The sequence below is a fragment of the Brevibacillus sp. YAE8 genome (genome assembly GCF_057543335.1).
Genome location: NZ_BAAIYG010000001.1, coordinates 1 through 57,671, shown reverse-complemented (window position 1 = coordinate 57,671; position 57,671 = coordinate 1). Strand labels below are relative to the sequence as shown.

The following is a 57,671-nucleotide window of genomic DNA, read 5'->3' as shown; positions in this document are numbered from 1 at the left end:
GCTCCTCCACCGTAGCGTTCTGGAACTGGGGGTAGTTTTCCAGAGCCTTGTTCAGATTGGCGACATAGGTAGCATGGTGTTTCCCGTGATGAATTTCCATCGTTTTGGCATCCAGATACGGCTCCAGTTCATCGTAGGCATACGGCAATTGTGGCAATGTAAAAGCTCCCATTGGAAAATTCCTCCTGTTCAGTGGATTACAAGGACAGTGTACAAGAAGAAAAATATTTTGTACATACCCAAAAATGTTTCCTTTGGTAAACTTAATTGCCAAATCGTTTATTGTGTTGTAGAATAAACTCAATCTTTCCTGAACGAAACAATTTTTCTGCAGGGAAAATTCTGTTCTCTTGCCCCTTTTGACGAGGGGTCGTTTGCATACTCCTAATCAGGAGGGAATTTCTGTTCATGACCGACTCTATCCAGCCACAAGCGCATTATTCCGTTTTTCAGCCACTCGTCGAGCTGGCTAACGGAAAATGCTTCGGATACGAAGCTCTGCTACGCTGCTCATCCGGCGCTTCGCCTGAGCGGCTTTTCCAGACGGCCCGCCAAAGCGGCCGCCTGTACGAGTTGGACACGACTGCCATGCGCGGAGCTGTATTTGCCTACTTTGCCGAAGTGTCTCAAGCGCAGCACGCGCCTTATTTGTTTCTCAATGTGTTTCCTTCGACCTTGCTGCATCCGGGTTTTTGCGCCTTGCTTGAGGAGATGCTGGCCGCGCATCCCGCCTGCTGCCAGCGCATCGTGCTGGAGATCAACGAGGCGACAGAGGAAGACAAGATGTGGGACATTCGGCTTCTCGGGCAAAAAATTCGCGACTTGCGCGCATACGGCTATTTGATCGCGCTTGATGATGTAGGCTCCGGTGCTGCATCTTTGCGAAAAATCGTGGAGTACGAGCCAGACATCGTGAAGCTGGACCGCTACTTTGGCAACCAGTTGGCTCTCAGCCCCAACAAGCAAAAGCTCGTCTCCCTGTTCGTCGACTTTTGCCGGGGCCAATCCCATCTCGTGCTGGAAGGCTTGGAGGAACCCGACGATCTGGCGACGGCAAAAACATTGGGCGTCCCCCTCGGCCAAGGATTTTTGCTCGGGCGGCCAAGGGCGCTTTGTGAAGCGGTTTATTTGGGGGGAGTGTGAGGGTTTGGACGTGGAAGAAGCCCGTTACCGGGGAGGTACGGGCTTTTAGTCTTCTTTCTGCGAGGCAAAATTTTATTCTCCCGTTTCGGCGAATCTCTTGATCCGGGAACCGATTTCATCGCGAATCCGCTGAAATTCCGCCCATTCTTTTCCGGCAGGATCGTCAAATCCCCAATGAACCCGTTTCACATGCGGCGGTGTGATCGGGCAAGCGGAATCCGCGTGATGGCAAAGCGTCACGACAAGGTCCGCTTTGTTTAAAATGGCCGGATCTATCACATCTGAGGTGTGATCGGACATGTCGATTCCGACTTCTTGCATCGCTCGCACAGCATTTGGATTGATACCGTGCGCTTCGATCCCGGCTGAAAACACATTCCAGGCGTGGCCCAAGTATTTCTTTCCCCATGCTTCGGCCATTTGGCTCCGGCAAGAGTTCCCTGTGCACAAGAAGTAAATCGTTTTTTTGTTTTCCATCCTGTCCTCCCCTTTTCAACTTTTATGTGTTAGCAAAATATTTTCGGCGCAACCATAATGAGACGTTAACCAAGGCGATCATCACAGGCACTTCCACAAGCGGGCCGATAACTGCTGCAAACGCTGCGCCTGAATGAATCCCAAACACACCGATGGCTACGGCGATTGCCAACTCAAAGTTATTGCTGCCTGCTGTAAACGCTAAGGTCGCCGTAACCGGATAAGCGGCACCGATCTTCCTCCCCATGTAAAAAGCAAGAAAGAACATCACGAAAAAGTAAATCAGCAAAGGAATCGCAATGCGAACGACGTCTACAGGTACGCTGACGATGCTTTCCCCTTTCATCGAAAACATGACGATGACGGTAAAAAGCAAGGCAACCAACGTGAGCGGACTTAGTTTGGGCAGAAATACTTTTTCATACCATTCCCTGCCCTTTGCTTTGACCAGACCAAAACGCGTCAGCATCCCGGCAAGAAACGGAATCCCCAAGTACAGGAGCACCGATTTTGCCACGTCCGCCATGGTAAACGTCACCATCGCTCCCTGGATGCCCAGCCATTCCGGAATGAGCGTGAGAAACACATACGCGTATATGGAGAAGAAGAGCACCTGGAACACCGAATTGAATGCCACCAGCGCAGCCGCGTATTCTGTATCCCCTTTGGCGAGGTCATTCCACACAATGACCATCGCAATACAACGGGCCAAGCCAATCACAATCAGCCCTGCCATGTATTCTGGCTGATCGGCCAAGAAAATGACGGCCAGCAAAAACATCAGGATCGGACCAATCACCCAGTTTTGAAGCAGCGACAGGAAAAGAACTTTTTTGTCCTTCCCAATACGAGCCATTTCCTCGTATCGAACTTTTGCCAACGGGGGATACATCATCAAAATCAGGCCGATGGCAAGCGGGATCGAGGTGGTGCCCATCTGGAAACGGTGCAAACTATTCGTAAAACCCGGTATGAACGTCCCTGCCAAAATGCCGACTGCCATCGCAAGAAAAATCCAGAGGGTCAAGAAACGGTCTAACAACGATAATGGCTTCATGAAATACTCCTTTTTGGCTTAGCAACACGAAACTGTATCCCGCGCTGTATTTTCCTCTACACAGCAAGCTACTTGTTTCGTATAGCGGAGGTCGCTGTCAGCCTTTGTGTAAAAAAACTCCCATTCGTTTCCGTCCGGATCGGTGATCCAAAATTTGTCCTGGACAGCATAGCAGCAGGTCGTATCCAGTTCGTCACGCACCAGGATGCCTTCCTTTTCCAACCGTTCCTTGTGAAGAGCGATCTCTTCTGCGCGTTCCACCTGGAAGCCGAAGTGATTCACCTGGTTACCGCGAATCGCGTCCCGAACATTCAAGGTAAAGTTTAGCCCTGGGCTTTCCAGCAAAAACTTCGCATAATCGCCCTTGACCTTTACAGGCTTCACCCCAAACATTTTCTGGTAAAATTCAACTGATTTCGCCAAATGCGAAACATTGATTCCAACGTGCGCATACTTCATTTCTGATTCCTCCCCTGATTCAAAAGTCATTCATCAAAAAAAATTGATGTAAGGATCAAAAAAAATTAGCAGCAGCTTCCTTTTCCGGCTTTCCTGAAGATGCAACAAAGCTCTTCCGATAGCAGGTGATTCACTTCCTCATCATTCAAATCGTAGTAACTCCATGTTCCTTTTGTCTCTTTTGTAATCAGATTGGCGTCCAGCAAAACTTTGAGATGGTACGAGAGCTTGGATTGCGGCATGTCAAAAACTTCCGTAAGGTCGCAGACGCACGTTTTCCCTCGCTGGCACAGCTCATACATAATTTCTAATCGTCTCTGATCGGCGAGCGCTTTGAATTTCTTCTCATACTGCTCCAACTTTTGTTTCAGATTGTTCATGGAAGATGACCTCATTCATCAATTTTTTTTGATATATAGATTATAGGCATGATGTGCAAGGAAATGCAATCGTTGATTCCTTTGGCGGTTTTGCGCGAGATCAGAGGGAGGACAGGCTGAATCCCAGACCGAAAATGCCGTTCCCCTCTCCTGAGCTGTACGCGAGCTGCAGTTCGGGAAAACACCCTCGACCGGGCGTGAGGTGGATGGGAAGGGAAAAGGAAAACGTTCCGGTAAACTCATGCTGCGCAAAGGTTTCGCCCATTCCCTGGATGGCGCCTCCCCCTTTTGGCAGCGAGATGTGGCTGGTCGTTATTTTACTGGACATGGCTTGTTTCGCGGCTGCAACTCAACGGATCTCATTTCTGTACCGCGCTTCCTTCCTGTTCAGAGTGGATTTTTCGTCGAAACGAGACAAAACCAACAGCGAATCGTGAGGAAAGTTTGTACGCAAAGTGTATTTCAGTAAAATTTGCCATAAATTTCAACATTCTTTTTTTCTGTAGCGGAAACTTTTGTCATGGTTAGCGGCTAGACGGCGTCGTCGCCATCTCGTGCCGTTTTACCCGTCTCCGCAAAAAACGTTTGACTGAAGGCCCGGACGCCAGAAGCAGCGGTCGTTTTTCGTTTGGGCACGCCAAAAAAGCCCGATTCTGAAGCGATCGGACCCTCTTTTCCTGCACGGGCGTCTTTTGCCAGGCGAGCAAGCGGACTTCCCCTGCTTACGCTTGCTGCCGCAGCTCATCGGGCACGCGAATCTTTTCGCCCGTCCTTGCGCAAATGGCGACAAACGTAACCTCTGCTTGCAAGACAAGCTCATCGCGCTGGTTGCGGATGAGCTGCCTGAGCACAAAGCTCGTGTTGCCCACCCGCTCTATGGACGAATGAATCAGCAGGACGTCGCCGAGAAAGGCTTCCTTTTTGTATTCGGCTTGCAGCCTGGCCACGAACGAGCGGAAGCCAAGGCGGGAAAAATAGTGATACCACGGCTGGCGAGCCTGCTCCAAAAACGCCATGTATTGGACGTTGTTCACATGGCCATCGTGAATCTCCTCTGGTTGTACGCGAATTTCAAACGGTGAAAACGGCATGGACTCTCCCCTTTTGTCTGTGCTGGCAGGTTTGTTTTCGTCATAGTTCGATAGTTCGCGCTTCTGCTGAAAATTCCTGCCAGCCTGGGCGAGCCGCATGCTGTGCCACTTAAGTCGCACGCCTCACTCTTTGACTGCGCCGGACGTCAAGCCGGAAATAATCCGTCTCTGGAAAATCAGCACCATAATTACGAGCGGCACGGTCACGATGATGGACGCAGCCGAGATTTCCCCCCACGGAATCGTGAACATCCCTTGAAACATGACGATGCCCACCGGAACTGTCTTCATCGCTTCCTGCGTATTCAGCGTGAGCGCAAACAAAAATTCGTTCCAGGCGGCGATAAAGACGAGAATCGCCGTCGTAAACACGCCTGGCATCGCCAGCGGAAAAAACACGCGCGTCATCGTCTGCCAAATGCTCGCCCCGTCCACTTTGGCGGCTTCTCCGAGATCGCTCGGAATTTTGCGGAAGAAGATCGTCAAATTCCAGATGGCGAGCGGCAGCGCGAAGGTCGTATAGGGGATAATCAGGCCAAGGTAGCTGTTTGTCAGACCCACGGACTGCATGAACATGAAAATCGGCGAGATCGTGGCGATTTGCGGGAACATGGAGACGGCCAAAACGACGCCGAGAATGATCGTCTTCCCGCGAAAAGACAGCCAGGCGATCGCATACGCGGCAAAGGACGCAATCGTGATCGAATACAGCGTCGTCAGCGTCGCTACTACCGTCGAGTTCCACAAATATGTGGCAAATGGCCGTTCGGTGAATACGCGGATGAAGTTGTCGAGCGTCGGATTCTCGATGATGAACTGAAAGGCGCGCTCACCGAACAGCTCCCCTGGGGGTTTTAGGGCGGCGAGCAAAATCCATAAAAACGGGAACATGACGACGAAGACAAAAAGCAGCAATCCGACGTAGAACAAGGGCCCTGCACTTTTTTGCATGCACGTTTCCTCCTTATTTTCCGTTGCCCTCACCCAAGAGGTCTGCTCCCAAAATTTTGACGTAGCCAATCGAAATCAAGGCGACGCACAAGAAAACAATGACAGCGAGCGCCGAGCCTTCACCAAAGCTCATCTGCGCAAACATCGTTTTGTAGGCGTAGATGGAAATCGTTTCGGTCGAGTTGGCTGGCCCCCCGCCCGTTAGCGCGTAAATGAGGTCGAACACCCGGAACGCGTCGAGCGTGCGGAACAACAGCGCCACGAGAATCGTCGACTTGAGCATGGGCAAGGTGATGCGGAAAAATTGCTGGAAGCGGTTGGCCCCATCTACAGAGGCGGCTTCGTACAAGCTTTGCGGAATGGTCTGCAAGCCAGCAAAGAGCAGCAAGGCCATGAACGGCGTCGTTTTCCAGACGTCGGCCAAAATGACGGAAAACATCGCGCCTGCCTTCGTCGAGAGCAGCACGCCCATGTCCGAGACAAGCCCTGTCACCTCGAACAGATGCGCCACAATCCCGTTTTGCCCGTCGTAAAGAAATTTCCACATCATGGCGGAAATGACCGTCGGGATGGCCCACGGAATCAGCACGGTCGCGCGGACAAGCCCCCGCCCGCGAAACGGCCGATTGAGGAGCAGCGCAATGCCCATGCCGAGCACAAGCTCAATCGCAACAGAGACGACAGTGAAAAAGAACGTGTTGTACAAAGCGGCCCACATGCGGCTGTCGGTCAAAAACATCTGGTAATAGGCGAAGCCAATGTAGTTCGGTTCGATCAGCGAGGATTGGATCCCCGCCATGACGCCGACCGCCCCCTCGGGCTTAGACAGTTGCTTTTGCGCGCCAAGCGCAAGGAGTGCCGCCTCCGCCTGCTCCAAGGTTGTCCGCACAGCATCTGTCTGCTCGCCTGTCAGCGTCACATATTTCAGTTCGGCGGGAATCGGCTTGAATTCGAGCAGCAACTGATCGACGGCGTGGTAACGGCTCGCGATCTCGCCTGTCTGGTTGAGGGAAGCGTTCATTTGCTCGATCTGCTGCCGGATGGCGTCCAATTGTTCCTTCGTTGCCCCTTCGGCAGACTCTGCCTCTCTTTTCACATAGCGGAGCAAATTGGGCAGCGTGCTGACGTAGCGCTCCATGTCCAGCCCATAGGAAGAGTGGACCTCTGTCTTCGTCGGGTCATTCAACCGGATGTCGTGCAGACTGATCCAAAACGATCGCATGACAGGCCAAATCGCGATGACGAGTATAATCAGCAGTGCGGGAAAAATCAGCAAATAGCCCATCTGTTTTTCCGAAAGGGACCCTTTGTTTTGTCGATTCATCCGTTCACCACCTTCTATCCTGATAGGAACATTCGAGGTACTGGGCAAAATCCGACATCCATTCACTCCCGGGAGAGACGCGCCCTCCCGGAAGCCATTGGACCCGTATTCTTTCCGGCTTGCCTTGCGTTATTTTTTTATCAACTCATTCATTTTCGTTTCCATGTTTTGCACAGCTTGCTCGGCGGTTTGCTGTCCGGCGAGCGCCTTGGACACCTCGATCTGGATTACTTCGGAGATTTTCGGATAAATCGGCGTAGTCGGACGGGAGACGGCAGCGCTGACGCCATCTACGAAGTCTTTGTTGGCGAACAGCGGGCTTGCCTTTTGCACTTCGGCATCTTCATACACAGGCAGGAAAGTCGGAGCGAGTCCGCCGTGCACCGCCGAAATTTTTTGCCCTTCGGCCCCCGTCATAAACTTCAGAAATTCCCACGCTTCTTTCGGATGCTTGCTGAACTTGTTGATGCCGCCCATCCATCCGCCGAGCGCCGCAGCGGACCCGGCATCGCCTGCCGGCAGCGGAGCGATTGCTACTTTGTCGACGATTTTGGACTGCGCCTGATCTTGTGCGAGCGCGAACTGGTACGGCCAGTTGCGGACGAAAGCCGATTGTCCTTCGAGGAAAGCGGTATGCGATTCGGTCTCCATAAAGGTGGTGATGTTGCTCGGCACGAAGTCCGATTGGACGACCTCGATCATTTTGTTCAAGCCTTTGATGGTGGCCGGATTGTTAATCGCCACGTTGCCTTGTTCATCCAAAATTTTTCCGCCGTAGGAGGCAATGAACTCGACGAAGTTGCACACCAGTCCTTCGTATTGCTTCGCTTGCATCAGGTAGCCGAATTTCGTGCCGCCCTGCCCCTTCGTGGCTTTCGCCTGCGCGATCAGCTCATCCCATGTTTTGGGCGGCTCTTTGACCAGGTCCTTGCGGTAAAACAGCAGCCCGGCATCGATGAATTTCGGCATGGTCCACTGCTGGCCGCCGAAGTTTCCGGCATCCATCGCCCCTTTGATGTATTTGCCGGTGTCAATGCCGTCCTGCTCGATCAAGCGGTCCAGCGGGAGCAAATAGCCGGCCTGGGCAAATTCCGCGGGCCAGATGACGTCTAAGTCAAACACGTCGATCTCCTGGGACTGCGCGCTGAACATAGTGACGTACTGGTCGTGGCTTTGTCCGGTGTCAGACGGCATTTCGCGAATTTCTACCTCGATGTTCGGGTGGGCGTTTTGAAAAGCTTCGACGAGCTTTTTCGTGGAGTCGGTCGCATCTTTGCCGCGCGCGTAGACGAGCTTGACTTTTTCTGCGGCTGGCTGCGGAGCCGGTTCTGTCTTCGGTGCCTCGGTCGCGGGCTGTCCCTGTGCGGGCGCGGATTGTTGCGGAGCTGATGAGCATGCTGCCAAGGAGAGTGCAACTGTCAAGGTAAGTCCCATTGATGTAAGCCGTTTCATAACTTTCATGCAATTTAACCCCCTATGCTCTTTATGGATCTATGTCGCCTGCCAAAGCAGGCCGTAAAACCGCCGTTACAGTCGGACAGCCTCGCCTGTCTGCGCCGACTGGTAAATCGCCTCGATCAACCGGGTGATGTACAAGGCTTGCTCCGGTGTGCAGAGCGGCTGCGCCTTCCCTTCGACCGCATCGAGGAAATTGGCGAGCAGCATCACCCGCTCGTTGCAAGGCGTTGGCGACAGCTCCGTCGTCGCCGTCACGCCGCCCCACTCGTGGTACAGCGTCAGCTTTTCCTCAAGCAAGCCGAGCGAGACGCCTCCCTCCTGCCCGTACAGTTGCAGGAAAACGCTTTCTTTTTCGATGTGAGAAGCCCAGCTTGCGTCCAGTGTGAGCGAAAATCCGTTTTCAAATGTAATCATCGCGACCGCCATGTCTTCGACGTCAAACTTGCCGTTTTCCTCGCGCCTGCCCCACTCGGACAGTCCGCGCTTGTGCGGGCCGAATTGCGCATACGTCTGGCCGAGTACAGACACCGGCTTTGGATGGTCGAGCAGCCACAAAGTCAAGTCGAGCATATGTACCCCGATGTCAATCAAAGGGCCTCCGCCTGCCAGCTCTTTTTGCGTAAACCAGCTCCCCCAGCCGGGAATGCCGTTGCGCCGCACCCAGCCTGTCTTGGCGTGATAGATGCTGCCTAACCTGCCTTCGTCCAGCCATGCCTTGACTTGCTGGGCTTGGCTGCGAAAGCGGTTGTTTTGCGCGACCATCAAAATTTTCCCGGCTTGCTTCGCCGCCTCGATCATGTCTTCCGCCTGCTGGGCGTTCATGGCCATCGGCTTTTCGCAGAGCAGATGCTTGCCTGCTGCCAGCGCTTGTTTCGCCGCTTGCGCGTGCAAATAGTTCGGGACGCAGACGATCACCGCGTCGATCGGCGCTTGCGAAAGCATCTCTTCATAGTCGGTAAAGACGTGCGCAATCCCGTACTGCTCGGCTTTTTCCGCTGCCGTTTCCCGCGACACATCTGCAATGGCGACGATCTCTGCACGCGGCTCCCTCTTGGCTGCCTCCAGATGAGCCAGAGCGATCCCGCCTGCCCCGATGATCCCGATTTTGTGTGTGCGCATATTCGCTACATCTCCCTCCTACACCCACCAAAGATTTTTGATCGGCTCGCGCAAAATGACTTGCTGCAAATTTTGCACGGCGCGCTCGAAGCCTTCCTCAATCGACATGATCGCGTCTTCGTGCTCGATGCTGATGACGTAATCGTAGCCGTTCATGCGCAGGGCGCTCATCATGTCCGCCCACGTCTGCTGCGAGTGTCCGTAGCCGACCGTGCGGAAATACCACGCCCGTTCATTGAGATTCGCGTACGAGTTCATGTCGGTCAGCCCGTACATGTTCACCTTGTCCTGATCGATATACGTATCTTTGGCATGGAAGTGGTAGATCGCTTGTTCTTTTCCCAATATTTTGATCGCCGCTACCGGATCAATGCCTTGCCACCACATATGGCTCGGGTCGAAGTTGGCCCCGATCGCGTCTCCGACTTGCTCGCGCAGCTTGAGCAGCGTACCCGGTGTATGGACGAGAAAGCCTCCGTGCAACTCCAGGGCGACTTTGACCTGATGCGACTTGGCGTAGCCGCCCCACTCTCTCCAGTACGGAATCAGCTTCTCGTTCCACTGCCAGTTCAGCACGTCGCGGTATTCATTCGGCCAGGGAGCGACAGGCCAGTTCGGGTACTTCGCGCCTTCGTGATCTCCCGCCGTGCCGGAAAAGCAATTGACGACAGGAACTTCCAGCAACTCAGCCAACTGAACCGTTTTGACGAACGTCTCGTGCGACTGCTGGGCAAAGCTTTTGTCCGGCGAAAGCGGATTGCCGTGGCAACTGAGCGCGCTGATGACCAGTCCCCGCTCCTCGACGGCTTTGCGGTACGCCTGACGCTTTTGCTCGCTTTCCAGCAGCTCATCGAGCGGGCAGTGCGCGTTGCCGGGATAACCACCCGTCCCGATTTCCACTGCCTCCAGTCCCGCCTCCTTCACATGGTCGAGCATTTCCTCAAACGACTTGTCGCTAAACAAAACGGTAAACACACCGAGCTTCAAATGCTTCCCCTCCTTTTTTCTCGCGGAGCTTGCAGGTTCATCTATGGGCAGTTCGTGATGCTCCCTCAAATACAGCGCTTACACTTTGCCGGATGACGAGATGGTGCGGCACGGTGCTCATCCGCTCCACCGGCTCGTTGCGGATTTGCTTGAGCAGTTGCTCTGCCGCTGCCTTGCCGTACATGAACGGGTCGTTGTGTACGGTCGTCAGCATGGGGCGGGTCAAGGAGGCCAGCTCCAGGTTGTCAAACCCCATGACCGAGATGTCTTCCGGAACGCGAATCCCGTGGTCGTGCAAATAGTTGAGCACGCCTACGGCCATCAGGTCTGTGGCGACAAACACGGCGGTCGGACGCACAGCTTCCTCGCAGATGCGGCGCATGGCCTCATAACCGCTTTTGGCAGTGAAATCGCCCTCTACGACAAAGCCCTCGTGAATCGGCAGGTCGTGCGCGCGCATCGCTTTGCGGTATCCGCCCATGCGGTCCAGCCCGCACGGCGGGTCCCACAGCGGCCCGGAGACACAGGCGATTTTCCGGTGGCCCTGCGAGATGAGATAGGCCGTGGCATCGTAGGACGCCTGGACGTTGTTGACGTTGACGGTCGGAATCTGGTAGCCGGGCAAGTCATGCCCCGTCACGACCATCGGCACCTGCATGTCGTGGAGCGTCTGGAAGCTGCTCTCCAGAAAATGAATGCTGGCGATGATGACGCCATCGAGCTGCTTTTCTTTGAACAGGCGCAAATACTTCAGCTCTTTGTCCACGACCTCGTCCGAGATCGCTAAAAACATGCTGTAGTCGTCTTCGCTGAGGACACTGTCGATCCCGTAGGTGAGGTTAGAGTAAAAATTGTTGTTGATGTCCGGAATCATGACGCCGATAATCCGGGTTTCCTTGCTGACGAGACTGCGGGCGATCGCATTCGGTTGAAAGCCCGTCTTCTGGACGATGCGCAAAACCCGCTCGCGCAGCTCCGGCCTGACTGGCTTCGAGTTGTTCAATACCCGCGAGACGGTGGCAATCGAGACGTTGGCGAGTTGGGCAATGTCTTTTATGGTGACAGAAATGGTCTCTCACTCACTTTCTCTCATTCAGGTAAACGTTTTCCTATCCAGAAAATAACATTTGGACTCTGTTTTGTCAATATTCTGTCATTTTTTCTTTTCGACTTTTCCTGTCAATTGTCGCGCTGCTTCCCGAACCTTTTGCCACCGAAAAAGCCCAGAGGCTTTCCCCCTGGGCTATCGCCAAAAGCTCATGCAAAGGACGCACATACCGGCAGCGTAATCTCCACCGTTGTTCCCTTGTTCCGCTGGCTGCTGATTTTCATGTTCCCTTGATGAGCTTGGATGATTTTGTAGCTAATCATCAGGCCGAGACCTGTTCCCTTTTCTTTCGTCGTATAAAACGGTTCGCCCAGCTTCTGGATGCGCTCTTCGCCTATCCCCTCTCCCTGGTCCTGAATGCGCACAGAAAGGCTGTCGCCGAGCTGCTGGAGCTGAATCGTGATGCGCCCGCCGTTTGGCATGGCTTCGATCGCATTTTTTAAAATATTGATAAAGACCTGCTTTAATTGATTTTCTTCGCAATTGACCATCGTGGCAGTCTCGTCCAGCTCCACCGTGATCTGGACGTTGTTTAAAATCGCCTCGGTTTGCAGCAGCTCTACTACCTGATGCAAGAGCGGCGAAAGGTTGCGCGGCGTGAAGTTGATGACCTGCGGCTTGGCGAGCACCAAAAATTCGTTCACGACCGATTGGATGCGATCCAGCTCGGAGAGGATCGTCTGAAAATACTCCCGCTTGTAGTTGCCCTCCTGAATGAACTGGATGAAGCCGCGAATCGAGGTCAGCGGGTTGCGGATTTCGTGCGCGACGCCTGCGGCCAACTGGCCGACGACAGACAGCTTTTCTGATTTTCGCAGCAGTTCCTCGGTCTTTTTCAGCTCGGTAATGTCGTGGCTGATGACCAACAGGCCGATGCGCCTGCCGTCCGGGTCGAAGAGTGGAACTTTGCGCACGTCAAAAATGCGCGATTCTTCCCGACTGACGAAAATGATCTCTTCCAGGCGGACAGGCTTGCCCTCTTCCCACGCCCGCTTGTCCGACTCGGCGCATTGCAGCAACGCGCTCCGGTAATGGGGGGACAGTCGCGCCAGCTCCTCGTCGTGCTTGCCCTGGTACGGGACATGCTCCAGCTCAAAAATGCGCAGGCAGCAGTCGTTTGCCTCGATCCAGTGGCCCTCGCCGTCCTTGAAGCAGACGGAATCGGGCATGGCGTTGATTAACGTCCGCAACTGCTTGGCATTTTCGATCAGCGCGGCCTCCATCCGTTTATGCTCTGTAATGTCACGCTGAATCGCGACAAAAGCGATCAGATTGCCTTTTGCATCAGAGAGCGGGGAAATGAATGTACTGACGTTAAGCAACGTGCCGTCCTTGCGCTGCCGCACCGTCTCATACGAGGTCACATGGCGGTTTCGCACGATTTCCGCGTGCAGCTTCTCATAATCTTCCTGCAAAAAATCGGGAATCGTCGGCAGCTTGTCGCCGATCACTTCCTGCTCGCTCCACCCGAACATTTGCTCGAAGGCACGGTTTACTTTCAAAATTTTGAAGCCCACGTCGAGCACGACAATCGAATCAACCGTATTGCGCAAGTACAGGTCAAGCTGTTCCTTCGTCGCCCGCAAATCCGCCTCGATCTGCTTGTGGCGGGTAATGTCTTTGGCGATCGCGTAAAAGCCGCTGATTTCATTGTCCACGTACATCGGGAAGTTGTGGATGCTGACGTCGATGCTGTGGCCGTTTTTATGCCTGACCGCGATTTCAAACTCTTGCGGCCGGCTCATCGCGGCCAGGCTGAACGGATGGCGCTGTGCGTCGGCGCAGTCCGACAAGATCAGACTGCGGATGTTGGTCGCCTGCAAATCTTCCACCGGAAAGCCTACCAATCTCTCAGCCGCCGGATTGGCGTCCAATATGTTGCCCTGCAAGTCGCAGCAGATGATCGCCGAAGGATTGTCTTCGAAAAGCGAGCGGTAAAACAATTCGCTGCGGATAAACGGCTTGGCCGTCTCTCCCGGCTCGGGCAACTGTCGCCGGTCGCTGTCCGGCGCAGCAACGCCCGCTTCCACGGACACGTCTGGCGCCATTTTTTCGCGAAAAGCAGGCTCGCGACCGCTCGGCGGGATGGCGTAAACGACAGAGCCGATTGGCTTGCCGCCGTATATATAAGGGATCAGCTCAAAGCGCCACATTCCTCTCACATGCTCTGCCTCCCACTGCATTTTCGAGGCAACCGTCAATGCTGTAGGCGGTGCGCCGATCAAATTTTGTTGGTTGTCTATCCAGCCCTGTTCGTACAGCATGTTCGAAGCGTTGATGACCTTGCCCCCGCGGTCCAGCACCAGAAAAGGACTGCCGACAACCGAGGACACGAGCTGGGAAAAGCGCTCCGTCAGGCGAAACCGCTCCTGCTCCAGTTGATTGCGCAAACAGCTTTCCACCGTTTGCCTCGCGGAGATCACCGCTGACAGCGAGTGCGGATGGTAAACCCGCCACAAGCCTGTCAGGTTGAACACCCCCAAAATATCGCGGGTGGCCGGGTCGCGGATAGGAGCGGCCGAGCACGTCCATTTTTGCACCTCCTGGCAAAAATGCTCGGCGGCAAACACCTGCACCGGACTTCCTGTCACAAGGGAAGTCCCGATGGCGTTCGTCCCTGCCCGATTCTCTGCCCAGGACGAGCCGAGGACGAAATTCATGTCTTCTGCTTTCAGCATCAGCGACAAGTCGCCATCGAGATGGACGATATCGCCTGCCGCGTTGCAAAACGTAACCAGGTGGCCGGAGTCCATCGAAGCATCCTTCAGCTTCAACAGAAGCGGCTTGAGTATGCGCTGAAGCGAGTCACCCTGCCAAAAGGCCTCAATCTCTTCCCGGGACAGGGTGATCGCTGTTCGGTTGCTCAGAGGATGGATGCTTTGCTCCTGACAGCGTTGCCAAGATTCGTACATCAGCGGTCGAATGGCCGGTCTTTCACTGATTCCTGAAACAAATCGTTCCCACTCCAGTTCAAGCTTTACTCTTTCTTGTGAAAGATTAGCAAACCTATCCAGAGCTATCCGCTGATTCATGGTCTCCATCCTCCAGATTAGAAAACTTGGCTGCGCCAAGCCGTTGGCGCAGCCTTAGTTGCCCTTGTACTGGATAAGAATCTTATCCATTCTTAATCTGTATAAAAAAGTGGGTGACACATTTTTTGAATTAACATTTCGACAATTGACCCAATTTTCCTTTTTATGAAACGTTTTTTAAGTACACTTGAGCGCAGAAAAAATCAACCAGTGTGTCTTTTGGCGCTGCTGCGGCCAAAAAGACACACTGGCTGTTTGCTCCTACCGGAATTTTGTAATGACGTTGAATCCGAACGTGTTGTAGTTCGTCATATCCTCCAGGATGCCAGACACATCGTCGAGCGCTACCTCGCGGGAAACGAGCGAGGACGGATTCAGCCTGCCCTGGGCAATCATGGTCAGCAAGCCGTCATAGGCGGCGTGCGGATTGCCGATGCTGCCGACAATCTCCAGTTCCATCGCGGTAATCGCGTCAATCGGCAGCCCGACCATACCGCCTTCGTCTTTTGTCGTCAGGCCGATCTGCACATGCCTGCCGCCTTTGCGCAGGCTCAGAACCGAGTTGAGGATCGTATCGCGTATCCCCAGGGCATCAATCGAGGCGTGCGCCCCGCCCTTCGTGATTTCCTTGATCGCTTCGACGACGTTTTCCTTCCTGGCGTTGACGACCGCGACGGCGCCCTCTTCTTTTGCTTTTGCCAGTTTTGCGTCGTCTACATCCACGGCGATGACCATGGCGCCGACAGCGCTTGCGACCTGCACCGAGGACAAGCCTACGCCGCCTGCCCCGTGTACGGCAAGCCAGTTGCCCGGCTGGACGTTTCCGCGCACGACGCCGTGATACCCTGTCATGTAGCGGCAGCCGATGGCCGCAGCCGTCAACGTGTCCACCTCGTCGGGCAGACGGATCAGGTTAAAGTCTCCGTTCGGCACCTTGACGTATTCCGCGTATGCGCCATCGTAGCTGAATCCGAAGATCGCCATGTTGTCGCAGCGGTTGGAATGCCCGGAGAGGCAATTGGCGCAATGCGAGCATCCTTCGTGGAAAGGCGTGGTCACGCGATCGCCGGGACGGAAGTTTTTCACTTCCTTGCCGACCGCCTCGACGACACCTCCCAGCTCATGGCCCGGAATAATCGGCAACTGCGGACTCAACCCGATCCAGTCCCAGTCGCCCATCCACGCATGCCAGTCACTGCGGCATACCCCGCACGCCTCTACCCGGACGATGACGTCTTTTGGACCCGGCGTCGGGTCCGGCACCTCCCCGATGTAAAGTGGTTTTTGTTGCTCCAATATTTGCGCCGCTCTCATGTACCGTTTCCCCCTTCATTTTTTCTCGTTCTTTTTTTCAGCCTTGTCCGCAGGGAATTAATCCAGATTGACCCAGACCGCTTTTACCTGTGTGTACAAATCGAGCGCATACGAGCCCATTTCCCGCCCGTACCCGGACTGCTTGTAGCCGCCAAACGGCACGGCTGCGTCCAGCGCATTGTAGCAGTTGACCCAGACGGTGCCCGCTTCGAGCGCGTGCGCGACTTTGTGCGCCTTGCGCAAGTCTGTCGTCCAGACGCCAGCAGCCAGCCCGTACTCGGTGTCGTTTGCCCGCCGGATGACATCGGCAATCTGCGCTTCGTCGTCAAACGGCATCGCTGCGACGACCGGGCCAAAAATTTCTTCGCGGGCAATCGTCATCCGCTCGTTCACATCGGCAAAAATCGTCGGCGGCACAAAGTAGCCCGGCCCGTCCAGCGGTGCGCCTCCCGTCAGCGAGGTCGCGCCTTCCTCATGCCCTTTTTGCAGGTAGCCCGACACCCGCGCAAACTGCTCGCTCGATACGAGCGGCCCGATCTCGGTAGACTCGTCCAGCCCGTTGCCCTGCTTCATTTTCGAGGCGAAGCTCGTCATGTCGGCGAGGACGTTGTCGTACACTTTTTTATGGACGAACAGCCGCGAGCCTGCGCAGCACACCTGTCCCTGGTTGAAGAAAATGCCCATCAGCGCGCCGGGAATCGCCTTGGAAAAATCGGCGTCCGGGAAAATGATGTTCGGCGACTTGCCGCCCAGTTCCAGCGACACCCGCTTCAAGTTGCCAGCGGCTTGCTGCATGATGAGCTTGCCAACCTCTGTCGATCCGGTGAACGCCACTTTGCGGATGCGCGGATGGTTCGTGATCGCAGCGCCTGCCGTCGGACCAAAGCCCGTGATGATGTTGACCACGCCTTCGGGGAAGCCGGCCTGCTGGATCAGCTCAGCCAAATAGATGGCGGTGAGCGGCGTTTGCTCGGCACTTTTCAAAATGACGGCGTTGCCTGTCGCCAGAGCCGCCCCCAGCTTCCACGCCGCCAAAAGCAGCGGGAAATTCCACGGAATGATCTGCCCGACGACCCCGACAGGCTCGCGGCGCGTGTAGGTCAGCATGTTCGGTCCGGCCGAGTTGTTGATGACTTCGCCCGCGAGCTTCGTCGACCAGCCAGCGTAATAGCGGAAATGGTCAATCGCCAGCGGAATATCGGCGACGCGGGCATGCGTGACGGGCTTGCCGTTGTCGATCGTCTCGAGCTGCGCGAGCGCCTCGGCGTGCTCTTCCATCAGGTCGGCCAGCTTCCACAGCAAGCGGCCCCGCTCGCTCGGCGTCACTTTTGCCCACGCGCCCGCAAGCGCCTTTTCGGCTGCCTGCACCGCCAGCTCCACGTCTTCGGCATCTGCCTCGTACACCGAAGTAATCGCCTTGCCTGTTGCCGGATCAATCGTCTCAAACGTCTTTCCCGATGCCGATGCTACAAACTCCCCGCCAATGAACAGCTTTTTCGGCCCGCCCGCCAAAAAAGCTTCCACGCGAGGGTCCAGTGAGATGTTTGCCGTCTGCGTCACGAAAAGTCCCTCCTCTTTTTTTGCTTGGAAATGCTTACGCTCGCTATAAGAAGCATGTTTCATGCCAAAACGAAAACGCTTTCAAAACGGCTATTTGCATCGTTTTCGCCTTGTACATTGGAACAGTTGCTCCATCTCGCCGATACAATTGCTCCATCACTCCTCTTATATTGTTTGAAAATTGTGGTAATATAGAAGAGATAGTCTCATTTCTCTTTCGGAGGGGTGAACCGTTTGCTTGCGCCTACTGATGCCTTGCTGAAAAAGTCGTGGGAACGAAGTCGCTTGAATGGAGTCAATGCGTTGACAGCAAAGGATGCCATACTGGAGGAAGCCCAGTTCCGGCAGTATCGGGAACAGAAAGAAGAGTTCATGAGAACGGTCGACCCGACGATGGAGCATTTGGCCTATTGGCTGAAAAGCTCGTACTCGATCGTCGTCCTTTGCGATCCATCGGGGTACATCCTCGAAAGCAAAGGCGATCCTGCCTTTCTCAAGGACACGGAAAAAATTCAGGTGCATCGCGGAGCCTGCTGGTCTGAACAGGTGCGCGGGACCAACTCCGCAGGGACAGTCATCGTGGAGCAAAAACCGCTTGCCGTCGTCGGAACCGATCATTACTTGCCTTCCAACCACATGCTTTACTGTGCGGCTTCCCCGATTTTCGACCCGTACGGCGAGCTGGTGGCGGTCCTCGATTTCAGCGGCCATTCTGCCATGTACCACCCTTCCCTTTTGGGCATGGTGGACGTGATGGCGCGCAAAATCGAAGACTGGCTGCTCATCCACCGCCCGGATCGGCAAATGGTCATCTCGCTGTACCCGGAGCAAAGCGCGAAGCACCACGCCTTGCTCGCCGTCGACCAGGACGGAGTCGTCACAGGCGGCAACCGCGAGGCGCAGCAGCTTTTGCACCTGGACAAAAAGCGGTTCGGGCAGGTACACCTGACCGAGCTTATAGCGGACATCGAGCCTTTGCTCGGCAGGCAAAAAGACACAGCGGCAGCGCGCACGATGCCGCTGCATGCCAAAGCCAGCGGACAGCGCCACTGGCACGCCAAAGTCCTGATCGACACACGGCCACCCCAGCTTGCCGCATCCCCGCCCTCCCGACCGAAGCCGAAGCCGACCCGGCCTCCTAATCGGACTGGCCTTACTTCTTTTGATGAGCTGTACGGGCAAGACGAGCAGTTTCTCGCGGCTATTCGCCTCGCCAAACGGGCTGCCAAGACGGATTACACCGTCATGCTCTTCGGTGAAAGCGGCACGGGCAAAGACGTCGTCAGCCAGGCGATCCACCTCGAAAGCAACCGGGCGGACAAGCCGTTTGTCGCGATCAACTGCGGCGCGATTCCGAAAAGTTTGCTGGAAAGCGAGCTGTTCGGCTACGAGCCGGGAGCGTTTACCGGGGCCAAGCAGTCCGGTCAGCCCGGAAAAATCGAACAGGCACACCAGGGGACGCTTTTTCTCGACGAAATCGCCGAGATGCCGCTGGAAATGCAAGTGGCCCTGTTGCGCGTGCTGCAAGACTTTACCGTCCATCGCGTAGGCGGAACGAAGCCGATTCGCGTCGACGTGCGAATCATTACCGCCACCCATACGGATTTGTGGCAAAAAGTGCAGGAGGGCAGCTTCCGCGCAGACTTGTTTTACCGCCTGCAAGGCGTGCAGATCACGCTGCCGCCACTGCGCGAGCGCGCGGATCGGCTGCAGCTCGCTGCGCTTTTGCTGCAAGGCATCGAGGCGCAGCTCGGGACAGGCCCGCTTACGCTTTCCGCCAGTGCGAAAAAGCTGATCGAGAGCTACTCCTGGCCGGGGAATGTTCGCCAGCTTGCCGCAGCGCTGCGCGAAGCCGCTTTTCTCTCCGAAGGCGGAACGATTGAGCAGGCGAGCTTCCCCGCCTACATCTTGTCCAGCTACTCCCCGCCCGAAGCGATAGAGCTTGCCGCGCCGACGGCGAACACTGAAAAAAACGAGATTGTCGAGGTGCTGCGGCAAACAGGCGGGAACGTGTCGCAGACGGCGCGCATTTTGGGCATCGGGCGCAACACGGTGTACCGCAAGCTGAAAAAGCTGCTGGACCAGGACGGCCCTCATCCGTAGTTACAGACCGATCGCGTTGCCTTTTTTGTCCAAAACAGTCGAACGCCAAAAAGCCCGGATCGACCAGATCGGGCTTTTCGTGATGGGCAAGAGGCGGACGCCGGGAAACGAGCCGTGCGGTTTCACGCTTCCGACTGGATGCGTCTGGCCTCGGCATACAGCACCTGAATAAACTTTTTCATATTGATGCGAATATCGGAGGAAGCAGCGGTCTTGTTTTTCAGCTCTGCCATTTTTTTCCACACAAAAGTAAAGTCAAAAAACTGCGACGCGTAATTCTCGAATTTCCAGTTGGACAGATCGGACAGGCCGAGCGAAGCCAAATGGTTCAACGACTGGTAGATCGCCCTTCGCACCCGTTGCTCCGATGCCTTGACCACCTTCATGACCTGCGCTTCTTCTGCCCCTGCTCCCAACCTGGCTTCGGCCACCGCGACGAAAATTTCCTTGAGCGCGGGAAAGCCGTTTTTGAACGTGTGCGTTTGCTCGTAGTCGGACAAGTAATCCAAAATATCGAGCAGATCGTTGCTCCCGTTCTCGCCCGCAATGCCAAGCTCCGACAGGAGGAATTGTCCCGCCTCGCGCAACTGCTTTTCGTTTTTGGCCGTGCGCGTCTGGCCCGTGGCCGCCTGATCGAGCTGCAAAACCGAATGCAGCGATTTGTGGATGTCCTGGATCGATTTTTCCAGCCGAATCTTCTCGATCACTTTTTGCAAAATCGTCACCACTTCGATCCGGTTGACGGGCTTGATGATGTAGTATTCGCTGCCGAGCGAGTAGGCTTGCGCGATCAAGTCCTTCGATTCTACCTGGGAAATCATCACGATCTTTCCCTTGAACGCCGGGCGAATTTGCCGGATCGCTTCAATCCCGTCGCGAATGGGCATGAGCAGATCGATCAGCAAGATGTCTACATGGCGCATCGTCAGCATATGCCCGTCGATGAGCGATCCGTCCTCCGCTTCCCCCACGACTTCCCCCAAATTTTCATCCTCAATAATCTCCGTCAACATCAGGCGCACGGCCTCATCATCATCGACTACGTAAAAAAGCATCGTCTACTCTTTCTCCCTTACATGATTGATCGGCAGCCGGATGAAAAACTCTGTCCCTCTCCCGGTTGCTCCGTCGTGCGCGGCAAGCTCCCCTTCCAGCTCGTCCACCATCTCTTTTACATAGGAAAGGCCAATGCCTGTCGAGGGCGTCCCCTGCTGGTCGTACTTGGTCGTAAAGCCCGGCTTGAACATCAGCTTTTTGCGTCGGGGCGGAACGCCCGGGCCGTCGTCCACGATTTTCAGCTCGACGAAGTCGCCGTTTCTGTCCACGAGGATCACGATACGCCCCGTCTGCTGGATCGCTTCGACGGCATTGGCGACGATGTTGTTGATGAGCGACAGCAGCGTAAACGCGTGGTAGTGCGGATGCTCGCCGGAAATCGTGCTGGAAAACGCAATCTGCTTTCCCAACAGGCTCGCGTATTTCTGATTGGAGCGCATGATGATGTCCACCAGTTGGTGAATGTCCATAAAATCCGTCTTGTTTTCGTGCGAAATCAGCTTTTGCAGACCCGCAAAAATGCGCTGGTTGTCCTTTTTGATCTCATGGACTTCCCCGGCGATAATCAGCGCCTTTTTCGCGAACGACTCGACAGCAGCTTGCCCGACTTCGCTTTTCAAAGCCTGCAAGCCCTGGTACAGCTCAAACGACTTGACGGTGATGTTCTCCGCGTTTTGCAGCGTCTTTTTCAGATGAATGGACTCCTCGTACAAATTGGAAATGAGCAGCAGCATGTGCTCGTGCTGGGCGCGTGTCTGCTTTTCCCGCGCCTGCGTCTCGTACAGCCGGATCATGTTCAAAAAGCTCAGGACGACAAAGCTGTGCGACAGCGCGATGACGAACATCTCCTGCAGCGCTCCCCACGTGATGACGATGTGGAACAGGACGTATTGCGACAGCAGCTCGATCAAGTCGGCCACGACCTCGATGACCATCCCGATCCCGGCAATCAATATCGTCTGCTCGCGAAACCGCTCCATGCGGATGACGTAAAACAGCAGCGAGTAGGAAAAGTAGAAAAAAAAGCTGGAGTAGTGCTCCCGCATGGAAGCCGTCCAATCAAAAGCGCTGTGCGTGTAAAAATCGAGCAGCAGCCGAAAGCCGACCACGCAAAGCCCTGTCAAAAATCCGGGCAAAACCGCCGGAAGCCGCTGGAACAAAAGCAAGAAGAAGAAAAAGGTAGGCGCGCCAAAGCTGATCCGAAACGTCTCGTTGACCGGATAAAATTTCAACTCACCGGCGAGCGGCACGGTAATCAGCATGAGCGCCAGGAGGTACCCGTCCTTTTTTAATGGGGAATGCATGCGCGAAGCTTCCCCTCCCTGTCTGGTTTCTGCGATGAATGTCACTATTTTCCCCTATCTATTCTTATCTATAAAATACGTGAACGACAAGTATAGAAAAAATATTTATATAAATGCCTGAAAGCTTTTGTTGGTTTTTGTTTGATTTTGTAGGTTGGTTTTAAAGTGTTCAATATACGTTTTTTGCCTGGCGTGGAAGCGCTTTCGACCGAAGGCAAAAAGGCTAGAAAGCACAGGATTTGGGGGGAAACACGTTTGGTTCAAGCGGCAACAACGACCAATAGCAAATGGGACCGCAAGCGGATGGACGAACTGGAACAATGGGTCGCCTACCATCGCCTGCAGGCGGCAGAAGGAAAGTGCGCAAGCTATATTCCGGCCCTGCGGCGAGCAGACCCGACACAGCTCGGCATCTGCATGATCGAGCCTTCCGGGCACAAGATTACGGCGGGTGACTGGGAAGTGCCGTTCACGATGCAAAGCATTTCCAAAGTCGTCAGCTTCATCGCTGCCTGCTGCCACCACGGGATTAGCTACGTACTGGATCGCGTCGATGTGGAGCCGACTGGCGATGCGTTCAACTCGATCATCCGGCTGGAGATGCACAAGCCGGGCAAGCCGTTCAACCCGATGATTAACGCGGGCGCGATCACGGTATCTTCGCTTTTGCCAGGGGATACACCCGAACAGAAACTGGACTATTTATACAAAATTTTCCAAAAGATTACAGCTACAGCCCCTGTCGTAAACGAAGAAGTGTTCGTCTCCGAGTGGATGACGTCGCATCGCAACCGTGCGCTGTCCCACTATTTGAAAGATACGGGTTACCTCGATTGCGAGGTCGAGGAAGCGCTGGAGGTGTACTTGAAGCAGTGTTCCATCCAGGTCAACACGGAGCAGATTGCGCTGATCGGGCTGATTCTCGCGCTCGACGGCTACCATCCGCTGCGCGGCGAGCAAATTTTGCCCAAGCAAGTCGTGCGGCTGGCAAAAGCGCTCATGCTGACGTGCGGCATGTACGACGCTTCCGGAAAATTCGCTGCCTACGTCGGACTTCCGGCCAAGAGCGGCGTGTCCGGCGGCATTATGACCTTGGTTCCTCCCACCCTGAAACGAGAGTCCCTTTTTCCCGACGGCTGCGGCATCGGTATTTTTGGCCCTGCGATTGACTCGTGCGGCAACAGCGTGGCAGGCGTGTCGCTGCTGAAGCAGATCGCGCACGAGTGGGATGTCAGTATTTTTTAAGCCAATCTATCCATTCGAGGTGACAAGATGCAACAATTCCTGTTAGATGTAGTAGCGTCCATTAACGACTTTTTCTGGTCCTACGTCCTGATCGTCATGCTGGTTGTACTCGGCCTGTTCTTTACGTTCAAAGGCGGCTTCCTGCAAGTCCGCATGATAAAAGACATGCTCCAGGCGATTCGCGAAGGAAAGAAAGGCTCCGCTGACAGCATCTCGCCTTTCCAGGCATTCTGTATCAGCATGGCCGCGCGTGTCGGTACCGGAAACATTACCGGAATCGCAATTGCTGTCGCGCTGGGCGGCCCTGGCGCGGTCTTCTGGATGTGGGTCATTGCCATTATCGGTTCTGCCTCCGCCTTTGTGGAAAGCACACTGGCGCAAATCTACAAAATCAAGGACAAAGACGGCTTCCGCGGCGGCCCGGCCTACTACATGGAAAAAGGGCTGAACAAACGCTGGATGGGCGCCCTGTTCGCGGTGCTGATTACCCTGTCTTTCGGTTTGGTCTTCAATGCGGTGCAATCCAACACGATTACGCTTGCGTTTGCAAACTCCTTCGGCACCGATCGCCTGACAGTCGGCCTGATTATGACGATCGCCTTTGCTGCGATTATTTTTGGCGGAGTCAAGCGCATTGCCAAAATGTCTGAGTACATCGTCATCGTGCTCGCGATTTTGTACATCGGCGTCGCCCTGCTGATCGTCTGCATGAACATTACGCAAATGCCGGAAATTCTCGCCCTGATCGTCAAAAACGCGTTTGGCTTCGACCAGGTCGCAGGCGGTACGCTCGGCGCGGCGCTCATGCACGGTGTAAAACGCGGCTTGTTCTCCAATGAAGCCGGTATGGGTAGCGCTCCGAACGCCGCTGCGACCGCTACGACAAGCCACCCGGTCAAGCAAGGTCTGATTCAGGCGTTTGGCGTCTTGACCGATACGCTCATCATTTGTACAAGCACGGCTTTCATCATCCTGCTGTCCGGCGCGTACAAGCAGTCCGAGTTGAGCGGCATCGAGCTGTCCCAGGCAGCGCTCAGCATTCACCTAGGAGACTGGGCTTCTGCTACGCTCGCCGTCATGATCTTCCTGTTCGCCTTCAGCACATTGATCGGCAACTACTACTACGGGGAGACGAACATCGAGTTTTTGAAAACTAGCAAAACATGGCTGATGCTCTATCGTGTGAGCGTACTCGGCATGGTTATGTTCGGGGCGGTGGCAAAAGTCCAGCTCGTCTGGGACTTGGCCGACTTGTTCATGGGCTTGATGGTCGTGGTCAACCTGATTGCCATTTTCATGCTGTCGAAGGTCGCCTTTGCCGCCCTGCGTGATTATCAGGTGCAGAAAAAAGCAGGCAAAGACCCTGTGTTCTACGCCGACAGCATTCCGGGCGTGACAAACCTGGAAGCGTGGGAGGCAGCTCCGGTCGCTGCGAAAAAAGAGCACGTCAGCTAAGTTTTCACGATAGCGTCAACAAAAGAAGCCTGAGTCCTTTTCCAAGAGGACCCAGGCTTTCTTTTTGGGACGGCGGTTGAAAGCCACATCCGGGTTGTTGTCTGGATAAAATTTCCTGTCCTACTTGCCCCGGTTTATAATCAGAGGAAAAAGGGCTCTGGAGGAAAGCATGAAGCGTTTTTATTAAAAATTCCGGCTGGTGATCTGGTTTTTGTTCCTGCTGCTCGCCTTTGGCCTCTTTTACGAGGGCTTCCCCCTCTGGAAGCTCGATCCCCCCGTATGAAAAAATCCCTACAACCGAGGGTCGATCTCTTTTTCCTGTGCGACCTCGAACAGCATCGTCGCGACCGTTTGCTGATACGCCTCGTGCGCGGGCGAAATGTCCGCGAACTTGACGAGCAGCATGCTTTTGCCCAATTCGTGCTCCTTCATCGCCGTCCGCAGCTTTTGGCCGATGTTTTTTTGCTTCATCAGCTTGCGGTACTTGTGCGGAAAACGGTAATCGTAGCCGTAAATGATCGACAAGTAGTCGGAGTTGCGCACCTTCATCGCCGGAACCGTCTTTTCGTTTGGCACTTCCGGCTTGATGACGATTCCTTCCATCTGTTGCTCCAGCGTCGTTTTCGCGAAAAAGCGCGCGGCTTGTTCATACGCATCCGCCTCGTCCAGATCGACTACGAGGCAGTCATCCTCGCTGACAAACCGATACATCTCCGACGTTCGCCAATCCGGCAACTGTTCCTCCCCCGTTTCGTAGACGAGCTTCAGCACGGCAAACGGCTTGTATTCCAGCTCGCCTGGCTCGCCGTACAGCGCGAGCTGCTGTTCATACGTAGCATACGCAGCCATCTGCTGCTCGATGGGAACGAGCGTTTCTTTGATTTCGCGAACGTGCTTGTAGTTTTGGTAGAGGGTGGAGCCGTACTTCTCGGTCAAAGCGCTTTTGGCAAGATGGAACTGGTCCTGCTCAAAGCCGCTGGCCTCGTATTCGTCCACGAGCTTGCGGAGCGCCTGCTCAAATCCGTGTTCCTGCAAGTAGGACAGCTCGCTGTGCAGCGCTTTTTCAATCGGTTTGAACTGCTTTTCAATCAATCCCTCGCCAATCGCCCGCCACGGGAGCAGCTCTCCGTCCAGCAGCAGCATTTTTACCTGCTGCTCTTCCATGTACGGACCGAATTTGTCCAAAAGCTTTGCGTAAATCGGCGTCAAGTCAACCTGCGTGATCTTGTAGCCGTTGCGGCTGACGGCGAAGCAATGTGCCAGTTCGCGATGGAGGTACAGATTGCAGCGGGAGCCCATGTATTTCGGTTGCAGCACGACCTGCCTGGCTCCGCGCTCCGCAAAATAGCGCAAGCCCGCCCAAAGCGACTCCAGCTCGCCTGCCGCTTCGTCTTTGTCCGCTGGCGGCATCGTCCCGGAAATAAAGTTGATCTTGTTGTGCAGGCAGTAGTGCAAGCGGCGCAGCTCTTCTTCTGCCAGGTCTTGCAGCGAGACGTGCCGTTGTTCCTGGAACAAGCTCGGCAACTCCTCCACAAGCGCCGCATGGACAGAGCGCTCTGTCTTGTACAAAGGCTTGTGCCCCATCACAACAGAGGTCAGCGCGTTGCCCTGTACGCATCCGGTGTCGAGGTGCAGCTTGTTTTTCAGGCGAAAAGCCTGTTTGGCCGCGATGTGGCCGAACAAGTGATACGGATGGTTGCCGACCGCTTCCTCGCGCAAAAAGCCGAGCTGCTCTTCGACAGAAGTGGATCGATCGAGCCGGAAGTTTCGCTGCTGGCGCACGGAAACGGCATCGAGCTTTCCGATGTATTTGTTTTGGCACGGGGCATGGGTGACGTAGTAGGACGGATTCGCAAGCGCGATGCAACGGTAAAAAGGCCGGGAAACCGCGCACAAATGGTTGAACTTTTGTTGCAGCAGCAAATCGTCGCGCAAGACAGCGATCGAATCGAAATACGTAGCGAGCAGCTCTGGCTCGACTCCTTTGATTTTTCCTTGCAAAAAGTGGTAGACAAAATGTTCGTGATTGCCCCGCACCAGCAAAAAATGCTCCTGGTTGTCGTACAGAAACTCGATGATCTCGCGGGTCTGCTTGCCTTTGTCGATCCAGTCGCCCGCGAGAATGACTTTGGTATTGCGCACCTTGTCTGTGACCACAAGCCGGTTGTTGTCGAGCTGGTACCCGTGGGCGGCCAGCAACCGTTTTAGTTCGTGCACACATTCATGCACGTCGCCGATGATGATGTAGCGAGTGTCGGGGATAAGAATCGTCGCCAAATAATCGGCTTTGTTTTCGATCACGACCTGGTACGCTTCGTTGGCTTTTGCCTCCGCCGGCTCGTAAAAATCTTTGGCGCGGATGCGGTGAATGTTCGCGTACCCTTCTTTGGACAAGGCGCGCAACACTTCCTTTTTCAGCCGGAGAATGTGGCTCGTAATCAGCTTTTTCGACCGTTCGGAGGCGTAGTAGTCCTCGCGCTTGCGGTAGTCGAATACGATGACCTCCAGGTTGTAATGGTTTTCGCGGGCGATTTCGCAGACACGGGCCCGGAAGTCTTCGGCGAGGCCCGTCGTGTCGACCACGACAAACGGCGCGTTGAGCGGGAACGATGTGACGAGGCGCAGCTTTTCAAACAGGAGCGAAAAAGCCTGCTCGCTCGCCTCCAGCATGACCTGATCGTATTTGTCGTACGCATGCCCGAGCAGCTCCTGCCGCAAGTCGTCCGAGGAAATGTACGCCACATTCGCCTTGAGCTGTCTGGCCGCGTCCTCGATGCGAAGCTGCGGAATCAGCACTTCTGTGGCAAAGGTCGTTTTTCCGCATTCGGTCGGGCCGACGAGCATGAAGATCGTGTGCAGTTGTGTGGAAATGCGCATCAGTTACGTCCCCCTTTTCCTGAGAATGACCCCTTGGGTAGTCGGCAGGCCGTTCACCCGATCGCCAATCGCGACGAACTCCGCCTGGACGGCGGCTTCCTGCACAAGTTCGTGCATCCACGACTGAAAAACGGCCTGGCCCATTTCCCATTGATGATCGTCGTGGCGAAACCCGGCCAGTTCGTAGTACGGGTTAAAGTCTGCATTCGGTGTCGTGATGATGAAGCGCTCGAAATCGACTTGTCGGCACAACTGCAAAATGAGCGCCCGCGCCTCGTCCTGGCTCATATGCTCGATCACTTCGGTCAAAACGATCTCGACCTGCTCGCCGTTGTAGTCGTGCAAAAAGGCATCGACAGACGGAAACAGGACGATATTGTCGACCTCTTTCGCCGCCGCTTTGCGGTTGACCAGCGCCAGCCGCTCTTCGTCGATGTCCACGGCGTAGTAGCAATGCGCCAGCTTCGCGGCAAACGGCAAGGCGTAAAACCCTTCGCCGCAGCCGACGTCGAGAATCGGCCGGGCAAAAGAAAGCTTTGATGCGATGAAGTTTCTCCGCTGCAATCCGGTGCTGCCATATTCGAGCTGAATCGCGTACCGCTCTGTCTGTTCAAGCTGCGACTTGTACTTGCGAAAATGCTCCCGCCGATTCAGAAACTGGCGCGCGAACAGGCTGCGAATGTAAAACGGGGCATCCATCGCGTTGATGCTCTTGATGTATTTGTCGAGAATGCTCTCGGAAATGTCGAGATGCTCCTTGCCAAACGTAGCGAGAAACAAACAGAGCACGCTCGCCACATGCAGCAGGTCGTACAAGCTTTTTTGCGTGCGGATGGTCAAGGCGTAGCTTTTATGGGCGTGATGCCGGATGTCGAACGAAAAGTCTGGGACGTGCTTCTGGAAAAACTCGATGTAGCGCACCAGCTCGATGTGGATCATGTTGATGAAAAACGTGTGCGTGTACCCTTCGACGTCGCGCTCGTCACGCGTTTTCATCGGCGTTGAAAAAAATTCATTGATCGCGTTGAGCGGAAACAAAGGCGTGTTGTAACGGGACACGTTGAGGTATTCAAACCGCTCCTCTGCAAACTGTTTGTACGATACTTCGTTGTCGGCGTCTTTAAAATAAACGTGGTAGACGGAGGCTTCCGAATACCAGCCGTAGGCGATGCCTTTGCGAACCGACCGGAGCGTCAGTCCGGACGCCGGATTTTTCCTGATAAGGTACGAGAAGGCCGGGTTCTCCGAGCGCAATTGGACGATGGCCATTTTCGTTTCTCTCCTTCCTCCCAAGCTGCTGTAGGACCATCTTCTGCCATTTCACCTGGAATGAACAGGGCAGAAGTATTACGAACCGGATTTTTCGGGCAAAAAAAGAACCTTCTCGGTAGAAAAGGTTCGATTGCCTGACGTGGTTGCGCGGTTGCGCGGTTGTGCAGTTGTGCAGTTGTGCAGTTGTGCAGTTGCGCGATTGCGCCGTTGCGCGATTGCGCCGTTGTGCGATTGTGCAGTTTTGCGGTTGCGCGGCTGTGCGGTTGTGCAGTTGCCCGGCGCAGCTCACTCGTTTTCCAGAGACGGCTCGACTGGAAATGGCTGGTGCTTCTTTTTATTCCCATTCATCACGCTGCCCATGCAGACGACGAGGGCGAGAAAAATCAGGATCAGGGAAAAGCCGAAGCCCATGCCGTACTGGCTGGCGGCCGCCCCGATCGCTGCGTTCGCGAGCAGGGAGCCGATGCCGGAGGCCGTGAACAAAAATCCGAGAACTTTGCCCGTGTGCGCGGGATAGAGCTGGCAGGCGATGGCGGCAATCGTCGGAAAAATCGCCGCGAAGCTGATGCCAGAGGCGATGAAAAAGCCGAGCGTGCCGCTGCTCCCCGCGATGGCGAGCGAAAGCGCCACAATGGCGGAAAGCGAGCACAGCAGCACCGCCTTCTCCTGGCCGATCCGCCCGATCCACCTGTGCGCCGTCAACCGCCCTATCGTGAAGACGAGATAAAACCCGGACAAGTAAAAGGCTCCTTCCGTCAAGGCAAGCCCTCTCACCTGCACCAAGTACGTCGGCAGCCAGGTCGCCAGGCCGACCTCGGCCATTACGTAGATCCACGGAATGACCACGGTCGGCCCCATTTTTTGCATGGTGGAAAGCCCGTACGCCTCGCTGTCGTAATCGCTGCAGACGATCAGCTCCGGCCGCGACTCGCGCAGCGCCTGCAAATTGTAGTCGGCGAGTTGCGCTTCAAAGCGCTTCGTCCGCTTGAGCGGGTAGTGCAACCTGGCCCCTAGCAGCTCGCGGCGATGCCGGTCCCGGTTTTGGTCGTACACCCCGATACTCGGCACAACGCCCAATGCCAATAAATGCCCCACATACGGAAGGTTCATGATCGCCATGTGCGACTTTTTGCTGCCCAAAAACGCGGACGGCGCCGTGCCGACCGTTTTCTTGAACTTGCGGCTGAAGTAAAATTCATCGGCAAACCCGACCTGCGCGGCGATTTCCTTGACGGGAGCGCGCGACGTCAAAAGCTGCTCCTTGGCCCGGTTGATGCGAATCTGGCTCAAATAATCGGAGGGACTCATCCCGAACTGCTGCTTAAAACCCGGGAAAAGTGCCAGACGCTCATCCCTGCCATTCGCGCCAGCATCTCGCGGTTAATCTCCTCGCGGTAGTGCGCTTCCATGTACGCCATGACCTGCTGCAAAACTTGTGTATGAAACAATCGCGTTCACTCCCGAATGTTGCGCATGATAATCATTTTCAATCAATATGACGGCATTGTATCAGAGCTCCACGGAAGCGACAAGAAAGCCGCGCAAAAAAAGGATGAGCCTCAAAGCCTCTCCTTTGTAGAGAGCGGCTTTGCCGTCATCCTTTTTGTCGAGCATCGGGTTATTTTTTTTCCACCGCGTGGCCGCCAAACTCGTTGCGCAGCGCGGCTACGACTTTGCCATGGAACGTGTCTTCGTCAAGCGAGCGGTAGCGCATGAGCAGCGACATCGCGATAACCGGAGTGGCCGCTTGCAAATCCAGGGCGGTTTCCAGCGTCCATTTGCCTTCCCCGGACGAGTGCATGACGCCGCGAATATCGTCCAGCTTCGCGTCTTTGCGGAAAGCGCGCTCGGTCAAATCCATCAGCCAGCCGCGGATGACAGAGCCGTTCGCCCACACGCGCGCCACTTCCGCGAAGTCGTAATCGTACTGGCTTTTCGCCAGCACCTCGAAGCCTTCGCCGATTGCCTGCATCATGCCGTACTCGATGCCGTTGTGAATCATTTTCAAAAAGTGACCGCTGCCCGCTTCGCCTGTGTACAGGTAGCCCTTGTCCACATTGATGTCGCGAATCATCGGTTCGATATGAGCGAATGCCTCGCGATCCCCGCCGATCATCATACATGCCCCGTGGCGAGCGCCTTCCATGCCGCCGCTCGTCCCCGCGTCGAGGAAGTGAATGCCTTTTGCTTTCAACCGCTCGTAGCGCTCAACCGACTGCTTGTAGTGCGAGTTGCCGCCGTCGATCACGATGTCCCCTGGCGCGAGCATGGTGGAAAGCTGGTCGACCAGTTGATCCACGATCTCGCCCGCCGGAACCATCAGCCAGATGACGCGCGGCGCTTCCAGCTTCGCCACCGCATCCTCCACGGAAGCAGCCGGAATCGCTCCTTCGCGGCCGAGCTCCTCTGCACGGCTGTTGTCTACATCGTAAGCCACTACCTCATGCTGGTGGGACAGCAGGTTGAGCGTCAGGTTGTAACCCATTTTGCCTAAACCGAGTATCGCAAGTTTCATTCGCGTACGTCACTCCTTTGGGGTAATCTCCGTTATCTCGTATTATATGATAAAAATTTTCATCTTTCATCATAAAAGAAGAAAATTTTTTCGAAACTAGGAATTGGACAGCCATTTTCCTTATACTAACAGAAAGCAAACGTTTTCGCTTGCCCGATTGCGCTTGGACACAGACAAGCTTTCGCTACATAGACGGCACAGCGCCACTTTTTGGGAGGTACCGATTCATGGCTGAAACGACACAACACGTTCCGGCGAGCGTGCTTGCGCAGTTGCGCGCCATCTACACGCAACTGAGCGGCAAGGAGCAGCAAATCGCCGACTACATTTTGCAACACGCCAGCAAAATTGTTCATCTGTCCATTACCGAGCTGGCTGACCAGTGCCAATGTGCGGACGCGACCGTGTTCCGCCTGTGCCGCAGGCTCGGCTTTCGCGGCTACCAGGCGTTCAAAATCGCGCTTGCCAGCGAAGTGACGAACCCGAAACAATCGATCTACCAGGAGATCAACCTCGATGACGACGACATCGGCTCGATCGCGGAAAAAATTTTCACCGCCAACCTGGAAACGTTGCGCGATACCTTGCAAATTATGAACAAAGAAGAGCTTTTAAAAATTGTCGACTGTCTGGAGCATGCTACCCGGATCGAATTTTACGGCACTGGCGGCTCGGCGGCGATCGCCCAAGACGCCTACCACAAGTTCATGCGGACAGGCATCCCCTGTATTCACCATTCCGACGCCCACTACCAGGTGATGTCGGCCTCGCTCTTGTCTGAGGGCGCCGTCGCGGTCGGCTTTTCCCACTCCGGCTCCAACAAAGATATTTTGGCCGCCCTGCAAGTGGCAAAACAGCGCGGGGCGAAAACGATCGGGATCACGAGCTACGGCAAATCCCCGCTCGTCAGGCAGGCCGACATGTGCCTGTACACCACTTCCAGAGAAACCGTTTTTCGCACAGAAGCCTTGTCTTCCCGGCTCGCCCAGCTCTGCCTGATCGATTTGCTGTACGTGGCGGTATCGCTGCGCCGGCAGGACGACACCATTGCCAACATTCAGCATATCCGCGAAGCGATCTCGCTCAAACGCCTGTAAATCAGGCGTTTTTCTTTTGCCCCTCTGCTAAAAAAGCGGGAAAAAGGCCACCATGGTGCTGAGCCGGATTTTCTGTCCACCCTCCGGCTTTTTTTGGCAATACTACAGGTGTGCAGATAAATTTGAAATAATTTTTTTCTTTTATATTAACAAATGAAAAAAATTTCGCTATAATCGCGTTATCACCAAGCCACTCGGTTGAAAGCGTATCCAAAAAGGGTGAACAGACATGAAGCAAACCTACTTTATCGGTCTTGATATCGGGACAACCAGCACGAAGGCGATCGTCTTCACGCCTTCCGGTGCCGTCAGAGGGACGGGCAACATCGACTACCCTCTGCTCGTTCCGAAAGCCTCCTGGGCGGAGCAGGACCCGGAAACGATTTTCGCCGCTGTCATTCAGGCGCTGAAGCAAGCGATTGAACAGGCGGACATCGAAAAGCATGAAATCGGCGGGATCGGCTTCTCTACTGCGATGCACAGCCTGATTGCCGTCGATGCGCACGGAAATCCGCTGACGAACAGCATCATCTGGGCGGATAACCGAAGCGCGGCGCAGGCGGAGCGGCTCAAGGAAGACGGCGTCGGCCACCAGATTTACCTCGCCACTGGCACGCCAATCCATCCGATGTCTCCCCTGCCGAAAATGATGTGGCTCAAGGAGCAAATGCCGGAGACGTTTACGAAGACAGCCAAGTACATTTCCATCAAGGAATACGTGATTTATCGGCTGTTCGGGCAGTACGTCGTGGACTACTCGATCGCTTCCGCCACCGGGCTGTTCAACTTGCGCAAGCTGGACTGGGACGAGCAGGCGCTCACCGTCGCTGGCATCACCAAGCAGCACTTGAGCGAGCCTGTGCCTACTACCCATATCCTGCGGGGAATGAAGCTGCGTTATGCGGAAGAAATCGGGCTTGACCCCGATACGCCGTTTGTCGTCGGGGCCAGTGACGGCGTGTTGGCCAATCTCGGCATCGGAGCGATTGAAAACGGCCAGGTCGCGATCACGATCGGGACAAGCGGTGCCGTCAGAACCGTCGTTCCCGAGCCGATCACCGATCCGAAAGGCCGCACCTTCTGCTACGTGCTGACGGAAAAGCATTGGGTCATCGGCGGGCCATCCAACAACGGCGGCATCATGCTGCGCTGGTTCCGCGACGAGTTCAGTTGGCCGGAAGTGGAAAAAGCAAAGCAGCTTGGCGTCGACCCGTACGACGTCATGATCCAGGCAGCAGAGAACGTACGCGCTGGCGCAGACGGGCTGCTCTTCCTCCCCTTCCTGTCCGGGGAACGCGCTCCGTACTGGAATTCGCAGGCGCGCGGCTCTTTTTTCGGCATCGGGCTGCATCACAAGCGCGAGCATTTCATCCGCGCCGTGCTCGAAGGCATTTTGTTCAGCGTCTACAGCATTGGCATCGCGCTTCGCGACCTGGCAGGCGGAGCCAAGGAAATTCGCGCATCGGGCGGCTTTGCCCGCTCCAAAGAATGGCGGCAGATCATGTCTGACATGTTCGGCTACGAGGTGCTCATTCCCGAGAGCCATGAAAGCTCCAGCTTCGGCGCTGCCCTGCTGGCGATGCACGCGCTCGGCGCCCTCGACGACTTGCGCGATGTGAAAAAGATGATTCACATCTCCCACCGGCACGAGCCGGATTTGGAGCGATCCAGCATGTATCTGGAGCTGTTTTACATTTACGAACGCGTCTACTACAACTTGCTTGAGGAATACAAGCTGATCGCCAAGTTCCAAAAGCAGTTGACCAACTAGAGACACCATAAGGAGGGTCTTTCATGCCACTTCTCATTACGTTACTATCCATTATTTTCCTCCTCATTCTCATTACGCGTTTCAAGGTGAATCCGTTTGTCGCCCTGCTGCTCGCCGCCGGATTTGTCGGAATCGCGTCCGGCATGCCGCTCGTCAAGGTCGTCGACTCGATCAAGGACGGGATGGGCGGAACGCTCGGATTCATCGCCATCGTCCTTGCGCTGGGCACCATGCTCGGAAAAATGATGGCAGAATCAGGCGGAGCCGAACGCATCGCCCGCACGCTGATTAACCTGTTTGGCGAAAAAAATGTACACTGGGCAATGATGTTCGTCGCCTTTATCGTCGGGATTCCGGTCTTTTTCCAGGTAGGTTTTGTTCTGTTGATTCCGCTCGTCTTCACAATCGCCAGACAGACAGGCGTCTCGCTGTTGAAAATCGGGATTCCGCTCGTCGCAGGCTTGTCCATCGTACACGGCATTGTGCCGCCGCACCCAGCGGCGATGGCGGCCGTTGATCTGTTCCAGGCCGATGTCGGCAAAACGATCCTGCTCTCGATCATCGTCGCGCTGCCTTCCGCGATCATTGCCGGACCGCTCTACGGCAGTTGGATTGGCAAACGCGTCAAAACGAGCATCTCGCCTGATCTCGCTTCGCAATTGGCAGAGCCAAAGGACGAGCGCGAACTGCCGGGCTTCGGCATTACGGTCTTTACCGTTCTCCTGCCTGTTCTGTTGATGCTGATGGCAACGGTTGCAGACGTGACCTTGCCGAAGGAAGACATGCTGCGCCAATGGGCTGACTTCATCGGCAGCCCGATCACTTCGCTGTTGATCGCTGTTATCATTTCGTTCTGGACGCTCGGCTACAACCGCGGCTTTTCCAAAGACGACATTCTCAAATTTACGAACGACTGCCTCGCTCCTACGGCAACCATCCTGCTCGTGATCGGTGCGGGCGGCGCGTTCAACAAAGTGCTGTTGAACAGTGGCGTTGGCGACTACATCGCCGAGCTGGCCAAAGCGTCCGCGATCTCCCCGATTTTCCTCGGCTGGCTGATCGCAGCGTTGATTCGCGTCGCGACCGGCTCTGCGACCGTCTCCATGATGACCGCAGCCGGCATCGTCGGTCCAATCGCCCTGCAAGTGCCGGGGACAAGCCCTGAGCTGTTGGTACTGGCAACAGGCGCAGGCTCCCTGATCCTGTCGCACGTAAACGACTCCGGCTTCTGGCTGATTAAGGAATACTTCAACATGACGGTGCAAGATACACTGAAATCGTGGACCGTGATGGAGACGATTTTGTCAGTCGTCGCGATCATTTTAATCATGGGGCTTAGCCTGGTGATCTAACCGGCTTGCACCGATTGGCAAAAGAACAGGACATTCCATCCACCATGCGTGGGCGGGATGTCCTTTTTTTGAACAGACAGCCATCTCGTTTGATGATTGATAAAAATCTGTATATCCTTTCCATTCGGCCTGCTTTATTGTATGCTCTTTTCGTAAAGAGTGTTGTGTTCCGAAAAGCCTGTGAGTCGATCGGCATCGTCCCCATGCGATGTTGGCATGCATTCACGGCAACAAGCGTTCTTCCATAAAGGACTATCGTTACTTTGCCAATCCGTTTCAAGCTATATCTATAGCAGCCTTTTTTGCGAACAAGAGCCTGATTGCAAAAAGGGTTTGCGTCTTCCATGCGAGAGAAAACGGGAAAGGACTCGAAAATGACTCACACTGCAAAGCTGTTGTTGTTAGGCTCGCTCACTGGTTTGCTCGTGCTGGTCGCCTCCCCTGTCTTGCAGCACGTCGAGACATTCGTCGGGCTGTGGATGGTGTTATGGAGCCGGATCAGCTTGCGAAAACGCTCGGTTTATGGAATGTGGAAGCTGCTCACTTGTTTGGCGCTCGCGATTGGTTCTGCCCTCATGCTATGGGGCATCCTGTTGACCAGCCTGGATTTTTATTGGCTGGGCAACGCTCCCTTTTCCTTGTTGTCGTAGGCTACAGACAAATCAGGTGCAAGCAAACTTGAGTTACCTGGAGGCTTCGTTTATGCAGATCAACACCATCACCACGGAGCGCTTGCTGCTGCGGCCGATGCAGCCTGCTGACGCTCCCGCCTTGTTTTCCTTCTGGTCTGATCCAAACGTATCGAAGCATATGAACATCGAGTCCATGACCCGCATCAAGCAGGCGGAGGACATGATTTTTCTCATCAACAAGCTGTGTGCGGAGGATCAGGCAATCCGCTGGTCGATCGTCTTGCAGGAGTCGGGAGAGATGGTCGGCTCCTGTGGCTTCAATTCGTTTGATTTCGAGCACGGCCGGACAGAAATTGGCTACGATCTCGGCTCTCCCTACTGGGGAAAAGGCTACGCCACGGAAGCCGTCCGCGCCGTCATCGGCTACGGCTTTTCAGAGCTTGGGCTAAACCGGGTGGAGGCCAAGGTCGAGCCTGACAATCGCGGCTCGATCCGTGTGCTAAGCAAATTGCGCTTCGTGGAAGAAGGCTTGCTGCGCCAGTATGAAAAGTCGAACGGTCAGTTTGTGGACTTGCTGATCTTCTCCCTGCTGCGGGATGAGTGGACAGAACCGTCTGGCAATTGAACTGACAGAAAAAGGCTGGTTTTCCCTCGGCGCTCCGAGGGGAATGAGCCTTTTTCGTCTGCCAAGCTGCTGAATAGCATTTTTTTGAAAGTGAAAGAAGAAATGCGGTGTTCGTGGCAGGATGAGTCAGATGGGGCTTGGGGTTTATTGTTTTTTAAAAACTCCTTCATCGGAACTTTTGGTGTGGCGAGGAAAGAGACGAAATCGCTGTAGCTTCTTGGGCTCCCTGCTGGGGGTATCACTGCCCGGCTCCGGGAAAAAAGCGAAACCGCGTCCAAAAGTGGTTGATTCAGGGAGCTTCTCAGAGTTGGACGCTAAAAGCGTGTTTCGCTTTTTTCCCGGAGCCTCGGTTGGGAGCCCAAAGAGCTTTCGCGGATTTCGTCTCTTTCCTCGTCAGGGGCCAAGGGGGATGGTCGGAGGTGGAAAGAAAAGACAGGACAAAAAACTTTACAATTAAAGAACGGGGGTCGGCATTCTCGCGGACCTTTCTTCTGGCGAGCAATGAACGCTACCCGCTTGACAATACAAAAACTGCTTTTGAGATTCTTTTTGTCTTGGACACCTTGCTTCCTGACCTACACACAAAAACCACCCCCGAACGACAGACACAGCTCGTAGAGGAAACAGGAGAAAGCCAGCGAAGGTCTTTGGGACTCCTACCCAGCCTCCGGGGAAAAAGGAAAACACGCTTTTAAGCGTCAACCTGAACCTCCTTCTTTTGAATCCTCTACTTTTGACGCGGTTTTCCTTTTTCCCCGGAGGCGGACAGTCTTCGCTCCCCCGCTAGAGGCCCAAGTACCTGTAGCGCTTTCTCCTGTTTCCTCCCACCACTACCGCTACGATCAACCGTTTTTCAAGCTAACAATCCGCCATGATCCCCACAACTCGCCACGGAAACAACATTCTCGATTGCTCAGAAAACTCGGTTGCCTCAAGCCAGTAAATAGGCAAATGCCTTCGTCCGTACCCAAAAAGCACAGCGCCTGCTTTCTCCCTGCCCGAAGTTTCGCTATGCTGCACGATACTGGATAAGCAGCTTATCCATTGGTATGTGTAAAAAAAACGGCAACCCGCTGCACGAGTTGCCGTCCTGCTTCTTTAGTTGCCTACCGATACTCCGATCTGCTCAGGCACCTTTTTCTTTGGGGCCTTCTTGTCTGCGCTCTTCTTCTGGTTCAGTTCGAACGCTGCCAAAATCGCTTCCTGGCGCTTCATGCCGGACTTTTCCAGCTCCTCCATCGTCGAGATGATTTGCTTGTAGTCTTTTGGAATGACTTTGACGAACTTGGCGATCGTCTGCGGCCACGAAGCGAGCAAGGCTTGGGCCCGAGGACTGCCTGTGTAGGCGGCGTGGTTTTCCAGCAGCCGCTTGACTTCGGCAATCTCCCGCTGATCGGTCAGCTTCTCCAGAAGCACCATTTCCTGATTGCAACGGGCGGCAAACGCCTCATGGTCCTCTGCCAGCACATAGGCCGTACCGCCTGACATCCCGGCCGCAAAGTTTTTGCCCACCTGACCGAGCACGACGACGCGTCCTCCTGTCATGTACTCGCAGCCGTGGTCGCCCACTCCTTCGACGACGGCGGTGACTCCGCTGTTCCGGACGCAGAAGCGCTCACCCGCAAGCCCGTTGATGTACGCTTCGCCGGAGGTCGCGCCGTAAAACGCGACGTTTCCGATAATCATGTTGCGCTCTGGCGAGAAGGTGCTCTTTTTCGCCGGTGCTACGATGATTTTCCCGCCGGACAGCCCTTTGCCGACGTAGTCATTCGCGTCGCCCGCAAGCTGCAAAGTAATGCCCCGTGGAACAAACGCGCCAAAGCTTTGTCCGGCGGAACCGTAAAACTCCAGGCGAATCGTGTCTTCCGGCAGGCCGTGGACGCCGTATCTTCTCGTCACTTCGCTGCCAAGAATCGTTCCGACTACGCGATTCGTGTTGCTGATCGGCAGTCTCGCCTGGATTTGCTTTTGCTTCTCCAGCGCTGGCTTGCACAAGGCGAGCAACATTTGACGGTCCAGCGTCTCTTCCAGCTTGTGGTCCTGATTGCGCTGATGGTATTTGCCGACCTCTGCGGATACCGCCGGCTGGTACAAAAGCGCGGACAGATCAATATGCTTTGCTTTCCAGTGCGCTTTTGCCCGTTCGCTCACGGTCAGCACCTGGCTTTGGCCGATCATCGCCTCCAGCGAGCGGAAGCCGAGCTGAGCCATGATCTCGCGCACTTCGCGAGCCACGAGGCGCATGAAGTTAACCGCGTGCTGCGGGTCGCCTTTGAATCGTTTGCGCAGCTCCGGATTTTGCGTCGCGACCCCTACCGGGCACGTATCGAGATGGCAGACACGCGCCATGACGCAACCGATGGAGACGAGCGGCGCGGTGGCGAAGCCAAATTCCTCTGCGCCGAGCAGAGCGGCAATGACTACGTCGCGTCCGGTCATCAGCTTGCCGTCAGTCTCCAGCACGACGCGGTCGCGCAGTTGATTGAGCAAAAGCGTCTGATGCGTCTCCGCAAGCCCCAGTTCCCACGGCAGCCCCGCATGCTTGATGCTCGACTTCGGCGAAGCGCCCGTACCGCCGTCGTGGCCGCTGACCACGATCACGTCCGCCAGCCCTTTGGCGACGCCTGCCGCAATCGTTCCGACCCCTGCCTTGGAGACGAGCTTCACGCTGATGCGCGCCCGCGGATTCGCATTTTTCAGGTCAAAAATCAACTGGGCCAAGTCCTCGATGGAGTAAATGTCGTGGTGCGGCGGCGGGGAAATCAGGCCCACGCCTGGCGTAGAGCCGCGCACTTCGGCAATCCACGGGTACACCTTGCTGCCTGGAAGCTGTCCGCCTTCTCCCGGCTTTGCCCCTTGCGCCATTTTGATCTGGATTTCGGATGCATTGACCAGATAGTGGCTGGATACGCCGAAGCGCCCGGATGCAACCTGCTTGATCGCGCTGCGGCGCAAATCGCCGTTTTCATCTGTCGTGTAGCGGGCCGGATCTTCTCCGCCCTCGCCGCTGTTGCTTTTAGCTCCCAGACGGTTCATGGCGATTGCCAGCGTCTCATGCGCTTCCTTGCTGAGCGAGCCGTAGGACATCGCTCCCGTTTTGAAGCGGTGGACGATGGAGTCGACCGATTCGACTTCGCTGAGCGGGATCGGCTTGCGGTCCGACTTGAAGTCGAGCAGGTGGCGCAGGGCGGAAAACGGTTGCTCCCCTGCCATTTCCGCGTAAATTTTGTACTGCTCGTAGCTGCCTTCCCGGCAAGCTTTTTGCAAAGCGTGAACGGTTTTTGGCTGGAACAGGTGGTACTCGCCGTCGCGGCGGAACTGGAAGTCGCTGCCTGGATCGAGCTTTTCTTCGGAATGTTCCGGCGAAAAAGCTTGCGCGTGGCGAATCAGCGTCTCTTGCGCGATCACGTCCAGCGAAATTCCGGAAATTTGCGATGGCGTGCGGGTAAAGTAGCGGTCAATGACGTCGGCGTGAATCCCGACCGCTTCAAAAATTTGTGCCCCGCGATAGCTTTGGACGGTCGAAATGCCCATTTTGGACATGACCTTGACGACGCCTTCGATTGCGGTTTGCAAATAGGCTTCGATCGCGTCTTCGGCCGCGATGTCTTTCAGCTTGCCGGATGCGATCAGGTCGAGCACAGAGGCAATGGCGACATAAGGATTGACAGCGTCTGCCCCGTAGCCGATCAGCATGGCAAACTGGTGGACGTCGCGCGGCTCGCCCGACTCGACGATCAAGCTGGCTTTTGTCCGCGTACCGGAGCGCACCAGATGATGATGCAGGCCGCTCGTGGCAAGCAAGGCCGGAATCGCTGCCAGCTTCTCGCCGATGCCGCGGTCAGACAGGATCAACAGCGTGTAGCCTGCGGCAATCGCTTCATCGGCTGCGGCAAACAACTGCTCCAACGCCTGCTCCAGCGCGGCTTCTCCCCCGTCTGCGGCAAACAGGATCGGCAGCGTTTTCGCCCTGAACTCCTGGTACGGATTGGCGCGCAACTGGGCCAGCTCCTTGTTTGCGAGCAGCGGATTGGTCAAGCGGATGCGGCGGCAATGGCTCGCTGCAGGCTCCAGCAAGTTTCCTTCCGCGCCAAGCACCGTGTGCGTCGAGGTCACGCAAGCCTCCCGCAGCGAGTCGATGGGCGGGTTCGTCACCTGTGCGAACGATTGCTTGAAGTAGTTGTACAAAAGCTGCGGACGATCCGACAGTACGGCGAGCGGCGTATCGACACCCATGGAGCCGATCGGGTCTTTTTGCTCGGCGACCATCGGCGCCAGCACTTTGTCCAGCTCTTCCTGCGTGTATCCAAACGCCTTTTGCCGCGCCAGCAGCGCTTTTCCGTCAAGCTCCTCGGCAGCGCCTGCCTGTGGAAGCTGCTCCAGCGCGTGCAGGTTGTTTTTCACCCACTCGCGGTACGGCTGCTCGCTGGCGATTTTTTGCTTGATCTCTTCATCGGAGACGATTCGGCCTTCCTCCAAGTCGACCAGCAGCATGCGGCCCGGGCTGAGGCGGCCTTTTTGCACAATTTTTTCTTCCGGTACTTCCAAAACGCCTACTTCCGATGAGAAAATGATCGTATCGTCCGTCGTCACGTAGTAGCGGGCCGGACGCAATCCGTTGCGGTCGAGAATCGCCCCGATCTGACGGCCGTCGGTAAAGGAAATCGCCGTCGGGCCATCCCATGGCTCCATCAGGCAACTGTGGTATTCGTAAAACGCTTTTTTGGTCGCGTCGATCTGCTCATCCTGATCCCACGGCTCGGGAATCATCATCATCGCGACGTGCGGCAGCGATCTGCCCGCCAGCGAGAAAAATTCCACGCAGTTGTCGAGGATAGCCGAGTCGCTGCCTTGCATATCAATGACAGGAACGACTTTTTGCAAATCCGCGCCGAACAGCTTGGATTCAAACATTTTTTCGCGCGCCCGCATCCAGTTCACGTTGCCCTGCAGGGTGTTGATTTCGCCGTTGTGAATCAAATAGCGGTTCGGATGCGCTCTCTCCCACGTCGGGAACGTGTTCGTGCTGAAGCGCGAGTGCACGACGGAAAAAGTAGAAGTGTAAGAATTATCTTGCAAATCCAGGTAAAAAGCATCCACCTGGCCTGGCGTGAGCAAGCCTTTGTAAACGATTGTGCGCGAAGACATGGAGGCGGCGTAGAAGTCAGCGCCTGCTGCGTGCTCCATCTGCTTGCGGATGACGTATAGCTTCCGCTCGAAGGCCATCTGGTCCGCTACATGTGCGCTCGCCCCGATGAATACTTGGCGGATAAAAGGCTGACTTGCTGCCGCGGTTTTGCCGATCTTCGTCGCATCGACAGGGACGGTTCTCCAGCCGAGCAGCTTCTGCCCTTCCGCTTCGATAATCGCGGCCAGCTTCGCCTCGTACTCATTGCGCAGGCTCTCCTCCATCGGCAGAAACAACATGCCGACACCGTACTTGCCTGGCGCTGGCAGTTGAATGTTCAGCTCCTTACAGGCCTTTTTGAAAAAGGCATGCGGGATTTGCGTCAAGATTCCCGCTCCGTCACCCGTCTCGGGGTCGCTGCCTTGCCCGCCGCGGTGCTCGAGCTGGCAAAGAATTTTCAGCCCGTTTTTCACCATATCGTGCGTTGCTTTTGCTTTCAAATTCGCAATAAAACCGATTCCACAAGCGTCGTGCTCGAACATCGGGTCGTATAGTCCTTGCTTCGCAGGCATTCCGGTTCTCGTCATTTATCTCCACTCCCTTTGCTCTCTCTGTTAACTCAATTTTAGATTGAGTGAAACGATACAAACAATATATAATTTACTCAATATTAATCTCAAAACGAGATCAATTGGGAATGGGGGGTATTCATGGAGCTACGACAGATTCAATACTTCATTGAAGTGGCCAAGCGCGAGCACTTCACGGAAGCCTCGCACAACCTGCATGTTGCCCAATCCGCCCTGAGTCGGCAAATCGCCAACCTGGAGGCAGAGCTTGGCGTCTCCCTGTTCATCCGCGAAGGCCGCAACGTCAAGCTGACGGCAGTAGGCCGAATTTTCTTGCAGCACGTGGAAATGGCCGTCAACGAAATTGAAAAGGCGAAGCAAAAAATTGACGAGTTTCTCGATCCGGAGCGCGGGACGATTCGCGTCGGGTTTACGAGCAGTCTGGCCGCGAATCCTCTGCCGACTGTCATCTCCGGCTTTCGCGCGCGGTACCCGGACATCGGCTTCCAGCTTCGGCAAGGCTCTTACCAGGGGCTGATCGACTCCGTGATTAACGGAGAAATCGACCTCGCCTTTCTCGGCCCGGTTCCGACCCAGGAAAAAAACGTGCGCAGCCATATTTTTTTCGCCGAGAACATCGTCGCGCTGCTGCCCGCGAAGCACCCGCTGGCCAAGCAGCCAAGCTTGCGGCTGAACCAACTGCAGGACGATACGTTTGTCTTGTTTCCCCCGGGGTTCATCCTGCGCAATATCGCCGTGAACGCCTGTGCGCAAATGGGCTTCGCGCCCAAAACCGCCTTCGAGGGCGAGGATATCGACGCGATTAAGGGACTCGTCGCCGCCGGTCTGGGCGTCACGTTGCTGCCAGAGCTGACCTTGACCGACAATGTGCCGCGCGAAACGGTGAAAGTCCCGATCAGCGAGCCGCTCGTGCAGCGAACCGTCGGCATCATCATTCCGAACAACCGGGAGCTGCCGCCTTCCGAAAAGCTGTTTTACCATTTTTTGAAGGAGTTTTTCGACGTATTGAGCAAGTACAGCTAGTCGTATCGAGAGGAAGAGCGCCGCAGGAAGAGTCGCCACAGAAAGAGTCGCCACAGTGGTGCGACCGCTTTTTTGCTAAACGGCTTTCCCGAAAAACGCTTGCTGCGGGGAGTGAGTCATGCAGGTACAGATGACGAAAAGTCGTGCGTTTTGGCACGGGGAAAAGCCCTGATGATCGGTTGTCATCAGGGCTTGCTTTGTGTGGATTGTCGTGATTTTTCGTGTATTTTCCGTTGGTTTTATGTGGGTTTTGTATAGCTTTCGTATGATGTTCACAGGACTCGCGGTCGCTACGTCACCTGCTGCCGGGCCGCAGATAAAGCCCCTGCCTGGCCTCGCTGAACCGCCAAACTCGCAAAGCTGCCGTCAGCTCACGCGCGCCTCGTCCAGCCGCAGCCAGTAGCTTTTGACGTGCGTCTCGCCGTTGAAAAAGTCTTTGTCGGCCGCGCGGGCAAAGCCAAGCCGCTCGTACAGCTTCACCGCCGCCTCCATCATGTCTGTCGTGTGCAGGTGCAGCGTGGCTGCTCCCAGCTCGCGCGAACGGCGGACAGCCTCTCCGATCAGCCGGGCAGCGATCCCGTTGCCCCGCGCTTGCGGCGATACGGCCAAAAAGCGGATGATCGGCGAGTGAATTTCCAGCTCCGGACGGTCGTAAGCCGCCTGGGACGAAGCGAACAACTGGACGCTGCCGACGATTTCCCCGCCCCAGTCCGCGACGAGAAACGCAATCGTCTGGCGTCCTTCTGCCGATTCTGCGATTTCCTCCTTGTACCGTGTCCATCTGTCCACCGACAAATGCTGCTCATACTGCTGGTAAGCATCGAGCAGATGCCGTTTGATCCGCTCCCGGTCCTGGCTATTCGCATCGCGAATGCAAATGTCTCTCTGCTGCTTCGCCTTCATCGTCGGCTTCTCCTCCCTTTTTCCGGCTTAAAAAGCAGGGACAACCGCGACACCGTATTTGTCTTCAATAAACTTTTTGACCTCCGGTGAAGTGAGGGCCGCATCCAGCTTTTTGATCTCTTCGCGGTTCTCGTCGCCTTTGCGGACGGTAATCACGTTGGCGTAAGGAGAGTTGGCGCCTTCGCGGAACAGGGCGCTGTTCGGATCGATTTTCGCTTCCAGCACGACGTTTGTGTTGATGACGGCGCCCGCGAGATCAGGCAGCGCCCGCGGCAAGGTTGCGGCTTCCGCTTCTACAAACTCCAGCTTTTTCGGGTTTTCCGCGATATCTTTCGGCGTAGCCTCGTAGGTTGTCAGGCCGTCGCGCAGCTTGATTAAGCCTTGCTCCTGCAGCAAGATCAGGGCGCGGTATTCATTGGAAGGGTTGTTCGGAATCCCGATCTTGTCGCCTTCCTTGAGTTCGTCCTTCGATTTGAGCTTGTCGGAGTAAAAGCCGATCGGCTCGACGTGCACTTTTGTCGTGACGGCGAAATCGTAGCCTTTCTCGGTTTTCACCGAATCGAGGTAAGGCACGTGCTGGAAAAAGTTCGCGTCGATCTGCTTGTCGTGCAAAGCCGGGTTCAACTGCCCTTCGTCATCGAGGACGACGACCTCCAGATTCACGCCCTGCTCCTTGAGCTTCGGCTTGATAAATTCCAATATTTCCGCATGCGGGACAGGGGCCGCGCCTACTTTGAGCGTCACTTCTTTTGGCGGTTCCGCCGCCTGTCCGCCACTGGCCTGTGTCGACGCTGTGTTCGTCGCCGGCGCTTGTGCCCCGGAGCCGGGCGACTGGCTGCCAGAGCCGCTTGAGCCGCAACCTGCCACAAGCATGCTGAATGCCACCAATACGCTAAAAATGACGCCTAGACCTTTTTTCTTTCCCATCGTTTCCACTCCCCTGGTTCCTCTGTTTTTAAAGTTGGATCTTACTCAAACTTGTAACGCTTTTTGTTGATCGACTTGACGAGGAAATCGCCTGACCATTGAATCAGTTGAACTAAAACTATAATGATTAGGACGGTGGCGATCAGGACGTCCTCGCGAAAGCGCTGGTAGCCGAAGCGAATCGCCAGGCTGCCGAGTCCGCCCGCGCCAATCGCCCCCGCTACAGCGGTAAACTCGGTAATCCCGATAATTCCGATCGTAATCCCGCGCACCAAAGCGGGCATCGCCTCGGGGATCAGCACGCGAAAAATGATCGTAAACGGCGTGGCCCCGACCGATTTGGCCGCTTCGATCTTCCCGGCGCTGACTTCCTTCAGCGCGCTTTCGATGATCCGGCCCAAAAACGGCGCGGCGCCAATCGAAAGCGAGACGATGGCAGCGGTCGGCCCCAGCGTCGTGCCGACGATCAGGCGCGACAAGGGCAAAAGCAGCACGATCAAAATAATCAAAGGAAGGGACCGGACGCTGTTGATGATCGTGCCGATCGTTTTGTGCAGCTTGGGCGCTTCGAGAATGCCGCCTTTTTCCGTGACGACGAGCGTGACGCCGAGGACAATCCCCATGGCGAGCGCGAACAGGGACGACCAGAACACCATGTAGAGCGTCTCCAGGAGCCCTTCCCAGAGCAAGTCAATCAGATCGCTGTTCATATCCCTGCTCCGACTCCTTCCATGACATTTCGCTTATCGCGGTAATGATCGATAATGTGGACAAACCGTCTGGCCGTGTCGCTCTCCGGGTTGAGGAAAAACTTCTCCACCGTTCCGGTTTCGACAATTCGCCCGTTTTCAATCACGGCCATGTTGTTGCACAGGTGCTGCAGCACGTCCAGTTCGTGCGTGATGAGCACAATCGTCAGGTTGAGCTGGCGGTTGATCTCGCGCAGCAGCTCCAAAATGGCGTAAGTCGTCTGCGGGTCGAGCGCAGAAGTCGCTTCGTCGCTCAACAGCAGATCAGGCTGGTTGACCAGCGCCCGGGCAATTCCGACGCGCTGCTTTTGTCCGCCGCTCAGTTGGAACGGATAGACGTTTTCCTTGTCGCCAAGCTGCACGAGATCCAGTATTTCGCGGACGCGGTTGCGGATGTACGGCTTCGGATGCCCGGCTACCTCCAGCGGAAAAGCGACGTTTTGGAACACCGTCCGCGCGTCGAGCAGATTGAACTGCTGAAAAATCATCCCTATTTTTTGCCGGGCCCGGCGCAGCTCTTTTTCCGGCAAATCGGTAATCACCTTGCCGCCGATCTCGATCGTGCCCGCGTCCGGCTCTTCCAGCCGGTTCAGGCAGCGGATCAAAGTCGATTTGCCCGCCCCGGAAAAGCCGATGATCCCGAAAATGTCTCCTTTTTGGATGTGCAGATTGACGTTTTGCAAAACAGGCACAATGCCTTTGGCTGTTTTGTACGATTTGCTCAAATTGGAAATGTGCAGCATCTGTTTTCACCCGCCTTTCAATGCATCTGCGGCCAAGTTGGCAAAGTAGTGTGCAGCAGGCGCAATCGCTCGTTCGTCGACGGTAAAGGCCGGATGGTGCCACTCGTTCGTCCCGGAGGTCCCGACGAACACGAACAAGCCGGGAATGTGCTTCTGGTAGTAGGCAAAATCTTCGCCAGCCGGAGACGGTTCCGGCGCGACGACTTGCAACCCGAGCCGCTCTGCTGTCGTAGCGGCCAGCCTGGTCAGCGCGGCATCGTTTTGCACGGAGGGCGGTCCCTTGAACCAGCGCACGCTCGCCTTGGCCCCGTATGCCGCAGCCACTCCCTCGATGATCGCCTGAAGACGCCCGGGTATTTGCCTGCGCACCTCTTCCTGAAACGTGCGGATCGTACCGCCGAGCGCGACCTTGTCCGGGATCACGTTCCAGGTCGTACCGCCATGGATAGTCGTCACGCTCACCACCGCATTTTCCAGCGGGCTGACGTTGCGGCTGACGATCGATTGCAGCGCCGTGACGATCTGCGAAGCGGCGACGATCGGGTCGATGCCAGCGTGCGGAATTGCGGCATGCGTGCCCAAGCCTTCCACTTCGATCTCGAAGCCGTCCACGCTCGCCATCAGCGCTCCCGGCTTGATCCCGACGGTCCCGACTGCGAGATCGGGCTTGTTGTGCAGGCCGAAGATCGCCGTGACGTTTGCGAGCGCCCCTTTCTCGATCAAGAGCGACGCACCCGTGCCTTTTTCCTCTGCGGGCTGGAACAGAAAGCGCACCGTTCCTGGCAACTGCTCCTCCTGCTGCTTCAGCAAAAAAGCGGCTCCCAGGATGACGGCGGTATGAAAATCGTGTCCGCACGCGTGCATGTTCCCGACGACCGCGGACGCGTACGGCAAGCCTGTTTGCTCCTGAATCGGCAAAGCGTCGATATCGGCCCGCAGCGCGATTACAGGCCCGCCGTTTTGGCCGCCCACCTCTGCCACGACGCCCGTTTCCAGCGGCAGCTCGACGAGGCGAATCCCCGCTTCCGTCAGCCAGTCCCGAATCGAACGCGTCGTTTCATATTCCTCGTAGGCCACCTCCGGGTATTGGTGCAACTGCCTGCGAATGGCGATCAGCTTTTGCTCGAAGCCAGTCCCTGCCAGCTCCTGCGTTCCTGTATGCACCCGAACCTCTCCTTTCTCTGTCTGCTTTTGCGCTGGCATCGGTTCTACGACTCCACCTCCGAGAGCGCTCTATCGCGCACGGCCAGGCGGTTGTACGGCTTTTCCAGGCCGAGATGCTCGCGCAAGGTGTCTCCTTCGTAATCCAGCCGATACAAGCCCCGCTCCTGCAAAATCGGAATCACCTTGTCCACGAACGCCTCCAGCCCTTGCGGCAGCACCGGAGCGATGAACATGAAGCCGTCCGCCGCTTCCTCGACAAACCATTTTTCCAGCACGTCGGCAATCTGCGCAGGCGTGCCGATCAGCTCGCGGTTTGCACCGCCTTCGAGCAAAGCGTACAGCTCGCGCAAAGTCGGGTTTTGCTTGCGAATCAGCTCCGTCATCCATTCAAAATGGCTTTGAATCCCGTTGTCCTGCGGGAACTCCACCTCTGCCGCCGGGGTGTCGAGCGAGTAGCGGCTGAAGTCGACCTTGCCCAAGTACCCGGACAAAAAGCGCAGCCCTTGCTCTGGCAAAAGCAGATCGTGCAATTTGCGGTGGATCGCTTCCGCTTCTTCCTGCGTATCCGCGACAATCGGGGAGATGCCTTGCAAAATGTGCAACTGGTCAGGCGTGCGCCCGTAGTCGGGCAGCTTGCTTTTTAAGCTTTTGTAAAACGCTTTTGCCCGTTCGAAATCTTTTACGTGCGAAAAGACGACTTCTGCGGTGCGCGCTGCCAGCCGCTGTCCCGGCTCGGATGCTCCCGCCTGCACGATGACGGGCTGCCCCTGTCTCGATCTGCCGATATTGAGCGGCCCCTGGACGGAGTAGTACGTGCCTTTGTAGTTCAGCCGATGCATTTTCGCCGGATCGAAGAACACGCCGGTTTCCTTGTCCTGGACAAACGCGTCGTCTTCCCACGAGTCCCACAAGCCTTGGACGACGTCGATGAACTCCTCCGCCCGCTCGTAGCGGTGATCGTGCTCCACATGCTCGGTGCGGCTGAAGTTGCGCCCGGTCTCCCCGGTGGCGTCTCCCGTCGTGACCACGTTCCAGCCTGCGCGGCCATTGCTGATATGATCGACGGAAGCGAACAGCCGGGCGAGATTGTACGGCTCGTGATACGTCGTCGACGCGGTGGCGACCAGCCCGATTTTGCTGGTCGCGCCAGCCAGAGCGGCGAGCAAGGTCGTCGGCTCAAACCGGTTCAAAATGTTCGGGTGCGAATCTTCGTTGACCGCAAGGCTGTCGGCGATAAACGCGATATCGAACTTCCCGCGCTCGGCTGTCTGCGCCAAATATTTGTAGTAGTCAATGTCGATGCTGGCGTTTTTCCGCGCCTCGGCCAGTCGCCACGAGGCAACGTGAATGCCCGTTCCGACCAAATAAGCGGATAAGTGAATCTGTCTTTTTTGCGGCATGGTGCCCCTCCCCTTCCGATCTTCCGCTAAGCATGAGTGCGTCCGTCACGCAGCCGTCACGGCTTGCTGGCAAACGCCTCTTTGAAATTTTTCAGCTCCTCGACGGTCACTTGTGTCGGGATGTAGTTGCCTTTGTACGTTTCGGTGATGAAGTCCGACACTTCTTTGGACTGGTAAATGGCGACGAGCTTTTTCAAGTCTTCGCGGTTTTCGTTTTGCTTGGTCGTCGCGATTACGTTGATATACGGCTTGGCGGTTTTGCTTTCGTGAAAAATCGCGTCCTTGAGCAAAAAGCCTGCCTCGACCGCCACCCCGTTGTTGATGATCGACGCCGCTACGTCCTTCATGACGCGCGGGGTCGTCGCCCCATCGACGGGAACGATTTCCAGGTTTTTCGGATTTTCCTTGATTTTGTCCGCGCCGCCGAAGCCGTCAAAGTTGTCCACGACCCGGATCAAGCCTGCTTCCTGCAACAAAAGCAAGGAGCGCCCCCAGTTGGAATCGTCGTTTGGCACGGCGATTTTCGCGCCGTCGGGAATTTCCGCGATGGTTTTGTACTTGTCCGAGTAGATACCCAGTGGCGCGATGATCGTCGAGCCGACCGGAACGATGTCCGAGTTGTTTTTCGTATTGAACTGGTCCAAAAAGGCGACGTGCTGGAACGCATTCGCGTCGATATCGCCCTCCAGCAAGACCGTATTCGGGTTGACGTTTGCATTGAACTGCACCAGTTCAATGGCGAGACCTTGCTTCGCCGCCTGTTCCTTCACGAACTCCCACGTCCACGATTCCGAGCCGCGAATGCCGATTTTCAAGCCTGTTTGTTCCGGTTCCGTTCCGCAACCCGCCGCGACAATCGTCACCAAGGCGAGCAGCAAGGAAATGGCGAACTTTTTCATCCGTTTTTTCTCTCCTCGTTTTCTCTTCTGTCTTGGGCAAAAGATGGTTATTTTCTGCGAATGTTGCGGGCGAGCACGTTGCCGAGCGACTGAATCCCTTGAACGAGCACGACCAAAATCACAACGGTAGCGACAATCGTAATCGTGCTGAAGCGCTGGTACCCGTATGTAATCGCCAGGTCGCCGATTCCGCCGCCGCCGACTGCCCCGGCCATCGCCGTGGCGCCGATCAGGCCGATGGTCGCCGTCGTAATGCTGAGAATGAGCGAGCCGAGCGTCTCGGGAATGAGAAACCGAAAAATGATTTGCATCGGGGTGGCCCCCATCGCTTCGGCTGCCTCGATGATGCCCGGATTGATTTCCAGCAACGAATTTTCCACCAGCCGCGCGATGTACGGACCGCTGTAAATGACCAGCGGCACGATTGCCGCCGTCGTCCCGATGGAGGTTCCGACGACGAGCCGCGTAAACGGAATGATCGCCACCAGCAAAATGATGAACGGGACGGACCGCAGCACGTTGATAACCGGGTTCAAGGCCGAAAAGATCAACGGATTTTCCAAAATGTGCCCTTTGCGCGTCACGACCAGCAGGACGCCGAGCGGCAGGCCGATCAAGGTCGCAAACAGCAACGATACACTCACCATATAGAGCGTCTCGTACAATGCCTGATAGATTTGCGCAGAACTGACTTCCATCACGAAACAATCTCCTTCACGGTCACATTTTGCTGCTGGATGTAGTGGTACGCGCGAACGATTTCCGCTTCATTGCCGGTAAGCTCGACGATCAGATTGCCAAAAGGCACGCCCGCAAGCTCGGTGATGCTGCCAAACAGGACGTTCACGTCGCTGTTGAAGCGTTTCGCCACCTGGGAGAGCAGCGGCTGGCCCGTGCTTTCCCCGATGAAGTGGATGTTGAGAATTTTCGATTTGCCGCGCTTGGTCGCGAGCAGCTTGCGCACGCTTGGCGGGATGTCGTCGCGCACGACCGATTTGACGAAATTGCGCGCCACCTCTGTCTGCGGATTCGCAAACACGTCGAGGACATTGCCCTGCTCCACGATGGCGCCATGCTCCATGACCGCCACCCGGTTGCAAATTTCTTTGATGACGTTCATTTCGTGCGTAATCATCAAAATCGTAACGTTGTACTCTTGGTTCACCCGCTTAAGCAATTGCAAAATGGACTCGGTCGTTTGCGGGTCCAGCGCCGAGGTCGCTTCGTCGCTTAACAGGATGGACGGATTGGTCGCGAGCGCACGGGCGATGCCGACTCGCTGCTTCTGGCCTCCGGACAACTGGTCGGGGTAGCTCGTCGCTTTGTCCGTCAAGCCGACGAAGGACAATAGTTCGTCGACTCGCTCCTGAATCTGCTTTTTCGGCGTGTCGCCGAGTCGAAGCGGCATGGCGACATTGTCAAAAACGGTCTTCGTCGCCAGCAGGTTGAACTGCTGAAAAATCATGCCGATGTTCTTTTTGACGCTTCGCAGCTCTTTGACCGAGAGCTTCGTCAAGTCTTTGCCAGCGACGATGACGCTGCCTGCTGTCGGACGCTCCAGCAAATTGACCGTCCGCAAAAGCGTGCTTTTTCCGGCTCCGCTAAAGCCGATGACGCCAAAAATGTCGCCTTTTTTCACGTCGAGGGTGACGCCCTTCAACGCCTCAATCGTCTGGCCCCCGCTCTCAAACGTCTTCGATACGCCGTGAAAGGCGATCATGCTCTCCTTCGCCTCGCCCGGGATGCCATACGGCGGATGGTCTTCCACGGCCGCAGCTCCGATTCCCATACAATCTCCTCCTAGCCAAGCGAAACTTTATCGGGCAGACAGCGGCCTGCCTGCCCGTTAACCGGCTGCGCTTTTTTCGCAAACGCTTGGGCGCAGCCCGCGTATTTACCTTGTACTCGTTACTCGGCCAAAAGCGCTGCGAGCCGATCCAGTTGGGTGTAGAGCAGCGCCTCGTATTTGCCGTCGCCGCCAATTTCCACGAGCGGGATCAGGCGCGTGCCGTATTTGACCTCCAGCACATCGCGCAGCACGTCTTTTCCTGCTACGTCAATCCATTCGTATGGGCGGTTTTGCTCTTCCAATATGGCTTTGACGTTTTCACAATAGGAGCAGCCTTCTCTTCCCCATACCACGACTTTTTTCGTTTGTGTTTCTGCCACTCGCTTTCCCTCCCCAATTTTTCCGACGCTGTTCCCAGGCAAAGAAAAAGACTCCCTGCTCGTTGGCACAGCTCGAGCAGGAAGTCTCTCCAGTGGTCTGGTCGATGACTTTTTAAATTCATATCGGATTACTAGGGATATTATCATTCGTCATCTTTCTCGTCAACGGATTTTTTCCACGATGTTTTCCGCGATTTTTGTCCGGCCTCATTTTGCCTGCCCCCATTGACAGCCCGGAGCGATATCGTTAAAATCCGAGTAAACAACTAAGTAAATGAGATTTAAAAGTGCAGCAGATGACAACTTCATGCTTGCATAGCTGACTGGACCACCAGAAGCCCCTTCGCCGATCGGATTGCCGATCTATGACTGAGGGGCTTTTTGTGCGTACTTCGACACGGTTAGGGGAGAGACATGGTGGCATTGACATTGAGCATTCTCGATCAAAGTCCGATTCAAGAAGGAGAAACGGCGACCGAAGCGTTCCAGCATACGATTCGGCTGGCGCAAAAGGCGGAAGACTGGGGCTATCACCGCTTCTGGGTGGCGGAGCATCACGACCTCGATCATGTGGTCGGCTCCTCCCCCGAGGTGCTCATCGCCCATCTTTTGGCGAAAACAGAGCGCATCCGCATCGGCTCCGGCGGGGTCATGCTCCAGCATTACAGTCCTTATAAAGTAGCGGAAAACTTTCATGTCCTCGCCGCCCTGGCTCCGGGACGGGTGGATCTCGGCATCGGCCGCGCGCCGGGAGGGCTTCCCCTCTCGACGAAAGCGCTACAGCCGCACAGCGGCACGGGTTCGCCTGGCGCATCGCTGGAAGAAAAGCTCGCGGAGCTTGCGCTGTTCCTGCGCAACGAGCTGCCCCCCACTCATCCGCTGTACGGTCTGACCGCCGTGCCCCTGCCAAGCGAGCCAGTCGGCATTTATTTGCTTGGCACGAGTGCAGCGAGCGCGCAGCTTGCGGCAGAGCGCGGTGTTCCGTACGTGTTTGCCCTCTTTATCAGTCAGGACGAAGCGGTCTGCCGGGAAGCTTTTGACGTGTACCGCCAGCAGTTTCAGCCAGGCGAACGGGCAAAGCCGCTCCCGGTCCTGGCCGTCTCCGTCATCGTCGCCCAGACGGAGGAAGAAGCCTTGCAGTTGGCCGCGGAAACGAAAATCGCCAAAATCCACCTGCAAAGCGGCAAAACGGTCACCGTCACCAGCTTGAAAAAGGCGGAGGAATACGGGCGGCAGGCAGACGAATCGTTTCGGATCGAGGTCAAGGAAGCCAACGTCATCGCCGGAACGAAGGAGTCCGTGCGCGAGCGGCTGCTGGAGCTGGCGCGTACCTACCAGGTGGGAGAGCTGGTGATCCACACTCCGATCAAACATTTTGCCAAGCGGCTTCTCTCCTATGAACTGTTGCACGAAGCGTTTGCTGAGCTAAGCGTTACTTGAGTGATGCGTTTGGCGACTGCCGATTGGCATTTGCATTTGCGCAAAAAAACGTGGCTGTCGGTGCCGCAGCGTTGGACAGCGCAGTCCCCCTCGCACAGCCCCCTGATTGTGGAATGACTCCACAGTTGGCGGGGCTGTTTTTTGAGGCTCTGTTCGCAAGATGATCGCTGTATTATGATGAATGGAAACATTCGTCTGCATCAGCGAAAATAGCTGTAGCGAATTGACTCAAGCGACAGGAACATCTCGCTGAATGTCCGCAGCCAAAACAGCGGGAGTTTTTTTCAAGCGATGCAGCTTGCAACCATTGGCGGGGGGAGAAAGCATGGATATTACGATCCGAAGTGCTAAGCAAGATGATTACGCGGCGTTATTGCCTTTGTTTCGGCAAGTTCATGATTTGCACGTTTTCGAACGGCCGGACCTCTACAAAAAGAATGCGACTCCAGTGGAGGAAGCGTTGTTTCATGACCAGCTACACGATGATCGGCAACATATTTTTGTGGCTACGCTCGGTATGGAAATCGTTGGCGTCGTTGTTTTGCAGGAAGAAGACATCCGGGAAAACTCATTTGTAAATGCGCGGAAAGTTTTGCTTGTCAACAGTTTATGTGTGGCGGATACGCTGAGGAAAAAGGGAATCGGAAGGAAGCTTATGCACCATGTTTAAATGGAGTTCCGATTAAGCTGACGGGAGACGATCGTTACCTCGCCAAAAAGAACCCGCCAGTCCTTGGCGGGTTTTGTTGTACAACAACTCCGTTTCTTTGAGCAGCATGCTGTTAGAACAGAGCTTTACACGGTGGGCAACTTTTCATGCAGGCAGCCAGGCAGCTATTTGTCGGGCGGACTGCTCGCCTTCGTGGCCTTTGTGTGCGGGACGGCAGCACCGGGCCAGCTCAGCAGACTGGCAGAATGGCGGCATTTTCCCGTAACAATAAAGAGCCTGCGATGATGGTGTTCGCAGACTCTACAACACTAGGATTTTATGGAAATTGAAAAAACGACTTTCTTTTTGATCGCCAGCTTTGCCGCACCCGTTTTTCAAGAAAAATAGAGGCAAACCGCTGCGCTCTGCTCGCAAGCCCTGTTTTTCCGAGAGAACCAAAAGCCCCCCTGCTCGCCCCCTCAGAGCAACAAACGCCCACGCCCCTCCCCTGTTTTTACAACGGCGCATTCACCCCTTGCGGCTCCGGTTTTCTCGGCTGCACGTACCGATTGACCGGGAACGGCAGTCCGAGATTCCCGCGCAGCGTGTCGGCCTCGTACTCCGTGCGGAACAGGCCGCGCTGCTGCAAAATCGGAACGACCCGATCGACGAAATCGTCCAGCCCGCGCGGCACGTTTGACTGGAGGATGAATCCGTCTGCCGCCTCTTCCTCGAACCAGCGCTGGATCAAATCCGCCACGTGCTCGGGCGTGCCGATGAACTCGCTCTCTGGCGTCGCGGTGTAGAGCGCGGTCTGCCTGAGCGTCCACTTTTGCTCCCTGGCCTTTTGCTTGATTTTGTCCGTCGTGCTGCGGAAACTGTTGCTGCCGACTTCGCCGATATCCGGGAACGGTTCGTCCAGCGGGTACTGGGAAAAGTCGTGATGGTCAAAAAATCGGCCCAAGAAATGCAGTGCCTGCTCGATGCTGACCAGGCTGGCCAGCTCTTCGTGCTTGCGCTTCGCTTCCTCTGCCGTTCGCCCGATGATCGGGCTGATCCCAGGGAAAATGAGAATGTCGGCGGAGCTTCGCCCGTAGGCGGCTGCCTGTTCCTTGACATCGCGGTAAAAGCGCTGCGCATCGGCAAGCGTCTCTTGTCCGGTAAAGACCGCATCGGCGGATTTGGCTGCCAATGTCTTTCCGCTTTCCGACGAGCCTGCCTGGAAAATGACCGGCTGGCCCTGTCGGGAGCGGGCGATGTTCAACGGCCCTTGCACCGCGAAAAACTCCCCCTGATGGTCGAGCCGATGCATCTTCGCCGGGTCGAAAAACACCCCGGACTGCTTATCCCGGACGAAGGCGTCGTCCTCCCACGAATCCCACAGCCCTTTTGCCACGGTCAAATATTCTTCGGCAATCCGGTAACGCAGCTCGTGGTCAGGATGCTGCTTGTTGCCGTAATTTTTCGCCGAGCCTTCCAGCGGCGAGGTGACGACGTTCCAGCCTGCCCTCCCGCCGCTGATCTGGTCGAGGGAGGCGAGCTGCCTCGCTACCGTAAACGGCTCGCTGTACGAAGTCGACACCGTCCCGACCAGGCCGATTTTGCTGGTGACGCCGCCCAAGGCCGACAAAATCGTCAGCGGCTCGAAGCGGTTCAAAAAGTGCGGGAGCGATTTTTCATTGATGTACAGCCCGTCCGCGACGAAGACGAGATCAAACTTCCCGGCCTCCGCCTTTTGCGCCTGCTGCGTGTAAAACGCAAAGCTGACACTGGCGTCCGGCTGCGCATCCGGGTGTCGCCATGCGCCCATATGCCCGCCGATTCCGTGAATCATGGCGCCGAGCCTCAGTTGCCTTTTCTTTGCCATCTTCTCTCCTCCTCGATCCCAAACGGCTTGCCGCCAACGCCCGCAACCGTCAGTTTTGGAACGCACAAAAAGGCCCCTGTACAAGCACAGGAGCCTTTGGTTGACCAATCGGCAGGAATGGGTTTTCTTCCTCCAGATTATTACTATTATTCCGATGTGTCAATAAGGTTTTGCGAAAATCAGCCCGGCCCGGCTGGCAAAACCCGCGTCCGCGCACCAGATTCGGCAGGGTTCATTTCACCGCCATGCATCCGCTCCAAAAAAACCGGCCTCATGCGGTTGGCAGCGTAGAAACGTCAGCCAGCCGGCCCTTTGTCGCCTTCAACAGCCCGTCAACCGCAAGCTCGATCTGCACGCCGATGTTCCCTCCGCTGACGATGATCCGCTCCATTTGCTCCGCGCGGCTGTCAATGACGGTCGGGAACAGCTTTTTCATCCCCACCGGAGAACAGCCGCCCCGCACATATCCCGTTACGGCGGTAATGTCTTTCACAGCGATCATCTCGATCTTTTTCTCCCCGACCACTTTCGCCGCTTTTTTCAAATCCAGCTCCGCCTCCACCGGGATGACGAAGACGTAGTACGCCCGGCTCGTGCCTTGCGAAACGAGCGTCTTGTAGACGACTCCAGCTTCCCGGCCGATTTTTTGCGCCACCGAGACGCCGTCAATTTTCCCGTCGTCGGTCCGGTACGTCAGCATAGTGTAGTCGATTTTTTCCTTGTCCAAAATCCGCATCGCATTCGTTTTGGCTTGCTTCATCATTTTCCACTCCATTCCGTTCCCCGAAAGAAAGTAACTGCGCTTATTCTTCATCCTCTTTTCGTACAGATGGCCGTTTGGCGATAGCCACGAATTGACCGACAGCTTCGCCATCCCGATTCAGGCAGGCATGCAACAGCAACAAACGTTCCCCTAAAGACAACTACCCTTAGTTTGCCAATGCTTGCAGAACGATGTCAATAGCTACATTTTTGCGAGAAGAGCCTGACGACGAATTGTCAAGACAAGTGCGACAGAGCTTCCATGAATGATTCGTAAGCGGTCTTCCAGCCCAGACATTTTCTTGGCCGATTGTTAATGAGCTCCCAGGCCTGAAATCAGTTCCTCCTCGGAGACTTCGGCAAAATTCTTGCCTTTGGGAAAAAATTCTCGCAGAAGGCCATTTGCGTTCTCGTTCGTGCCCCTTTGCCAGGAAGAGTAGGGATCGGCAAAGTAAATGTTTACGCCATGTGCTGACTCCAGCCGTTCGTAACAG

49 protein-coding genes and 1 pseudogene (1 of these 50 running past the window's edge) are annotated in these 57,671 nt (G+C 55.6%); 12 read left to right on the top strand and 38 right to left on the bottom strand.

What is annotated here, in order from left to right; translation table 11 throughout:
* Positions 1-172: the start of a superoxide dismutase gene (locus tag AC27IT_RS00250; RefSeq protein ID WP_025846702.1), read on the bottom strand. It extends 443 nt beyond the left edge of the window; 172 of the gene's 615 nt are visible here — the first part of the coding sequence; its start codon is at positions 170-172; its stop codon lies beyond the left edge, outside the window.
* A 236-nt stretch (positions 173-408) separates the two neighbouring features.
* On the opposite strand from AC27IT_RS00250, the gene AC27IT_RS00245 reads away from it, so the two are divergent.
* Positions 409-1,143, top strand: a complete 735-nt coding sequence (locus tag AC27IT_RS00245) for an EAL domain-containing protein (RefSeq protein ID WP_007787580.1) — start codon at positions 409-411, stop codon at positions 1,141-1,143.
* 72 nt (positions 1,144-1,215) lie between these two features.
* Here AC27IT_RS00245 and arsC read toward each other — a convergent pair whose 3' ends face one another.
* From arsC to AC27IT_RS00170, 15 genes are all read right to left on the bottom strand, one after another.
* Positions 1,216-1,620 (bottom strand): arsenate reductase (thioredoxin), encoded by a 405-nt coding sequence (gene arsC / locus AC27IT_RS00240; RefSeq protein WP_005831906.1) that lies wholly within the window; start codon positions 1,618-1,620, stop codon positions 1,216-1,218.
* Between the two features lie 22 nt (positions 1,621-1,642).
* Positions 1,643-2,677 carry an ACR3 family arsenite efflux transporter gene (gene arsB / locus AC27IT_RS00235; protein WP_005831904.1) on the bottom strand — a complete coding sequence of 345 codons (1,035 nt, stop codon included), beginning with the start codon at positions 2,675-2,677 and terminating at the stop codon, positions 1,643-1,645.
* An 18-nt stretch (positions 2,678-2,695) separates the two neighbouring features.
* Positions 2,696-3,136: an ArsI/CadI family heavy metal resistance metalloenzyme gene (locus AC27IT_RS00230; RefSeq protein WP_005831902.1), complete on the bottom strand. Its 441-nt coding sequence runs from the start codon at positions 3,134-3,136 to the stop codon at positions 2,696-2,698.
* Positions 3,137-3,201: 65 nt separating this feature from the next.
* A complete protein-coding gene (gene arsR / locus AC27IT_RS00225) occupies positions 3,202-3,516 on the bottom strand; it encodes an arsenical resistance operon transcriptional regulator ArsR (protein ID WP_005831900.1) in 315 nt (104 codons plus the stop codon).
* A 100-nt stretch (positions 3,517-3,616) separates the two neighbouring features.
* Positions 3,617-3,844 carry a SpvB/TcaC N-terminal domain-containing protein gene (locus AC27IT_RS00220; protein ID WP_081414694.1) on the bottom strand — a complete coding sequence of 76 codons (228 nt, stop codon included), beginning with the start codon at positions 3,842-3,844 and terminating at the stop codon, positions 3,617-3,619.
* A gap of 394 nt (positions 3,845-4,238) precedes the next feature.
* The gene (locus tag AC27IT_RS00215; protein ID WP_487091402.1) at positions 4,239-4,727 is read right to left on the bottom strand and encodes an acyl-CoA thioesterase; all 489 of its coding nucleotides are present in this window, start codon (positions 4,725-4,727) and stop codon (positions 4,239-4,241) included.
* Positions 4,728-4,730: 3 nt separating this feature from the next.
* Entirely contained in the window at positions 4,731-5,558 is an 828-nt protein-coding gene (locus tag AC27IT_RS00210) for a carbohydrate ABC transporter permease (RefSeq protein WP_005831897.1), read from the bottom strand.
* Positions 5,559-5,571: 13 nt separating this feature from the next.
* Positions 5,572-6,882, bottom strand: coding sequence for a carbohydrate ABC transporter permease (locus AC27IT_RS00205; protein WP_487091399.1), 1,311 nt, complete (start codon positions 6,880-6,882; stop codon positions 5,572-5,574).
* A gap of 129 nt (positions 6,883-7,011) precedes the next feature.
* Positions 7,012-8,343 carry an ABC transporter substrate-binding protein gene (locus tag AC27IT_RS00200; protein WP_007787574.1) on the bottom strand — a complete coding sequence of 444 codons (1,332 nt, stop codon included), beginning with the start codon at positions 8,341-8,343 and terminating at the stop codon, positions 7,012-7,014.
* Positions 8,344-8,409: 66 nt separating this feature from the next.
* The gene (locus tag AC27IT_RS00195; protein ID WP_429778052.1) at positions 8,410-9,459 is read right to left on the bottom strand and encodes a Gfo/Idh/MocA family protein; all 1,050 of its coding nucleotides are present in this window, start codon (positions 9,457-9,459) and stop codon (positions 8,410-8,412) included.
* An 18-nt stretch (positions 9,460-9,477) separates the two neighbouring features.
* A complete protein-coding gene (locus tag AC27IT_RS00190) occupies positions 9,478-10,446 on the bottom strand; it encodes a sugar phosphate isomerase/epimerase family protein (protein ID WP_007787572.1) in 969 nt (322 codons plus the stop codon).
* A 37-nt stretch (positions 10,447-10,483) separates the two neighbouring features.
* Positions 10,484-11,494: a substrate-binding domain-containing protein gene (locus AC27IT_RS00185; protein ID WP_081414693.1), complete on the bottom strand. Its 1,011-nt coding sequence runs from the start codon at positions 11,492-11,494 to the stop codon at positions 10,484-10,486.
* 209 nt (positions 11,495-11,703) lie between these two features.
* Positions 11,704-14,307, bottom strand: coding sequence for a PAS domain S-box protein (locus AC27IT_RS00180; RefSeq protein WP_487091396.1), 2,604 nt, complete (start codon positions 14,305-14,307; stop codon positions 11,704-11,706).
* Between the two features lie 540 nt (positions 14,308-14,847).
* Positions 14,848-15,900 carry a zinc-dependent alcohol dehydrogenase family protein gene (locus tag AC27IT_RS00175; RefSeq protein WP_122952480.1) on the bottom strand — a complete coding sequence of 351 codons (1,053 nt, stop codon included), beginning with the start codon at positions 15,898-15,900 and terminating at the stop codon, positions 14,848-14,850.
* Positions 15,901-15,957: 57 nt separating this feature from the next.
* Positions 15,958-17,460, bottom strand: coding sequence for an aldehyde dehydrogenase family protein (locus AC27IT_RS00170; RefSeq protein ID WP_005831880.1), 1,503 nt, complete (start codon positions 17,458-17,460; stop codon positions 15,958-15,960).
* 303 nt (positions 17,461-17,763) lie between these two features.
* On the opposite strand from AC27IT_RS00170, the gene AC27IT_RS00165 reads away from it, so the two are divergent.
* A complete protein-coding gene (locus AC27IT_RS00165; protein WP_235694711.1) occupies positions 17,764-19,563 on the top strand; it encodes a sigma-54-dependent Fis family transcriptional regulator in 1,800 nt (599 codons plus the stop codon).
* Here the strand turns inward: AC27IT_RS00165 and AC27IT_RS00160 are convergent, their stop codons facing one another.
* From AC27IT_RS00160 to AC27IT_RS00150, 3 genes are read right to left on the bottom strand one after another with little or no spacing between them, the layout of a single operon-like run.
* Positions 19,564-19,689, bottom strand: coding sequence for a hypothetical protein (locus tag AC27IT_RS00160; protein ID WP_255320403.1), 126 nt, complete (start codon positions 19,687-19,689; stop codon positions 19,564-19,566). It abuts the gene before it with no gap.
* Positions 19,686-20,618 (bottom strand): response regulator, encoded by a 933-nt coding sequence (locus AC27IT_RS00155; protein ID WP_005831877.1) that lies wholly within the window; start codon positions 20,616-20,618, stop codon positions 19,686-19,688. The genes AC27IT_RS00160 and AC27IT_RS00155 overlap by 4 nt, the downstream gene beginning before the upstream one ends.
* A gap of 3 nt (positions 20,619-20,621) precedes the next feature.
* Positions 20,622-21,923 carry an ATP-binding protein gene (locus AC27IT_RS00150; protein ID WP_275051273.1) on the bottom strand — a complete coding sequence of 434 codons (1,302 nt, stop codon included), beginning with the start codon at positions 21,921-21,923 and terminating at the stop codon, positions 20,622-20,624.
* 255 nt (positions 21,924-22,178) lie between these two features.
* Between AC27IT_RS00150 and AC27IT_RS00145 the strand changes: the two genes are divergently transcribed.
* Together AC27IT_RS00145 and AC27IT_RS00140 are read left to right on the top strand one after the other, a co-directional pair.
* Positions 22,179-23,168, top strand: a complete 990-nt coding sequence (locus AC27IT_RS00145) for a glutaminase (RefSeq protein ID WP_255344292.1) — start codon at positions 22,179-22,181, stop codon at positions 23,166-23,168.
* 27 nt (positions 23,169-23,195) lie between these two features.
* Complete coding sequence (locus AC27IT_RS00140; protein WP_005831873.1) at positions 23,196-24,623, top strand: alanine/glycine:cation symporter family protein; 1,428 nt, start codon at positions 23,196-23,198, stop codon at positions 24,621-24,623.
* Positions 24,624-24,914: 291 nt separating this feature from the next.
* On the opposite strand, the gene AC27IT_RS00135 is transcribed toward AC27IT_RS00140, so the two are convergent.
* The 5 genes from AC27IT_RS00135 to gnd all read right to left on the bottom strand — a co-directional run bounded on the left by AC27IT_RS00135 (position 24,915) and on the right by gnd (position 31,287).
* The gene (locus AC27IT_RS00135; RefSeq protein ID WP_431809103.1) at positions 24,915-27,500 is read right to left on the bottom strand and encodes a metallophosphoesterase; all 2,586 of its coding nucleotides are present in this window, start codon (positions 27,498-27,500) and stop codon (positions 24,915-24,917) included.
* Positions 27,501-27,503: 3 nt separating this feature from the next.
* A complete protein-coding gene (locus AC27IT_RS00130; protein ID WP_026557162.1) occupies positions 27,504-28,769 on the bottom strand; it encodes a class I SAM-dependent methyltransferase in 1,266 nt (421 codons plus the stop codon).
* Positions 28,770-29,057: 288 nt separating this feature from the next.
* Positions 29,058-30,080, bottom strand: coding sequence for an MFS transporter (locus AC27IT_RS00125; RefSeq protein WP_429778035.1), 1,023 nt, complete (start codon positions 30,078-30,080; stop codon positions 29,058-29,060).
* Complete coding sequence (locus AC27IT_RS00120; protein ID WP_007786507.1) at positions 30,077-30,220, bottom strand: AraC family transcriptional regulator; 144 nt, start codon at positions 30,218-30,220, stop codon at positions 30,077-30,079. Before AC27IT_RS00120 ends, AC27IT_RS00125 begins: the two co-directional genes overlap by 4 nt.
* Positions 30,221-30,390: 170 nt before the next feature.
* The gene (gnd, locus tag AC27IT_RS00115; protein ID WP_005831865.1) at positions 30,391-31,287 is read right to left on the bottom strand and encodes a phosphogluconate dehydrogenase (NAD(+)-dependent, decarboxylating); all 897 of its coding nucleotides are present in this window, start codon (positions 31,285-31,287) and stop codon (positions 30,391-30,393) included.
* Positions 31,288-31,514: 227 nt separating this feature from the next.
* On the opposite strand from gnd, the gene AC27IT_RS00110 reads away from it, so the two are divergent.
* The 5 genes from AC27IT_RS00110 (at position 31,515) to AC27IT_RS00090 (ending at position 36,764) form a co-directional block, all read left to right on the top strand.
* Entirely contained in the window at positions 31,515-32,384 is an 870-nt protein-coding gene (locus AC27IT_RS00110) for a MurR/RpiR family transcriptional regulator (RefSeq protein WP_327953967.1), read from the top strand.
* Between the two features lie 229 nt (positions 32,385-32,613).
* Positions 32,614-34,155, top strand: coding sequence for a gluconokinase (gene gntK, locus AC27IT_RS00105; RefSeq protein ID WP_007786511.1), 1,542 nt, complete (start codon positions 32,614-32,616; stop codon positions 34,153-34,155).
* Positions 34,156-34,178: 23 nt separating this feature from the next.
* Positions 34,179-35,507: a GntP family permease gene (locus tag AC27IT_RS00100; protein ID WP_005831180.1), complete on the top strand. Its 1,329-nt coding sequence runs from the start codon at positions 34,179-34,181 to the stop codon at positions 35,505-35,507.
* Between the two features lie 374 nt (positions 35,508-35,881).
* Positions 35,882-36,157 carry a hypothetical protein gene (locus tag AC27IT_RS00095; RefSeq protein ID WP_241752751.1) on the top strand — a complete coding sequence of 92 codons (276 nt, stop codon included), beginning with the start codon at positions 35,882-35,884 and terminating at the stop codon, positions 36,155-36,157.
* 52 nt (positions 36,158-36,209) lie between these two features.
* The gene (locus AC27IT_RS00090; protein ID WP_122953505.1) at positions 36,210-36,764 is read left to right on the top strand and encodes a GNAT family N-acetyltransferase; all 555 of its coding nucleotides are present in this window, start codon (positions 36,210-36,212) and stop codon (positions 36,762-36,764) included.
* A gap of 1,098 nt (positions 36,765-37,862) precedes the next feature.
* On the opposite strand, the gene gltB is transcribed toward AC27IT_RS00090, so the two are convergent.
* Complete coding sequence (gltB, locus tag AC27IT_RS00085) at positions 37,863-42,479, bottom strand: glutamate synthase large subunit (RefSeq protein WP_429778031.1); 4,617 nt, start codon at positions 42,477-42,479, stop codon at positions 37,863-37,865.
* 123 nt (positions 42,480-42,602) lie between these two features.
* On the opposite strand from gltB, the gene gltC reads away from it, so the two are divergent.
* Positions 42,603-43,505: a glutamate biosynthesis transcriptional regulator GltC gene (gene gltC / locus AC27IT_RS00080; RefSeq protein ID WP_005831191.1), complete on the top strand. Its 903-nt coding sequence runs from the start codon at positions 42,603-42,605 to the stop codon at positions 43,503-43,505.
* Between the two features lie 366 nt (positions 43,506-43,871).
* Here the strand turns inward: gltC and AC27IT_RS00075 are convergent, their stop codons facing one another.
* The 10 genes from AC27IT_RS00075 to AC27IT_RS00030 all read right to left on the bottom strand — a co-directional run bounded on the left by AC27IT_RS00075 (position 43,872) and on the right by AC27IT_RS00030 (position 52,459).
* Positions 43,872-44,408, bottom strand: coding sequence for a GNAT family N-acetyltransferase (locus AC27IT_RS00075; protein ID WP_197186574.1), 537 nt, complete (start codon positions 44,406-44,408; stop codon positions 43,872-43,874).
* A 27-nt stretch (positions 44,409-44,435) separates the two neighbouring features.
* Positions 44,436-45,335 carry a MetQ/NlpA family ABC transporter substrate-binding protein gene (locus AC27IT_RS00070; RefSeq protein WP_290426855.1) on the bottom strand — a complete coding sequence of 300 codons (900 nt, stop codon included), beginning with the start codon at positions 45,333-45,335 and terminating at the stop codon, positions 44,436-44,438.
* Positions 45,336-45,376: 41 nt separating this feature from the next.
* On the bottom strand, positions 45,377-46,045 hold the full coding sequence (locus AC27IT_RS00065; RefSeq protein WP_007784756.1) for a methionine ABC transporter permease: 669 nt from the start codon (positions 46,043-46,045) through the stop codon (positions 45,377-45,379).
* The gene (locus tag AC27IT_RS00060) at positions 46,042-46,827 is read right to left on the bottom strand and encodes a methionine ABC transporter ATP-binding protein (RefSeq protein ID WP_487091386.1); all 786 of its coding nucleotides are present in this window, start codon (positions 46,825-46,827) and stop codon (positions 46,042-46,044) included. Before AC27IT_RS00060 ends, AC27IT_RS00065 begins: the two co-directional genes overlap by 4 nt.
* A gap of 6 nt (positions 46,828-46,833) precedes the next feature.
* Complete coding sequence (locus AC27IT_RS00055; protein WP_005831202.1) at positions 46,834-48,030, bottom strand: M20 peptidase aminoacylase family protein; 1,197 nt, start codon at positions 48,028-48,030, stop codon at positions 46,834-46,836.
* A 5-nt stretch (positions 48,031-48,035) separates the two neighbouring features.
* Positions 48,036-49,391 (bottom strand): LLM class flavin-dependent oxidoreductase, encoded by a 1,356-nt coding sequence (locus tag AC27IT_RS00050; RefSeq protein WP_005831204.1) that lies wholly within the window; start codon positions 49,389-49,391, stop codon positions 48,036-48,038.
* A 56-nt stretch (positions 49,392-49,447) separates the two neighbouring features.
* A complete protein-coding gene (locus tag AC27IT_RS00045; protein ID WP_327944459.1) occupies positions 49,448-50,290 on the bottom strand; it encodes a MetQ/NlpA family ABC transporter substrate-binding protein in 843 nt (280 codons plus the stop codon).
* A gap of 47 nt (positions 50,291-50,337) precedes the next feature.
* On the bottom strand, positions 50,338-50,988 hold the full coding sequence (locus AC27IT_RS00040; protein WP_005831207.1) for a methionine ABC transporter permease: 651 nt from the start codon (positions 50,986-50,988) through the stop codon (positions 50,338-50,340).
* Entirely contained in the window at positions 50,988-52,010 is a 1,023-nt protein-coding gene (locus tag AC27IT_RS00035) for a methionine ABC transporter ATP-binding protein (RefSeq protein WP_025846646.1), read from the bottom strand. Before AC27IT_RS00035 ends, AC27IT_RS00040 begins: the two co-directional genes overlap by 1 nt.
* A 188-nt stretch (positions 52,011-52,198) precedes the next feature.
* Complete coding sequence (locus tag AC27IT_RS00030) at positions 52,199-52,459, bottom strand: glutaredoxin family protein (RefSeq protein WP_007784751.1); 261 nt, start codon at positions 52,457-52,459, stop codon at positions 52,199-52,201.
* A 414-nt stretch (positions 52,460-52,873) separates the two neighbouring features.
* On the opposite strand from AC27IT_RS00030, the gene AC27IT_RS00025 reads away from it, so the two are divergent.
* Positions 52,874-53,899 carry an LLM class flavin-dependent oxidoreductase gene (locus tag AC27IT_RS00025; RefSeq protein ID WP_487091382.1) on the top strand — a complete coding sequence of 342 codons (1,026 nt, stop codon included), beginning with the start codon at positions 52,874-52,876 and terminating at the stop codon, positions 53,897-53,899.
* A gap of 325 nt (positions 53,900-54,224) precedes the next feature.
* Positions 54,225-54,569 (top strand): GNAT family N-acetyltransferase, encoded by a 345-nt coding sequence (locus AC27IT_RS00020; protein ID WP_487091380.1) that lies wholly within the window; start codon positions 54,225-54,227, stop codon positions 54,567-54,569.
* Positions 54,570-55,062: 493 nt separating this feature from the next.
* On the opposite strand, the gene AC27IT_RS00015 is transcribed toward AC27IT_RS00020, so the two are convergent.
* The 3 genes and pseudogenes from AC27IT_RS00015 to AC27IT_RS00005 form a co-directional block, all read right to left on the bottom strand.
* Positions 55,063-56,415, bottom strand: coding sequence for an LLM class flavin-dependent oxidoreductase (locus tag AC27IT_RS00015; protein ID WP_487091378.1), 1,353 nt, complete (start codon positions 56,413-56,415; stop codon positions 55,063-55,065).
* A gap of 271 nt (positions 56,416-56,686) precedes the next feature.
* On the bottom strand, positions 56,687-57,175 hold the full coding sequence (gene ybaK, locus AC27IT_RS00010; protein WP_005831219.1) for a Cys-tRNA(Pro) deacylase: 489 nt from the start codon (positions 57,173-57,175) through the stop codon (positions 56,687-56,689).
* A 239-nt stretch (positions 57,176-57,414) separates the two neighbouring features.
* Positions 57,415-57,671: pseudogene (locus AC27IT_RS00005) on the bottom strand (IS30 family transposase); the annotation flags it as partial.

What these genes read in the sequence shown, in the direction of transcription:
- AC27IT_RS00245 (WP_007787580.1), top strand. Translation starts at nt 409, where the DNA reads ATGACCGACTCTATCCAGCCACAAGCGCATTATTCCGTTTTTCAGCCA.
- arsC (WP_005831906.1), bottom strand. Translation starts at nt 1,620, where the DNA reads ATGGAAAACAAAAAAACGATTTACTTCTTGTGCACAGGGAACTCTTGC.
- arsB (WP_005831904.1), bottom strand. Translation starts at nt 2,677, where the DNA reads ATGAAGCCATTATCGTTGTTAGACCGTTTCTTGACCCTCTGGATTTTT.
- AC27IT_RS00230 (WP_005831902.1), bottom strand. Translation starts at nt 3,136, where the DNA reads ATGAAGTATGCGCACGTTGGAATCAATGTTTCGCATTTGGCGAAATCA.
- arsR (WP_005831900.1), bottom strand. Translation starts at nt 3,516, where the DNA reads ATGAACAATCTGAAACAAAAGTTGGAGCAGTATGAGAAGAAATTCAAA.
- AC27IT_RS00220 (WP_081414694.1), bottom strand. Translation starts at nt 3,844, where the DNA reads ATGTCCAGTAAAATAACGACCAGCCACATCTCGCTGCCAAAAGGGGGA.
- AC27IT_RS00210 (WP_005831897.1), bottom strand. Translation starts at nt 5,558, where the DNA reads ATGCAAAAAAGTGCAGGGCCCTTGTTCTACGTCGGATTGCTGCTTTTT.
- AC27IT_RS00205 (WP_487091399.1), bottom strand. Translation starts at nt 6,882, where the DNA reads ATGAATCGACAAAACAAAGGGTCCCTTTCGGAAAAACAGATGGGCTAT.
- AC27IT_RS00200 (WP_007787574.1), bottom strand. Translation starts at nt 8,343, where the DNA reads ATGAAAGTTATGAAACGGCTTACATCAATGGGACTTACCTTGACAGTT.
- AC27IT_RS00195 (WP_429778052.1), bottom strand. Translation starts at nt 9,459, where the DNA reads ATGCGCACACACAAAATCGGGATCATCGGGGCAGGCGGGATCGCTCTG.
- AC27IT_RS00180 (WP_487091396.1), bottom strand. Translation starts at nt 14,307, where the DNA reads ATGGACTCCGGCCACCTGGTTACGTTTTGCAACGCGGCAGGCGATATC.
- AC27IT_RS00175 (WP_122952480.1), bottom strand. Translation starts at nt 15,900, where the DNA reads ATGAGAGCGGCGCAAATATTGGAGCAACAAAAACCACTTTACATCGGG.
- AC27IT_RS00155 (WP_005831877.1), bottom strand. Translation starts at nt 20,618, where the DNA reads ATGCTTTTTTACGTAGTCGATGATGATGAGGCCGTGCGCCTGATGTTG.
- AC27IT_RS00150 (WP_275051273.1), bottom strand. Translation starts at nt 21,923, where the DNA reads ATGCATTCCCCATTAAAAAAGGACGGGTACCTCCTGGCGCTCATGCTG.
- AC27IT_RS00140 (WP_005831873.1), top strand. Translation starts at nt 23,196, where the DNA reads ATGCAACAATTCCTGTTAGATGTAGTAGCGTCCATTAACGACTTTTTC.
- AC27IT_RS00135 (WP_431809103.1), bottom strand. Translation starts at nt 27,500, where the DNA reads ATGCGCATTTCCACACAACTGCACACGATCTTCATGCTCGTCGGCCCG.
- AC27IT_RS00130 (WP_026557162.1), bottom strand. Translation starts at nt 28,769, where the DNA reads ATGGCCATCGTCCAATTGCGCTCGGAGAACCCGGCCTTCTCGTACCTT.
- AC27IT_RS00125 (WP_429778035.1), bottom strand. Translation starts at nt 30,080, where the DNA reads ATGAGTCCCTCCGATTATTTGAGCCAGATTCGCATCAACCGGGCCAAG.
- gnd (WP_005831865.1), bottom strand. Translation starts at nt 31,287, where the DNA reads ATGAAACTTGCGATACTCGGTTTAGGCAAAATGGGTTACAACCTGACG.
- AC27IT_RS00110 (WP_327953967.1), top strand. Translation starts at nt 31,515, where the DNA reads ATGGCTGAAACGACACAACACGTTCCGGCGAGCGTGCTTGCGCAGTTG.
- gntK (WP_007786511.1), top strand. Translation starts at nt 32,614, where the DNA reads ATGAAGCAAACCTACTTTATCGGTCTTGATATCGGGACAACCAGCACG.
- AC27IT_RS00100 (WP_005831180.1), top strand. Translation starts at nt 34,179, where the DNA reads ATGCCACTTCTCATTACGTTACTATCCATTATTTTCCTCCTCATTCTC.
- AC27IT_RS00095 (WP_241752751.1), top strand. Translation starts at nt 35,882, where the DNA reads ATGACTCACACTGCAAAGCTGTTGTTGTTAGGCTCGCTCACTGGTTTG.
- AC27IT_RS00090 (WP_122953505.1), top strand. Translation starts at nt 36,210, where the DNA reads ATGCAGATCAACACCATCACCACGGAGCGCTTGCTGCTGCGGCCGATG.
- gltB (WP_429778031.1), bottom strand. Translation starts at nt 42,479, where the DNA reads ATGACGAGAACCGGAATGCCTGCGAAGCAAGGACTATACGACCCGATG.
- gltC (WP_005831191.1), top strand. Translation starts at nt 42,603, where the DNA reads ATGGAGCTACGACAGATTCAATACTTCATTGAAGTGGCCAAGCGCGAG.
- AC27IT_RS00075 (WP_197186574.1), bottom strand. Translation starts at nt 44,408, where the DNA reads ATGAAGGCGAAGCAGCAGAGAGACATTTGCATTCGCGATGCGAATAGC.
- AC27IT_RS00070 (WP_290426855.1), bottom strand. Translation starts at nt 45,335, where the DNA reads ATGGGAAAGAAAAAAGGTCTAGGCGTCATTTTTAGCGTATTGGTGGCA.
- AC27IT_RS00065 (WP_007784756.1), bottom strand. Translation starts at nt 46,045, where the DNA reads ATGAACAGCGATCTGATTGACTTGCTCTGGGAAGGGCTCCTGGAGACG.
- AC27IT_RS00060 (WP_487091386.1), bottom strand. Translation starts at nt 46,827, where the DNA reads ATGCTGCACATTTCCAATTTGAGCAAATCGTACAAAACAGCCAAAGGC.
- AC27IT_RS00055 (WP_005831202.1), bottom strand. Translation starts at nt 48,030, where the DNA reads ATGCCAGCGCAAAAGCAGACAGAGAAAGGAGAGGTTCGGGTGCATACA.
- AC27IT_RS00050 (WP_005831204.1), bottom strand. Translation starts at nt 49,391, where the DNA reads ATGCCGCAAAAAAGACAGATTCACTTATCCGCTTATTTGGTCGGAACG.
- AC27IT_RS00045 (WP_327944459.1), bottom strand. Translation starts at nt 50,290, where the DNA reads ATGAAAAAGTTCGCCATTTCCTTGCTGCTCGCCTTGGTGACGATTGTC.
- AC27IT_RS00040 (WP_005831207.1), bottom strand. Translation starts at nt 50,988, where the DNA reads ATGGAAGTCAGTTCTGCGCAAATCTATCAGGCATTGTACGAGACGCTC.
- AC27IT_RS00035 (WP_025846646.1), bottom strand. Translation starts at nt 52,010, where the DNA reads ATGATCGCCTTTCACGGCGTATCGAAGACGTTTGAGAGCGGGGGCCAG.
- AC27IT_RS00025 (WP_487091382.1), top strand. Translation starts at nt 52,874, where the DNA reads ATGGTGGCATTGACATTGAGCATTCTCGATCAAAGTCCGATTCAAGAA.
- AC27IT_RS00020 (WP_487091380.1), top strand. Translation starts at nt 54,225, where the DNA reads ATGGATATTACGATCCGAAGTGCTAAGCAAGATGATTACGCGGCGTTA.
- AC27IT_RS00015 (WP_487091378.1), bottom strand. Translation starts at nt 56,415, where the DNA reads ATGGCAAAGAAAAGGCAACTGAGGCTCGGCGCCATGATTCACGGAATC.
- ybaK (WP_005831219.1), bottom strand. Translation starts at nt 57,175, where the DNA reads ATGAAGCAAGCCAAAACGAATGCGATGCGGATTTTGGACAAGGAAAAA.